The following is a 57,452-nucleotide window of genomic DNA, read 5'->3' as shown; positions in this document are numbered from 1 at the left end:
GGCCGAACTGGCCCTTGCGCGCGGTCTCCAGGAAGGCGGCGTTGATGTCGCCGCCGAGGATCGAGATCCGCCACTCGCCGATCGCCTCGCCCAGCATCTGCGACAGCAGGATGGCGATCGAATAGGGCTCGGCTCCGGTGGCGCAGCCGGCGCTCCAGATGCGGATGCGCTTGTCCTGGGCCCTGCGTTCGAGGATGTCGGGCAGGATCGTCTCGCGCAGCGCGGTGAACTGTTCGGCGTAGCGGAAGAAGAAGGTCTCGCCGATGGTGATCTCGGTCTCGAGCGCCGCCCATTCGGCCTCGCCCTCGTCATCGCTCGCGAGGCGTTTCAGGTACGCGCTGACGTCGCGGTCACGGTTGGCCAGCAGCCGCCGCTGCACGCGGTCCCACAGCACCTCGTCCTTGTCGGCGTAATAGTGGTGGCCGGTGCGGGCGATCACCGCGCGCTTGAGGCGCTGGAACGGCTCGTCGGCGGCCAGGGCCAACAAGCGCGGAGCCTGGGGGCGCTGGGCCGCCCGGAGCGGTTTCACGCCGGCTCGCTTTCCCAGGCCGCGAGACGCTCCTGGGCCCGACGGGCGAACTCGCCGAGGCGAGCCTTCTCCTCGGCCAGCAGCAGGTGCTCGGGCGACAGCACCGGCGTCAGCCGGCCGTCGATCAGGGCGGTCTCGGCGATGCAGCCGCCCAGGCTGTCGGCCTCCTCGACGGCCTGGGTGTCGGGCGCATGGGCGGCGGCGTCGGTGACGCGGTCGACCAGCAGGGTCACGGCCGGCGCGCCGGCCAGCGGACGCAGGCGGATCAGGTGACGATAGAGGGCGGGGGCGGGGTCGCCGCCCTCCGACTCCAGAAGACGGTCCAGCGCCAGGGCCGCGACGGCCTCGCCGCCCAGATTGACGAAGCCGGCCAGCACGCGCGGCGCGCCGGGCGCGGCGACCAGCTCCGGCACGGGCAGGATCTCGGCCACCGCCGCCTGCGGCAGGGCCGCTTCCAGCGCGCCGGCGCGAAAGGTCACATAGAGGCTGCTGGTCATTCCGGGCTCCGCAACGGATCGATCCCGCCGACGCTCAGGTCAGGCCGGATCGACGCCGATCAGCAGCAAACGCCCGTCTACGGTCAAGGTTGCATCGGGATCGACAATCAGCGCGTCCTCGGCGAGCAGGACCTGATCTGCGACCCGGGCGGGAGCGAGCGCGACCAGCACCGTGGTCCGCGCCGTGGCGGTGATCGTCTCGGGGCCGTCGATGCGCCGGACCGACCCTCGCCATTCGCCGCGCCGGACCATCAGGTTGAGGTCGCGGATCGGACCGGCGTCCAGCGTCGCGGACGCCGGTGCGTCGCCAGGAAAGGGCAGGGGCTTCGAGGCCTCGTCCAGCACGACCTCGCCCTGGCCCTCGATGGTCAGCCGCAGCCCCGCGCCGGCGATCACCGTCAGAACCCGGTCGACGTCGGGGAAGACGGAGAACGGACCGGCCGTCGCCACCTGCGCGATGCTCAGCCGCCAGTCGAAGGCGGACAGATCCGCGCCCGGCGGCTGGGCGGCGATCTCCCAGGTCGTCCCGCCGCCGTTCTTCCACGGCGTGGGTTTGCGATCGGCGGCGGGGAGGAGGCGCATTATGTTCTCCAGCTAACCAGCGTCGTCATCCCGGCTGGCGCACTGCGCTTGGCCCTTTGGTCCCGGATAAGCCCTGCGGGCTTTCCGGGATGACGCATTTGGGAGGGCTTGGGGGTGTCAGAGGATCCCCGGCAGGTCCAGCCCATGCTCGCGCGCGCAGTCCTTGGCGATCTCGTAGCCCGCATCCGCATGCCGCATCACGCCGGTGGCCGGGTCGTTCCACAGCACGCGCTCGATCCGCTTGGCCGCGGCGTCGGTGCCGTCGCAGACGATGACCATGCCCGAGTGCTGCGAGAAGCCCATGCCCACCCCGCCGCCATGGTGCAACGACACCCAGGTGGCGCCCGAGGCCGTGTTGAGCAGGGCGTTCAGCAGCGGCCAGTCCGACACCGCGTCCGAGCCGTCCATCATCGCCTCGGTCTCGCGGTTGGGCGAGGCGACTGAGCCGCTGTCGAGGTGGTCGCGGCCGATGACGACGGGAGCCTTCAGCTCGCCCCTGGCGACCATCTCGTTGAAGGCCAGGCCCAGGCGGTGGCGATCGCCCAGCCCGACCCAGCAGATGCGCGCCGGCAGGCCCTGGAACTTGATCCGCTGGCCGGCCATGTCGAGCCATTTGTGCAGGTGCGGATTGTCGGGGATCAGTTCCTTCACCTTGGCGTCGGTCTTGGCGATGTCTTCCGGATCGCCCGACAGGGCGGCCCAGCGGAACGGCCCGATGCCTCGGCAGAACAGCGGGCGGATATAGGCCGGCACGAAGCCGGGGAAGTCGAAGGCGTTCTCGACGCCTTCTTCCAGCGCCATCTGGCGGATGTTGTTGCCGTAGTCGACCGTGGGGACCCCGGCCTTCTGGAAGTCGAGCATGGCTTGCACGTGCACGGCCATCGAGGCGCGGGCGGCCTTGTTGACGCTGGCCGGATCGCGCTCGCGGGCGTCCATCCACTGCTCCAGCGTCCAGCCTGCCGGCAGGTAGCCGTTGATCGGATCGTGGGCGCTGGTCTGGTCGGTCAGCAGGTCAGGGCGGATCCCGCGCGCGTACATCTGCGGCAGCAACTCGGCGGCGTTGCCCAGCAGGCCCACCGAGATCGGGGTCTTGGCCGCGCACGACTCCTCGATCCAGGCCAGGGCCTCGTCGAGGTTGTCGGTCGAGCGGTCGAGATAGCCGGTGCGCAGCCGCATTTCGATGCGCGAGGGCTGGCACTCGATGGCCAGGCACGAGGCCCCGGCGAACACCGAGGCCAGCGGCTGCGCCCCGCCCATGCCGCCCAGGCCCGCCGTCAGCAGCCACTTGCCGGAGAGATCGCCTTCATAGTGCTGGCGGCCCATCTCGACGAAGGTCTCGTAGGTGCCCTGAACGATGCCCTGGGCGCCGATATAGATCCACGAGCCGGCGGTCATCTGGCCGTACATGGCCAGGCCCTTCTTATCGAGCTCGTTGAAGTGCTCCCAATTGGCCCAGCGCGGCACCAGGTTGGAGTTGGCGATCAGCACCCGCGGCGCGTCGGCATGGGTGCGGAACACGCCGACCGGCTTGCCCGACTGCACCAGCAGCGTCTGGTCGCCTTCCAGCCGCCGCAGGGTCTCGACGATCTTGTCGTAGCTTTCCCAGTCGCGGGCGGCGCGGCCGATGCCGCCATAGACCACCAGCTCCTCGGGCCGCTCGGCGACGTCGGGGTGCAGGTTGTTCATCAGCATCCTGAGCGGGGCTTCGGTCAGCCAGGACTTGGCGGTGAGCTCGGTTCCGGTGGCGGGACGGATGACGCGGGTGTTGTCGAGGCGGGTCATGCGGGTCTTTCAGCGGGGCCGCCCTCGTCCTTCGACAGGCTCAGGATGAGGGCTAATGCGGGCGCAGCGGTTCAGTCGAAAACCTCATCCTGAGCTTGTCGAAGGACGAGGTTTTCGTTTTGCGGTCAGGCTTGCGAAGCGAAGTCCACGCAGGCCTTCAGCACGTCGCCTAGCACGCTGCGCATTGGCGCGGCCTTCTGCGGGCGGTAGGGCGAGGGCCAGGACTGCGGGGTGATGCGGGGCGAGGGGTCGTCGATATAGCCGCGACAGGCCAGTTCCATCTGCACGGCGTGGATGCCGCGCTCGGGCTTGCCGTAGTGGCGGGTGATCCAGCCGCCCTTGAAGCGGCCGTTGGTCACCATCGGCAAGCCCGAGGTCTCGCAGGCCGCCTCGACCGCCGCCGCCAGGGCCTGATCGCAGCTCTGTCCGGAATTCGTGCCGATGTTGAACACCGGCAGCTCGCCGGGAAAGAGGCGCGGCGCCCGCGAGCGGATCGAGTGGGCGTCGTACAAAACGACCTTGCCATGCAGGGCCAGCAGCCGGTCGATCTCGGCCCGCAGCGCCGCGTGATAGGGGATGAACCAGCGCTCGCGGCGGGCGGCGATCTCGGCCTCGTCCGGCTCCTGGCCCTCGGCATAGAGCCGCTCGCCGTCGAAGGTGTCGGTCGGGCACAGGGCGGTGGTCGCCATGCCTGGATAGAGCGAGGCGCCCGACGGGTCGCGATTGACGTCGATCACCGTGCGCGACACGGCGGTCCGCACCGTGGTCGCGCCCAGATCGTCGGCGAAGTTGTAGAGCCGCTCGATCCACCAGTCGGCGTCCTTGCGAGCCAGCCAGGGCGAGACAAGGCGTTTTTCGATGTCCTCGGGGATGAAGGATCCCGAGTGGGGGATGCTGACGATCAGCGGCGCGTCGCCCCGCCAGACTTCCAGCCAGTCGCTGCTCATGTGGTCGCTCCGGGCAAGGGAACGCCGGCCGCCGCGTCGATGATCGCGCCGGTCCGCACCAGGATGTTGGCCGCTTCCATGTCGGGATGGAAGTGACGGTCGTCCGACAGGTGCGGCACCTTGCTCCGCACCACGCCCCGCACCGCCTCGAGGGCGGCGCTGGAGGTCAGCGGCGCGTGGAAGTCGCAGCCCTGCGCGGCGGCCAGAAGCTCAATGCCGATCACCGCGGTTGCGTTCTCCACCATCGACAGCAGGCGGCGCGCGCCGTGGGCGGCCATCGACACATGGTCTTCCTGGTTGGCCGAGGTCGGGATGGAGTCGACGCTGGCCGGATAGGCCTTCTGCTTGTTCTCCGAGACCAGGGCCGCAGCCGTGACCTGCGGGATCATGAAGCCGGAGTTGAGGCCGGGCTTGGGCGTCAGGAAGGCCGGCAGGCCAGACAGCGCCGGATCCACCAGCATGGCGATGCGGCGCTCGCTGATCGAGCCGATCTCGCAGATGGCCAGGGCGATCATGTCGGCGGCGAAGGCCACCGGCTCGGCGTGGAAGTTGCCGCCCGACAGGGCCTCGTCGGCTTCCGGGAAGATCAGCGGGTTGTCGGAGACGCCGTTGGCCTCGGTGGCGAGAGTCGTGGCGGCCTGACGCAGCACGTCCAGGGCCGCGCCCATCACCTGCGGTTGGCAGCGCAGGCAGTAGGGATCCTGAACCCGCTCGTCCTCCTTGAGGTGCGAGGCGCGGATGCCGGAAGACGCCATCAGGCTGCGCAGGGCCGCGGCGGTCTCGATCTGGCCGGCGTGGCGGCGCAGAGCGTGGATGCGCGGATCGAACGGGGTGTCGGAGCCCTTGGCGGCCTCGGTCGAAAGCGCGCCGGTGACCAGGGCTGACTGGAACAGCTCCTCGGCCTCGAACAGGCCGGCCAGGGCGTTGGCGGTCGAGAACTGCGTGCCGTTCAGCAAGGCCAGCCCCTCCTTGGGGCCCAGTTCGACGGGGGCGAGGCCGGCGCGGCTCAGGGCTTCGAGGGCCGGCTTGCGTACGCCGCCGACGTCGATCTCGCCGACGCCGATCATGGTCGCGGCCATGTGGGAGAGCGGCGCCAGGTCGCCCGAGGCACCGACCGAGCCCTGGCTCGGCACCACCGGCGTCAGGCCCAGTTCGAGCATGGCTTCGAGCAGTTTCACCGTCTCGACCCGCACGCCCGAGGCGCCTTGGGCCAGGCTGGCCAGCTTCAGCGCCATCATCAGCCGGATCACCGGAACCGGCGACGGCTCGCCCGTGCCGGCGGCGTGGGACAGCACGATGTTCCGTTGCAGCGTCGCCAGGTCCTCGTCGCCGATGCGCACGCTGGCCAGTTTCCCAAAGCCGGTATTGATGCCGTAGACCGGCTGGCCCTTGGCCAGGATGCGGGTCACGGCGGCCGCGCTGGCCTCGATCACCGGCCAGGCGCTGTCCGCCAGGCGCGCTGCCGCGCCGCGATGGACGGACTTCCACTGGGCGAGGCTGACCTCGCCGGGATGCAGGACTTCGGTGTTCACGAAACGGCGCTCCAGACGCGCGCATGGAGCGGGTTGAAGCCCATGCGGTAGACAAGTTCGGCGGGACGCTCGACGTCCCAGATGCAAAGGTCGCAGGCCTTGCCGGCTTCCAGGGTTCCGCGGTCGGCCAGCACGCCGAGAGCCCGGGCGGCCTGCCGGGTGACGCCGGCCAAGCACTCGTCCACGGTCAGGCGGAACAGGGTGGCGGCCATGTTCATGGTCAGCAGCAGGCTGGTCAGCGGCGAGGTGCCGGGGTTGCAGTCGGTCGCTAGGGCCAGCGGCACGCCGGCTGCGCGCAGGGCGTCGATCGGCGGCAACCTGGTCTCGCGCACGAAGTAGTAGGCGCCGGGCAGCAGCACCGCCGTCGTGCCGGCCCCGGCCATGGCCGCGATCCCGGCCCCGTCCAGGTGCTCCAGGTGATCGGCCGACAGCGCGCCGAACTCGGCGGCCAGAGCCGCGCCGTGGAGGTTCGACAGCTGCTCGGCGTGCAGCTTCACCGGCAGGCCGTGGGCGCGGGCGGTTTCGAATACCCGGCGGATCTGGGCGGGCGAAAAGCCGATGCCCTCGCAGAAGCCGTCGACGGCGTCGGCCAATCCTTGGGCGGCGACAGCGGGGATCATCTCGTTGCAGACGAGGTCGATATAGCCGTCGGCGTTCCCCTTGAATTCCGGCGGCAGGGCGTGGGCGCCCAGGAAGGTGGTTCTGACCGACACGGGCCGCACCCTGGCCAAGGCGCGGGCGGCGCGCAGGCTCTTCAGTTCGTGCTCCAGCGACAGGCCATAGCCGGACTTGACCTCGATGGTCGTCAGGCCCTCGGCGATCAGGGCGTCCAGGCGGGGCAGGGCGGCGGCGACCAGCTGCTCCTCAGTCGCCTCGCGGGTGGCCTTCATGGTCGAGACGATGCCGCCGCCGGCCCGGGCGATCTCTTCGTATGACGCGCCGGCCAGCCGCAGTTCGAACTCGTGGGCGCGATCGCCCCCGAAGATCAGGTGGGTGTGCGGGTCGATCAGGCCGGGCGTGATCCAGCGGCCGTCGCAGTCGACGATCTCGGCGGCGTCGAAAGCGGGGGCGTCGGACATGGGGCCGGCATGGACGATCCGACCGTCCTTGGCGGCGATCACGCCGTCTTCGACGACGCCCAGGCCGGGCGCATCCTCGGCGAGGGTCGCAAGCCGGGCCTTGATCCAAACCCGATCGCACCGCATCGCCAGCGCCTCCCGTGACGTCTTGAGTCGTGCTCCGCGACCCTTGCGGCGCGGTTCAATATGTATAGACATATTCGCGAGCGACGAGGATTGTCCAGTGAGCGACGCCGAGAATCTTGAAGGCACGGAAGAGGCCGCCGTGGAGGCTTCGAACGAACCCGCTCCGCAGGTCGCTCCCGAAGCTCCCAAGGACGTCGTCGTCTGGTGCGAGAGCGCGCTGCTGGCCGACGGTTGGGCCAAGGGCGTGCGCCTGACCCTGTCCGAGGGCCGCATCGCCCGCATCGACACCGACGTCGTCGCCGGAAGCGAGCCTCGCCTGGGCGCGGCCCTGCCGGGCATGCCCAACCTGCACAGCCACGCCTTTCAGCGGGCCATGGCGGGCCTGACCGAGGCGCGGGGGGAGGGGAGCGACAGCTTCTGGACCTGGCGCGAGCTGATGTACCGCTTCGTCGAGCGGCTGGACCCCGACGCCCTGCAGGCCATCGCCGCCATGGGCCAGGTCGAGATGCTGGAGAGCGGCTTCACCCGCGTCGGCGAGTTCCACTACCTGCATCACGACACGGACGGTGCAGCCTTCGACAACCCGGCCGAGATGGGGGCGAGGATCGCCGCCGCCGCGCAGGAGACCGGCATCGGCCTGACCCTGCTGCCGGTGTTCTACGCCCACGCCGGCTTCGGCGGCGCCGCGCCGGGCGAAGGCCAGAAGCGCTTCGTCACCGACGTCGACGGCTATGCCCGCCTGCTGGAGGCCAGCCGCGCCGCCGTCGCCGGCCTGCCCGACGCGGTGGTCGGCATCGCGCCGCACAGCCTGCGCGCCGTCACCGCCGAGGAACTGACCGCCATCACGCCGCTGGCGGCCGGCGGTCCGGTTCACATCCATATCGCCGAGCAGACCAAGGAGGTCGACGACTGCCTGGCCGCCACCGGCCAGCGTCCGGTGCGCTGGCTGATGAACCACGCCGACGTCGGCAAGCAATGGTGCCTGGTTCACGCCACCCACATGAACGCGGTCGAGACCGAGCGCCTGGCCAAGAGCGGCGCTGTGGCGGGCCTGTGCCCGATCACCGAGGCCAATCTCGGCGACGGGGTCTTTCCGGCCCACGACTACCAGGCCGCCGGCGGCGCCTTCGGCATCGGCTCGGACAGCAACGTGCTGATCGACGCGGCCGAGGAACTGAGGGTGCTGGAATACTCCCAGCGCCTGACCCGCCGCGCCCGAAACGTGCTGGCCGGCGGTCCCAGGCGATCGACCGGCGGCGAGCTGTGGCGCGCGGCGGTGGCTGGCGGCAGCCAGGCCCTGGGCATGGGCCGTCCGGGACTGCGTCGCGGCGCGCCGGCCGACTTCGTGACCCTGGATCGCGAGCATCCGGCCATCGTCGGCCGCAGCGCCGACGCCCTGGTCGACAGCCTGGTCTTCGCCGGCCGCTTTGGGGCGATCGACAGCGTCTGGCGCGCCGGCCGTCCCGTGGTCTCGGGCGGTCGTCACCGGCACCGCGAGGTGATCGCCGAGCGCTATCGTCAGGTGCTAAAGAGCCTGCTGTCGTGAGCACCGTACCGCTGCACCAGCGCATCCGCGACGAGATCGAGGGCCTGATCCGCTCGGGCGCGTGGGCGCCGGGCCACCGCGTGCCGTTCGAGAGCGAGCTGATGGCCCAGTACGGCTGCTCGCGCATGACCGTGAACAAGGCGATGTCGGTCTTGGCCGAGGCCGGGCTGATCGTCCGCCGCCGGCGCGCCGGCTCGTTCGTGGCCCGCCCCAAGGTGCATTCCACCGTCCTCGACATTCCCGACATCCAGGCCGAGATCACCGCCCGGGGCGAGACCTATGCCTTCCGGCTGCTGGCGGCGGAGCAGCGGCAAGCCGATCCCGACGACGGCGACGAGGCGGATCTGGCCGGGGAGGGCGAGCTGATCGTCCTGCGCGGCCTGCACATCGCCGGCGGCCGGCCCTTCGCGCTGGAGGACCGGCTGATCAGCCTGTCGGCCGTGCCCGAAGCCGCCGTCGCCGACTTCGCCGCCGAGCCGCCCGGCGCCTGGCTGCTGCACCACGTTCCGTGGACGGAAGCGGAAAGCCGGATCAGCGCCGTGGGCGCGGAGCCCGCCGTCGCCGAACTGCTGGCGCTGGATCCCGGCGCGGCCCTGCTGGCCGTCGAGCGCCGCACCTGGCGGGCCGGCGAGCCGGTCACCCGCGTGCGCCAGCTGTTCCCCGGCGAGGCCTACGACCTGGTCGCCCGCTTCGGCCCCGCGCGCTGACCTTGCCGCCGCGTCCTTGGCGTTAACGTTCGGCGCGCTACACCTTCGGATGAGCCGCCTGGACAGGCGGCCGTCTGGGGGAAACGCCATCATGAACGGGCAAACGCTGAACCTGCTGCCGGCCGCCGAGGTGCGCCTGCCCGGCCTGGACCTTTGGGACGGCTCGCCCGACCCGCCTCGGCGAGAGGTGCGGATCCTCGACGTGATCCATCGGATGTTCGACTTCGCGGTCGACCGCACCAACACCATCGAACGGCGGGTGCTGCATCTGCGCGCCCTTCACCTGCTGGACGGCAAGCCGGTGCTGGTCGAAAAGCGCGTCATGCAGGACAGCCTGGTCTTCGCGGCCCTGGGGTCGTCGGAGCGAACCTTCGCTGATCCGCTGCGGACCTGGAACGCTATCCCCGACATCGCGGCGGGGCGCGCCAAGCTGGCCTTCTCCGATACGCGGGCGTTGCCTTGCCAGGCCGAGGAGGCCGGACTTCTGGAAGCGAGCGTCGGCGTTCCCGCGCTGGTCTATCGGCACGAGGCAGCCGACAAAGAGCACCAGATATTCTTCAACGTCGAACAATGCGCCGTGGGCCTGAAGCTGCGAACCCTGGAAGGCAAGGCCTACTGGGACTACCTCGACTGACGCCTGCCGGTTGGGCGAAGCGGCGGGATCGTCGATCCTCCGGCGTTCGGCTCGTGCATGCACGCCCAAGCTGTCGTACATCACCACGCGAGCGCGGGCTGAATCGCGCTCGGGGCGTGCGTGGGGACGTGGCGTGAAGGAACTCGAGGCGATCACCGGCGGAGCGCTGGGCGGTTGGATGGCGCGGTTCAAGTCGGATGGCCGTTCTAGCCATTCCGCGCCGCCGCCCGGGACCAAGTGCGACAACTGCGAGACCGAGCTGGTCGGGCACTATTGCCACGCCTGCGGCCAGGAGGCCTCGGATCATCACAAGTCGATCCTGCACGTCACCTGGGAAGCCATCGAGGGGATGTTCCACTTCGACGGCCGCCTGTGGCGCACCCTGCCGTGGCTGTTCGCCCGCCCCGGCACGCTGAGCCGCGAGTATCTCGACGGCAAGCGCGCCCGGCACGTGCCGCCGTTCCGCCTGTTCCTGGTCTCGCTGCTGCTGTTCATCCTGTCGGCCGAGGTCGTGATTCATAAGGCCATGCACGAGGCCCAGCACAAGGGCGACCATGCGGCCCAGGCCCAGCACGGCGACGCCAAGGGCGCCGCCTCGCACGGCCCCGCCAAGACCGACGAGCACGGCAAGCCCGTTCCGCCCAGCATCAACGGCAGCGTCAGGGCGATCCCCGGCGAGGTGACCAACGACATCCAGCAGTCGATGAAGGAGGGCGGCCTGCTCTCCGACGGTGTCGATGCGAACGGCAAGCGCACCTTCATCGACGTGGGCGAGGTCGAGCCGACCGAGCGGGCCAAGCTGGAGTGGTTCAACACCCAGCTCAACAAGGTCGTGGCCACGCCCGGCTACTTCGTCGCCGTGGTGTTCGGCTGGGGCCACCGGCTGGCGGTGTTCCTGCTGCCGATCCTCGCCCTCAGCCTGGGGGCCTGCTACTTCTACCGCCGCAAGTTCTACATGTACGACCACCTGATCGTGTCGATGAACTATCTGTCGTTCATCTTCCTGCTGTGGGCGGTGGTGATGATCCTGCCGGCCCCGGTGCGCGACATCGGCGTGCTCGTGGCGCTGCTGTGGGCGCCGGCGAACCTGTTCATGACGCTGCGCGGGGTCTACGGCTCCAACGTCTTCGGCGCCCTGCTCAAGACCACCATCGTCTGGTTCTCCGCCCAACTGGCCTTCGTGTTCCTGCTGGCGGGCCTGCTGTGGCTGGGGCTGTCGCAGATCTGACGGCGTTCTGCCGATTTATTGTTCGCGGACGGACTTTATCCCCATCCGTCCGCGGCGGGTGTCATGACAGCTTTGCAAGCGGCTGTTATCCGAACGGCGTGTTGCGGAAATAATCAACAGCCGCAGACACTTCTACGTAAAAAGGGGATTACTTCGTGTCCAACAAGACCCTCGGCCGGTCGGCGCTGTTGCTGACCAGCGCGCTCGGCGCGCTCGCGTTCGCCGCCGCCGCCAACGCCCAGGAAGCCGCCGGCTCCACCAGCCTGGAAGAGATCATCGTCACCGCCGAGCGCCGCTCGGTGAACCTGCAGGATACGCCGGTGTCGGTCGGCGTGGTCGCCGGCGACCAGCTGCGCGCCATCCAGGGCGGCGGCGACGACATCATCTCGCTGTCGGGCAAGGTTCCCAGCTTCTACGCCGAGACCACCACGGGCCGCATCTTCCCGCGCTTCTACATCCGGGGCCTGGGCAATATCGACTTCTACCTCGGCGCTTCCCAGCCGGTGTCGATCATCCAGGACGACGTCGTCCTCGAGCACGTGGTGCTGAAGTCGAACCCGGTGTTCGACGTCCAGCAGGTCGAAGTGCTGCGCGGCCCGCAGGGCTCGCTGTTCGGCCGCAACACCACCGCCGGCATCGTCAAGTTCGACACCATCCGCCCGAGCGAAACCTTCCAGGGCCGCGCCAGCGCCTCCTACGGCACCTACGGCACGACCACCTTCGACGGCGGCATCGGCGGCCCGATCGCCGGCGACAAGCTGATGTTCCGTGTCTCGGCCCTGTACCAGCACCGCGACGACTGGGTGGACAACACCTTCGCCGGCACGAGCCTGGACGGCACCGTCACCCCGCGCAAGAACGCCATGGGCGGCTTCGACGAGAAGGACGCGCGCCTGCAGATCCTGGCCAAGCCGACCGAGCAGCTGACGGTCCTGGCCTCGGCCCACGTGCGCAACTACGAGGGCACCTCGACCCTGTTCCTGCGCAACGCCATCAAGAAGGGCTCGAACGTCGTCAACGCCCCGCGCGACAGCGTCGCCTACGACGAGGCGCACGACAATCCGCAGGCCTACGACACCAAGGGCGCCTCGCTGAACGTCGCCTACGACTTCGGCGGCATGACCCTGACCTCGATCAGCGCCTATGAGACCACCAGCGGCTACAGCCGCGGCGACACCGACGGCGGCGCCGGCGCCAACTTCCCGGTCGGCGGCGTGGCGAACGGCTTTGGCCAATCGATGGGCCAGGTCCGCGACCTCGACCAGCTGACCCAGGAGATCCGCCTGGCCAGCAACGGCGAGGACCGCCTGAAGTGGCAGGTCGGCGCGCTGTATTTTGACTCGCGAGACACCACCGACTTCTACCAGCGCGGCTACTTCCTCAACACCGGCGTCGCGGCCCGCAATCCCAACAACTGGGTGCGCCTGAACAACCTCAACACCTCGTGGGCCCTGTTCGGCCAGGTCAGCTACAAGGTGACCGACGCCCTGACCATCACGGCCGGCGCGCGCGACACCTACGACGCCAAGAAGACCCGCCTGGCCAAGACCTCGCTGACCGCCGCCGGCGCCGACACCTACGCCGGCCGTCGCTTCGTGCGCCTGTCGGACGAGCAGCCCAGCTGGGACCTGAGCGCCCTATACGAAGTGAACCCCGACCTCAGCGTCTATGCGCGCGTGGCCAAGGGCTTCCGCGGTCCGACCATCCAGGGCCGTTCGGCGGTGTTCAACTCCGACTTCACCACGGCCGACTCCGAGACGATCCTGTCGTGGGAAGCGGGCTTCAAGAGCGTCCTGCTCGACAACAGCCTGCGCCTGAATGCCTCGGCGTTCACCTACAAGGTCAGCGACATCCAGCTGAACGGCAACGACGCCAACGGCAACGGCGTGCTGTTCAACGCCGATGAAGCCAAGGCCTACGGCATGGAAGCCGACGCCGAGTGGCGTCCGATCGCCAACCTGACCCTGACGGCGGGCCTGAGCCTGCTGCACAGCGAGATCAACGACAAGCGGGTCTACGCGCAGGTCTGCGCGCTCAACAGCGTGGTGGTCTGCACGGTCAAGACGCCGACGGTCGCGATCCCGGGCGCCTTCGGCACCAACTACTTCACCCAGATCGACGGCCAGCCGCTGCCCAACGCGCCTGAATACAATCTCAGCTTCACGGCGCGCTACGAGCTGCCGGTGGGCGCCGACGGCAAGCTGTTCGCCGCCACCGACTGGAACAAGCAGGGCTATACGAACTTCGTGCTGTACGACACGGCCGAGTTCTATTCGAAGGGCAACTTCGAAGGCGGGCTGAAGCTCGGCTACGAAGGTGGCGACGGCGCCTACGAGGTCGCCTTGTTCGCCCGCAACATCACCAACGAGAAGAACCTCAAGGGCGTGATCGAGAACTACATGGCGGCCGTCTACAACGAGCCGCGCATCGTCGGTATCTCGCTCAGCGCCAAGCTGCGTTGATCCTGAGCTTCTGAGCTAGGGAAGCGCCCTCCGAGCTTCGGTTCGGAGGGCGTTTTCGTTTCTGATCCTCCCCCTCTGGGGCAGGTGGCCCGTAGGGCCGGAGGGGGGAAGTTCTCAGCTTCCGGGGCGTTGGCCGCCTCATCAGCCACTCCCCCTCCGTCGGCTTCGCCGACACCTCCCCCAGAGGGGGAGGATCTTAGAGCGACTGCCCGTCATCCACGGTGAACACCGAGCCCGTCACCGCCCGCGAGGCGTCGGAGGCCAGGTACAGCGCCGTGGCCTCCAGGTCGCTGGTGTCCATCAGCCGCCGGCGCGGGAAGCCGGCCACCAGCTTTTGGCCGCCCTCGCTGTCGAACCAGGCGTCGTTCAGTTCGGTGCGGATGTAGCCGGGGCACAGGACGTTGACGTTGATGCCCTTGCTCGCCCACTCGCGGGCCAGGCTCTTGCCCATGTGGGCCGTGGCGGCCTTCGATGCGCAATAGGCGGTGATGCCCGGCAGCACCTTGTGGGCGCCGATCGAGGCGACCAGCACGACCCGGCCGCGCGCCTCCACGCCGGCCTTGACCATCCGCCGCGCACCTTCGCGAGCGGTCAGGAACACGCCCCTGGTGTTGACCCCGAGGATCTTGTCGAAGTCCTCGATGGCGATATCCAGCGCCGAGGCCCGAACGTTGATCCCGGCGTTTGCGATCACCGAGTTGGGCGGACCCCAGGCGGCTTCCAGCGCGTCGTAGGCGGCGATCACCGAGGCCTCGTCCTCGACGTCCATCGATACCGCCAGGGCGGAGCCGCCGGCCGCCTCGATCTCGCCGACCAGGGTCGCCAGACGGTCGGCCCGCCGCGCCGCAACCGCCACCCGCGCACCGGCCTTGGCGGCGGCCAGCGCCAGGTTTGCGCCGATGCCGGACGAGGCTCCAGTGATCAGCACTGTGCGGCCGGTGAGGTCGGTCATGGCGGTGTGCTCCCTGGCGTCTTTCCAGGGAGCATACGAGTGTTTGAAAGGCTTAGGCCAGCCCCGGTCCTTCGATCTTCACCACCGAGGCGAAGGTCGGCCGCCGTTCGGGCAAGGTGATCTTCAGGCCCTTGTCGTCGCGGGTGAAGGGCAGGGGATCACCGCCAAGCAAGCTGACGCGCCGGACCTCGCCGCTCGCATGCAGCGCGCCCACGGCCAGGCTCTCGATGACCATCTCGCGGCCCGGCTCGACCAGCGGCAGGGCGTAGAGCGCGCCGGCCTTGGTGGTGAAGCGGATGTCGCGGGCCTCGAACGGCTTGGCGTCGCCCTCGTTCTGCATCCCCTCGACCAGGCGGGTGGGACCCTCGCCGTAGATCTTCCACGGACGGGTCGAATAGATCGCCTCGCCGTTTACGGCGATCCAGCCTGACATGTCGGCCAGGACCTTGGCTTCCTTGTCGTCGATCGAGCCGTCGCCGCGCTGCGGGATCGACAGCATCAGCGTGCCGTTCTTGCTGACCACGTCGGTCAGGCGCTGGATCACGTCCTTCGCGGTCTTGTAGCCGTCGCGCTCATAGAGGCCGCGGTCATAGTGCCAGTTGCCGATGCAGGTGTCGGTCTGCCAGGGCTCGTCGCGCAGGCGGTCGGAGAAGCCGCGCTCGACGTCCTCGACAATGGCCTTGCGCTGGAAGGGCGTCAGCTTCTTGCCGGTCACCACCACGTCGGTGCGGCCGGTCTGGCGCACGGCGTTGTTGTAGAAGTGCGCGGTCGCCTCCAGCCCCGCCTGGCCCAGCGGCAGGGCGTAGTTGTCGAAGTAGACCATGTCGGGCTTGTAGCGGTCGACGAGGTCGTTCTGGCGCAGCAGCCACTGGCGCACGAAGGCGGGGTTGTTGGCCGGCGGGGCCTCGATCCACTCGCCGTCGTGCTTGTCGTGCCAGGCGTTGGCCTCGGCGATGGAACCCACCCCGTCGGGGATCACCATGTTGGGGCCGGTATAGAGCTCCTGCGGGTCGAGCCCTTCCCACCACTTGCCCTTGCCGTCGGCCTTCCTCAGACGGAAGGCGTCGTAGCGCTGGCCCTTCAGGGGGCCCTCGGCGTCGTAGCCATAGGCCGTCTGCCACCAGTGCCAGGCATGGGCGGCGTGGTTGGAGACGGCGAACTTCAGGCCATGGCGGCGGGCGACCTTCTCCCAGGTCCCGACGATGTCGCGCTTGGGTCCGACGCGGGTGGAGTTCCAGGCGTGGTGGCGGCTGTCGAACAGGTCGAGATTGTCGTGGTGGTTGGCCATCGACATGAAAAACTTCGCGCCGGCGGCGACGTAGGATTTCATCAGCGCCTCAGGATCCCACGCGTCGGCCTTCCAGCGCGGGATGAACTCCATGAAGCCGAACTGCGTCGGGTGGCCGTAGGTCTTCACGTGGTGTTCGTAGAAGGGGTTGCCCTGCTGGTACATCTGCCGGCCGTACCAGTCGCCGTACTCGGGCACGCATTGCGGACCCCAGTGCGACCAGATGCCCAGCTTGGCGTCGCGGAACCAGTCCGGCGTCTTGTAGCCGGCGGCCAGCGACTCCCACGACGCCTTGAAGGGACCGCGAGACGCGGCGAGGGCGGGCGAAGCGGCGAGGCCGGCGGTCGCGCCGAGGAGGGCGCGGCGGGTGAAGGGCATGGTCGGTCTCGTGTCTCTATCGGTCGGTGGGTCTCCCTCGTCCTTCGGCAGGCTCAGGATGAGGGTGATTGCAAAGGCGGGTCAGTAGGAAGACCTCGCCCTGAGCTCGTCGAAGGGCGTGGTCTTCGGTCCAGGGGAAGCGCTAGCGCACCGGCGTCAGCCGCACGGCCGCGCCGCCGCTGGCGGCGAGTTTCAGGGTCAGGGTCGAAGTGGCGGAAACGGAGGGATGCGAAACCTCGATACCGGTCGGGGTCGCGCCGTCCTGGCGGACATCGGCCTTCCATGCGCCCTTGCCTAGGAAGCCAAGCGGGACCTTCACCGTCCGGGCGGTCTCGTTGTTGAGCGCGCCGATCCACCATTCGGCGCCCTTGCGGCGGGCCACCACGATCGACTGGCCGATCTCGCCGGTCACGTAGCGCACCTCGTCCCAGGTCGTCGGCACGGCGGCGGCGAAGTCGAGCCCCGCGGGGCTTTCGGCATAGGTGTCGGGGCTGTCGGCGACGATGGCGAAAGGACTGTCGTAGACCACGAACATCGCCAGCGCCTGGCCGCGCGTGGTCTGGACGAAGGGCAGGCGGTCGCGCGGCTCGAACTTCGACGGCTCCACGTTGCGGAAGCCGCCGGGGGTGTAGTCCATCGGTCCCAGCAGCAGGCGCGTATAGGCCAGCATGACGTTGTGGCTGGCGGTGATCCGCGTGCTCCACTTGTTGTATTCTGCCCCCAGCACGCCTTCCTGCGTCAGATAGTGCGGATAGGTCCGGATCAGGCCCGTCGGATGATAGGCGCCGTGCAGGTCGACCATCAGGTGGTGCTGGGCGGCCTTCTTCAGCAGGCGGTGGTAGAAATCCACCATCTGTTGGTCGTCGCGGTCCATGAAGTCGACCTTGATCCCCTTGATCCCCCACTGCTCGTAGAGGGCCAGGGCCTCGTCCATCTGGGCGTCCAGCGCCTTCCAGTTCAGCCACAGCCAGACGCCGACCTTCCTGTCGGCGCCGTAGGCGATCAGGCCCGGCAGGTCGAGTTCGGGCTTGGGGCGGGTGACGTCGACGCCTGGCCGCACCACCGAGGCGCCGCCGGCTCCCACGTTCCAGCCCTCGTCGATCAGCATGTATTCCAGGCCGTTGGCGGCGGCGAAGTCGATATAGGCCTTGATGGTCTGCGGGTTCATGCCGGCGTCGGGCACGGCCTTCAGCGAGGGCCCGTTCCACCAGTCCCAGGCGGCCTTGCCCGGCTTGATCCAGCTGGCGTCCTCGACCACCGAAGGCGCACTCAGCGTGGTCAGCAGGGTGTTCTCGACCAGCTGCCCGGCCTTGGGCGCGATCATGATCACCCGCCAGGGCGAGACGACGTCCGCGCCCAGGCGCGTGCGCACCGCGACGCTCGGGTCGTCCAGGCGGGGCGACAGCTTGACGCCGATCCCCAGTCGCCCGTCGCCCTTGCCGCGCAGGTACATCCCCGCCCAGTCCTTCAGGTCGGCCTCGGCGATGGCGAAGGCGGCGTTGTCGCCCTGGCAGACCAGCGGCGCGTCGAACAGGTTGTGCTCGCGGAACCTCGAGGCCTGCACGGGGGCGAACTCGCCCTCATGGCTGCTGCCGAACTTGCCCAGGTTCAGGCCAAAGCAGCCGTAGTCCCTGGGAAAGTCGAAGCTGGTCACCTCGTCGCGCACGTCTGTGGCGGCAGTGGCCTCCTGCTGGGGCAGGACATAGCGGAAGGCCACGCCCTGGTCGTAGGCGCGGAAGATCACCCGCAGCCTGCGGCCGCCTTCCTCCTGGAAGTCGACGGCCAGTTCGTTTCGCTTCTGGGCCACGTGGCTGACCTTGGCGGCGGGCAGGTCGTAGGCGTCCTCGCCGCTGGCGGTCTCAGCGCCGACGATCTTCACGCCATAGGAAAAGCGCCCGCCCTTGGAGAGCTCCAGGCCGAGCCCGGAGGGCGCGATCAGCGTCTTGCCGCGATAGGCGACGGCGTAGCGGGCCTGTCCCGACTCGTCGGAGACTTGGATCGAGATGGCGCCGTCGGGGGAGGAGAGGGTGCGGGTTTCGGCCGAGGCTTTCGCGCTATACAGCGCTGTCAATGTGGCTCCAGCCAGCAAAGCGCTTCGAACGACCCCCATTGCAACGTCTCCCTAAAATTCGTTGTCTCGGTGTTTGTCGTATTAATTAGACCGTGTATGCATCGGCGTCGAGCTTTCGATACCGGTAACATCCAGGCGGCTTCCAGACCGCCCAAAGCAAGGAAGAGCGGGGGAGCATGAACACCAGGACCCTGACCATCGCCCTGATGGCGACCACCCTTCTGTCGGCTCCGGCCTTCGCCGCCGACGGTCCCAAGAGCACCGCCCATCCGGCCCTGTGGCCCGCGGCCAAGAGCCAGGGCCTGGTTGATCCGGCCACGGAAGCCTTCGTCGACGGCCTGCTGGCCAAGATGACGCTGGAAGAGAAGATCGGCCAGATGATCCAGGCCGACACCGCCTCGATCAAGGCCGAGGACCTGAAGACCTACCCGCTGGGCTCGATCCTGGCCGGCGGCAGCTCGCCGCCCCTGGGCGCGCCCGACCGCTCGCCTGTCGGCCCCTGGGTCGACACCGTCAAGGCGTTCCGCGACGCGGCCGCCCAGCGCGGCGGGACCAACATTCCGCTGATGTTCGGCATCGACGCCGTGCACGGCAACAACAACCTCGTCGGCGCCACGCTGTTCCCGCACAACATCGCCCTGGGGGCTGCCCGGGATCCTGAACTGATCCGCAAGATCGGCGCCGCCACGGGCCAGGAGACAGCGGTGTCAGGTTTCGACTGGGCCTTCGGTCCGACCCTGGCCGTGCCGCGCGACGACCGTTGGGGCCGCACCTACGAGGGCTATTCGGAGGATCCCGCGATCGTCCGCCAGTACGCCCGCGAGATGATCCTGGGCCTGCAGGGCGCCGTCAGCGAGGGCCAGGCCCTGCAGAAGGGCCACGTGGCGGCCAGCGCCAAGCACTTCCTGGGCGACGGCGGCACCACGGGCGGCAAGGACCAGGGCGACACCCAGGTTTCGGAAGCCGAGCTGATCCGCCTGCACGCCCAGGGCTACGTTCCGGCCATCAACGCCGGGACCATGACCATCATGGCCTCGTTCAACAGCTGGAACGGCCAGAAGATGCACGGCAACACGTCGCTGCTGACCGACGTGCTGAAGGGCCGCATGGGCTTCGACGGCTTCATCGTCGGCGACTGGAACGGCCACGGCCAGGTCGAGGGCTGTACGCCGACCAACTGCGCCCAGGCCGCCAATGCGGGCCTGGACATGTATATGGCCCCCGACAGCTGGAAGGGCCTCTATGACAACCTGCTGGCCCAGGCCAAGTCCGGCGAGGTGCCGATGGCCCGCATCGACGACGCCGTGCGCCGCATCCTGCGCGTGAAGGCCAAGCTCGGCCTGTTCCGCGCCGACCGTCCGTGGGAAGGCCGCGAGGGCGTGCTGGGCAATGCCGACCACCGCGCCATCGCCCGCGAGGCCGTGGCCAAGTCGCTGGTGCTCCTGAAGAACAACGGCGGCGTCCTGCCGATCAAGGCCAGCGCGAAGGTGCTGGTGGCCGGCTCGGGCGCCGACGACATCGGCCAGCAGTCGGGGGGCTGGACCCTGTCGTGGCAGGGCACCGACAACAAGAACAGCGACTTCCCCAACGCCCAGTCGATCTATTCGGGCTTCAAGGACGCGGTCGAGGCCTCGGGCGGCAAGGCGACGCTCAGCGTCGACGGCTCGTTCAGCGACAAGCCCGACGTCGCCGTCGTGGTGTTCGGCGAGCAGCCCTACGCCGAGGGCGTGGGCGACCTGAAGTCGCTCGAGTACCAGCAGGGCGACAAGACCGATCTCGCCCTGCTCAAGAAGCTGAAGGCCGCCGGCGTGCCGGTGGTGGCCGTGTTCCTGTCGGGCCGTCCGCTGTGGGTGAACCCCGAGATCAATGCTTCCGACGCCTTCGTCGCCGCCTGGCTGCCGGGCTCGGAAGGCGGCGGGATCGCCGACGTGCTGGTCGGCGACGCGGCCGGCAAGCCGCGCCGCGACTTCAACGGCAAGCTGTCGTTCAGCTGGCCCAAGACCGCCGCGCAGTTCTCGCTGAACAAGGGCGACAAGACCTATTCGCCACTGTTCGCCTACGGCTACGGCTTGACCTACAAGACCGGCCGGACCGTGCCCAAGCTGTCGGAAGTCTCGGGCGTCACCGCTATCGCGGCCAACGACAGCAACTACTTCGTCGGCGGCAAGACCCCGGCGCCGTTCGAGTTCCGCCTGCTGCCGACCACCTCGGTGCACATCAAGCCGGTCGACGCCGGCAACGTGCAGGAAGCCGGCCGCCAGCTGACCTTCGCCGGCGGTGTTCCCGCCGTCGCCGAGATCGCCGCCGACAAGGCCTTCGACCTGACCTTCCAGACCAATGCCGAGATCGCCCTGCAGGTGAACTGGCGCGTCGACGTCGCCCCGTCGGCCAAGACGACCCTCGGCATTGGCGCCGGCAAGCTCGACGTCACCTCGGTGCTTTCGGGCGCCAAGGTCGGCGAATGGACCAGCCTGAAGGTGCCGCTGAAGTGCTTCCAGGCCGCCGGCACGGACATCGCCAAGGTCGAGGCGCCCTTCTCGCTGGCCACGGCCGGGGCCCTGACGGTCTCGATCAGCGGCGTGAAGCTGACCACAGACCCGACCGGCACGACCTGCCCGGCCAAGGCGGACTAAGCTCCCAGTCAAATGCGTTGCGTGACCCTCGTCCTTCGACGAGCTCAGGATGAGGGTCATGTCCGGCGCCGCAGTAGATATCCTCTTCCTGAGCTTGTCGAAGGACGAGGATATCGGCTCCCCAGAATTGCTTACCAGGAGACATAGCGTGGTCCGTCACCTGCTCGCCGGGGCCGCCGCCCTGGCCTTCGCCGCTCCGGCGGCCGCCGCGCCGCCGCTGGCCTCGGTGTTCACCGACCACGCCGTGCTCCAGCGCGACCAGCCGATCCGGGTCTGGGGCGTGGCCGCGCCCAATGCCGTCGTCGCCCTCGACCTGTCGGGAGAGCAGGGCCTGGCCACCGCCGACGCCAAGGGACGCTGGGTCGCCTTGCTGAACGCCCGCCCGGCGACCGGCCAGCCCCTGACCCTGACGGTCAGGGCGGGCGCAGAGAGCCAGACCGTCTCCGACCTCCTGATGGGCGACGTCTGGCTGTGCTCTGGCCAGTCGAACATGGAATATCCGCTGCGCCGCGCCCTCAACGGCGAGGCCGAGGCGGCGGGCGCCACCGACCCGCACGTGCGCCTGCTGCAGACCGGCCGCACCAGCCTGCCTAACCCGACCGACACGCTGCCCGCCCAGGCCGCCTGGAGGGTGTCGGCTTACGACAGCGCCAACAACTTCTCGGCCGCCTGCTTCTTCATGGGTCGCGACATCCGCAAGAGCACCCACGCGCCGGTCGGCCTGATCGACGCCACCTGGGGCGGCTCGATCATCCAGGACTGGATCAGCGGCCAGGGCCTCAAGGCCCTGGGCGGCTATGACGAGGGCCTGTCGGTGTTGGCCGACTACGCCAAGGATCCGGCCAAGGGCATGGCCCGCTGGGGGGCGATGCTCGATCGCTGGGCCGCCAAGGTCGAACCCCATGCGGCGGATTGGGCCAAGCCCGACTTCGACGACCGCGCCTGGGCGACCATGCCGGCCGAGCTGTTCTGGGAGACCAATCCGGGCCTCGAAACCTTCGACGGCACGATCTGGCTGCGCGCCGAGATCACCCTGACCAAGGCCCAGGCCGCTGCCCAAGCCAAGGGGGGCGCGATCCTGATGCTGGGTCCCGTCGACGACATGGACACCACCTTCGTCAACGGCCGCCAGGTGGGCTCGCAGGAAGGCTGGGACTTCAAGCGCGCCTACGCCGTGCCGGCCGGAACGCTCAAGGCCGGCCGCAACGTCATCGCCGTGCGCGCGATCGACACGGGCGGCGGCGGCGGCGCCTGGGGCCCAGCCAAGGACAAGGGCCTGAAGCTGGCCGACGGCTCGTTCGTCCCCATGGCCGGAAGCTGGCGCTACAAGGTCTCGACGAAGCTCTCCGACACTGGCCTGCCGCCGCACGCGCCGTGGCTGGGGGCCTCGGGCCTGTCGACCCTGCACAACGGCATGATCGCGCCGCTGGCCCCGTACAGCGTCAAGGGCTTCGCCTGGTACCAGGGCGAGTCGAACGTCACCGAGGCCAAGGAATACGCCCGGCTGATGCCGGCCCTGATCGCCGACTGGCGGCGGGCTTTCGACGCGCCCGACGCGCCGTTCCTGATGGTGCAACTGGCCGCCTTCGGCCCGCAGGTCGACAAGCCCGGGGTCTCGCGCTGGGCCGAGCTGCGCGACGTGCAGCGTCGCACGGTCGCCGCCGATCCCAACACGGGCCTCGCCTCCGCCGTCGACCTCGGCTCGCCCTACGACATCCACCCGGCCGACAAGCTGCAGGTCGGCCTGCGTCTGGGCGGCCTGGCCCGCAAGCTGGCCTATGGCGAGGCCCTTAACGCCTCCGGCCCCGCGCCGCTCTCGGCCGCGCGCGACGGCGCCGATGTCGTCGTCACGCTGGACCAGCCGGTGGTGGTCTACGGTTCGGGCCGCCCCGCCGGTTTCGAACTGTGCGACGGGGCCGAGTCGTGCCGCTTCGTCGACGCCAGCGTGGAGGGCGACAAGGTGCGCCTGAGCGTCCCGGCCGACTACGCCGCCGTGAAGGTCCGCTTCGCCTGGGCCGACAGCCCGGTGCTGAACCTCTATGGCCACAACCGCCTGCCGGCGACGCCGTTCGAAGTCCCAGTGCGCTGACCCCCTTCTCCCGTCATTCCCGCCACAGGGGCGGGAATGACGGGAGAAGGGGCGAAAATGGGCTCCAGCCCCGCTTATTAACCAGCAACCCCTTGCGCCATAAGGCTTTCCTTCTCCTGAAGGAGGCCCGCTGCTTGACTGACCGCACCTGCGAAGAACTGGCCGAACTTTGGAGAGCGGTGTTCGGCGAGGCGCCGCCGATCATCACCGACCGCGAACTCACCGTAGAGGTCCTGGTGCGCTGTCTGCCCACCGCCGAACCCTATGCGCCACAAGCTCTCGTCAAAGCTAAGCTTGAGCGGAAGGCGTCCTGAAACCGAGATAGGATCGATCTATCTTCGGAACTGATTTTATCGATTGGACCTATTTGCTGCATCGCGATACCTACGACGCATCCTTTTCCAACGGAGCGTCCCATGTCGCTGATCAACACCACGATCAAATCCTTCACCGCCCAGTCGTACAAGGACGGCAAGTTCGTCACGGTCAGCGACGCCGACACCAAGGGCAAGTGGTCAGTCTTCTTCTTCTATCCGGCCGACTTCACCTTCGTCTGCCCGACCGAGCTGGAAGACCTGGCCGACAACTACGACGTCTTCACCCGCCTGGGCGTCGAGATCTACGCCGTGTCGACCGACACCCACTTCTCGCACAAGGCCTGGCACGACAGCTCGCCGGCCATCGGCAAGATCAAGTACCACATGGTCGGCGACCCGTCGGGCGCGATCACCAACAACTTCGAGATCATGCGTCCGGGCGTCGGCCTCGCCGACCGCGGCACCTTCCTGGTCGACCCGGAAGGCGTGATCCAGTTCATGGAAGTCACCGCCGAAGGCATCGGCCGCAACGCCATCGAACTGCTGCGCAAGATCAAGGCCGCCCAGTACGTGGCTTCGCACCCGGGCGAAGTCTGCCCGGCCAAGTGGGAAGAGGGTGAAAAGACCCTGGCCCCGTCGCTCGACCTCGTCGGCAAGATCTAAGACTACCTGAACTGCCCGCGCCGCCGCTTCGCTCCTTCTGGAGCGGCGGCGCAACCCTCCGATCGTTCGCCGCGTTCGATCCTCCCCCGACATTCGAACGCACTTCCTCCTCCCCCTAGTTTTCTGGGAGCCCGTCATGCTGGACGCTGGTCTGAAGACCCAACTGAGCACCTACCTGCAGAACCTGCGCCAGCCGATCGAACTGGTCGCGTCGCTCGGCGACGACAAGGGTTCCAAGGACATGCTGGCCCTGCTGGAAGACGTCGCCGCGACGTCCGACAAGGTCAGCCTGAACCTGGCCGGCGACGCCGCCCGCAAGCCTTCGTTCGCCATAACCCGCGCTTCGGGTGACGCTGACGTGCGCTTTGCCGGCCTGCCGCTGGGCCACGAGTTCACGTCGCTGGTGCTGGCTTTGCTGCACGTCGGCGGCCACCCGCCGCGCCTCGACGCCGAGGTGATCGAGCGCATCAAGGCCCTGGACGGCGACTACAGCTTCGAGACCTATTTCTCGCAGTCCTGCCAGAACTGCCCCGACGTGGTGCAGGCGCTCAACACCATGAGCGCGCTCAACCCGCGCATCCGCCACGTGGCCATCGATGGCGCGCTGTTCCAGGCTGAAGTCGAAGAGCGCCAGGTCATGGCCGTTCCGACCATCCTGCTGAACGGCCAGCCGTTCGGCCAGGGCCGCATGGAGGTCGAGCAGATCCTGGCCAAGCTGGACACCGGCGCCGAAGCCCGCGCCGCCGAGAAGATCAAGACCAAGGACGCCTTCGAGGTGCTGGTCATCGGCGGCGGCCCCGCCGGCGCGGCCGCGGCCGTCTACGCCGCCCGCAAGGGCATTCGCACCGGCGTCGCCGCCGAGCGCTTCGGCGGCCAGGTGCTCGACACCATGGCCATCGAGAACTTCATCTCGGTCCAGCATACCGAAGGCCCCAAGCTGGCCACGGCGCTGGAGCAGCACGTCAAGCAGTACGACGTCGACGTGATGAACCTGCAGAAGGCCGTCGGCCTGGTGGCTCCCAAGGCTCCGGGCGGCCTGATCGAGGTCAAGCTCGAGAACGGCGCCAGCCTGAAGTCGCGCACCGTGATCCTCTCCACCGGCGCCCGCTGGCGGAATGTCAACGTGCCTGGCGAGGCCCAGTATAAGAACAAGGGCGTGGCCTACTGCCCGCACTGCGACGGCCCGCTGTTCAAGGGCAAGCGCGTGGCGGTGATCGGCGGCGGCAACAGCGGCGTCGAGGCGGCCATCGACCTGGCCGGCATCGTCGCCCACGTCACCCTGATCGAGTATGACAGCCAGCTGCGCGCCGACGCCGTGCTGCAACGCAAGCTCGCCAGCCTGCCGAACGTCACCATCGTCACCTCGGCCATGACCACCGAGATCCACGGCGACGGCGCCAAGGTGAACGGCCTGTCCTACAAGGACCGCAACCACGACACGGCTCACCGCGTCGACCTGGAAGGCGTGTTCGTGCAGATCGGCCTGGTGCCCAACACCGAGTGGCTGAAGGACTCGGGTGTGGCGCTCTCCAACCGCGGCGAGATCGAAGTGGACTATCGCGGCGAGACCACCATGCCGGGCGTTTTCGCGGCCGGCGATGCGACCACCACGCCGTACAAGCAGATCATCATCGCCATGGGCGAGGGCGCCAAGGCCTCGCTGTCGGCCTTCGACTACCTGATCCGCCTCCCCGCCGAACAGGCCGAAGCGGCCTGACCGGCTTTACGGACTGCAATGGCGAAGGCCCGGACGAGCGATCGTCCGGGCCTTTCGTCGTTCCGGAGACCGCCCCGCGGAAACCCTGCAATTTCAGGGTGAGCCAAGCTTGACATTGACGCCTCGGGCGACGTCTTTCGGCCAGCCCGCGGCCGATGTAGGTCGCGGCCTTTTCGAGTCTCACGGGGGATGTCATGAAGAAGATCGTCGTCGCTCTTTCGCTGCTTGCGGCCGTCGCCGGCACGCCGGCCGTCGCGGCCGAGGCCCTGCTGGAAGGCGATCCCGCCACCTGGCGGCTCCAGAACTACGTGCCCAACGACGTCAAGGTCTTCTTCACCGGCAGCCCGTGCCAGTACGGTCGCCTGCAGTTCCCGTCCAGCGCCACCACTCAGGACAAGGACCGGTTCTTCTCGATGGTGCTGACCGCCCGTTCGACGGGGCGGAACATGGGCGTCTACTACGACAACGTTAGCTGCGATATCTGGTCCTTCTACCTGATCTAAGAGCCTTCCCGTCATCACTCTCAGGTCAATCGGGGCTCGTCCGCCCAAGGAAATCCCATGAAGAAGTTTGTCGCCAATCTGGTGCTGCTGGCGAGCATCGCCGTCGCCATGCCCGCCGTGCCCGCCGAAATGCTGATGGAGGGTGATCCCATGAACTGGAGGGTGCAGAACTACGTGCCCAACAACGTGGTGACCTACTACACCGGCAGTCCCTGCCAGTACGGACAGCTGACCTTTCCGCCCAATGCGACCACCGAGGACAAGGACCGCTACTTTGCGATGATCCTCACCGCGCGTTCGACCGGACGCCGCGTCGGCATCTACTATGAAAGCAGCAACTGCCAGATCCAGTCGTTCTTCCTGGTGTAGACTTCAGCTCGCGCTCGACCGGCGGAAGCTGATTTAGGGCGGTCAGTTCACCGCTGCCTGGATGCCCGCCAGCAGGTTGGCCGCCGTGATCGGCTTGGCCACGTGCAGGTCGGCGCCGGCGGTCAGGGCCTCGTTGCGGTGCTTCATAAGGGCGTTGGCGCTGAGCATGATGATCGGCGTGCGGGTCGCGCCGCGCTCGACCTCCAGGGCGCGGATGGCGCGCGTGGCGGTCAGGCCGTCCATGCGCGGCATCTGCATGTCCATCAGTACGATGTCGAAGCGGCCGTCCCCGAAGGCGGCGACCGCCTCGAAGCCGTCGCCGACGGTGACGACGTCGGCGCCCTGGGTCGCCAGGATCAGCTGGGCCACCCGCTGGTTGGTCGGATGGTCCTCGACCAGCAGCACCCGCAGCGGATGGTCGGGCAGGGCGATCGGCTCGGGCGGCGGAGGCTCGGCGCTGACCTCGACGGCCTCCTGCAGGCGCGGCAGGCTGAGCGAGAAGACAAAGCGGCTGCCGACGCCGGCCTGCGACGTCGCCGAGATCTCGCCGCCCATCATCTCGGCCAGCGAGCGGCAGATCGACAGCCCCAGGCCCGTGCCGCCGAACCGGCGGCTGATCGTCTCGTCGGCCTGGCCAAAGCGGGTGAAGAGGTTGGCGGCCTGCTCGGCGTCGAAGCCGATGCCGGTGTCCTCGACCTCGAAGGTCAGCTGGGTCTCACCGTTGGCCTCGGTCGCCGCGACGCGCAGGGTGATCCCGCCCGTCTCGGTGAACTTGATGGCGTTCGACAGCAGGTTGCCGATCACCTGGCTGAGGCGCGTGCCGTCGCCCAGGTGCCGGCCGCCGGTGATCGGCGGCCGCTCGATGGTGAAGGAGAGGCCCTTCTCCTGCGCCCGGCGGCGCATCACCTCGACGCCGGGGCGCAGGGCCTGGTCGAGGTTGAACGAGCGCTTTTCCAGCTGAAGTTGGCCGGCCTCGATCTTGGAGACGTCCAGGAAGTCCGACACCAGCCGCTCCAGCGTCGCGCCCGAGTCGCGGACCAGGGCGATCATCTCGGCCTGCTCGGGGCTGAGCGCGGTGCGCGACAGGGCGTCGACGATGCCGATGACGCCGTTCAGCGGCGTGCGGATCTCGTGGCTGATATTGGCCAGGAAGTCGCTCTTGGCGCGGTTGGCCGCTTCGGCCGCGGCCTTGGCCTCGATCAGCTGCCGCTCGGCCGCCACCCGGTCGGTGACGTCGCGCGCCACGCCGTAGATGCGGTCGCCGGCCCGCTGGGCGCGCCATTCCAGCGTGCGGTAGTGGCCGTCGGCGTGGCGGTAGCGATTGATGAAGCCCCGCACAGGATCGCCGTCCTTGCGGTTCTCGACCTCGACCACGCTGTCGCGCGTGCCGGGCATGTCGTCGGGATGGACGAGGCGCAGCAGGGGCTGGCCTTCCATGTCCTCGGGGCGATGGCCCAGCTTGGTCTGCCACGACCGGCTGGCCTTCAGCACCGTCCCCTCGAGATCCCGGATGATCAGCAGGTCGAGCGAGACCTCGAAGAAGGTGCTGGCGTCCACCAGCAAAGCGTCGCGAGCCGATGACTCAGCCATTGATCGAAGTCCCCGAAACGCCGACTAGAGTTCAGCCTAGCGCATCAAGGTTAAATTCCAATATCCGCAATCCATTGCATTTGCGGTCGCGTAAATGGCGCTGGTATTTGAAATGCGCTTTTAGCGATAGCTCAATTAAATTTCGATATTGAGAAGTATCGGGAGCTAGAGCGCCTCCGCCCAGCCCTTGGCCACATAGGCCGCCGCCACAGCCTCGGCCACCTTGATGCCGTCCACGCCCGCCGAGAGGATGCCGCCGGCATAGCCCGCCCCTTCGCCCGCGGGGAACAGGCCGGCGGTGTTGAGGCTCTGCAGGTCCTTGCCGCGGGTGATGCGGATCGGCGAGGAGGTGCGGGTCTCGACACCGGTCATCAGCACGTCGGGGTGGTCGTAGCCGGCGATCTGCCGGCCGAACACCGGCAGGGCCTCGCGCATGGCCTCCAGCACGAACGGCGGCAGGCACTCGGCCAGGTCCGTCATCTTGACGCCCGGCTTGTACGAGGGCGCAACCTCGCCCAGCGCTTCCGACGGACGGCCGGCCAGGAAGTCGCCGACCTTCTGGGCGGGGGCCTTGTAGTCGCCGCCGCCGGCGGTGAAGGCCAGGCTCTCCCACTTGCGCTGGAATTCGATGCCGGCCAGCGGGTGGCCCGGATAGTCGCGGTCGGGATCGATGGCCACGACGAAGCCGGAGTTGGCGTTGCGCTCGTTGCGCGAATACTGGCTCATGCCGTTGGTCACGACCCGGTTCGGCTCCGAGGTCGCCGCCACCACCGTGCCGCCCGGGCACATGCAGAAGCTGTAGACCGTGCGGCCGTTCGAACAGTGGTGCGACAGGCTGTAGTCGGCCGCGCCCAGATCCGGGTGGCCGGCGCAGGCGCCGAAGCGGGCCTTGTCCATCCACGACTGCGGATGCTCGATGCGCACGCCGATCGAGAACGGCTTGGCCTCGATGTGGACGCCGCGGTCGTAGAGCGTCTGGAAGGTGTCGCGCGAGGAGTGGCCCACGGCCAGCACCACGTGCTCGGTCTCCATGAACTCGCCGGTCGACAGATGCAGGCCCTTCAGCCTGCGCGCGCCGTCCTCGCCCGCCTCGATCTCGAAGTCGGTCACCCGGTGCTGCCAGCGATACTCGCCGCCCAGGCCCTCGATCAGCGCCCGCATCTGCTCGACCATGTGCACCAGGCGGAAGGTGCCGATGTGCGGGTGGGCCTCGGTCAGGATCTCTTCGGGCGCGCCGGCGGCGACGAACTCCTCCAGCACCTTGCGGCCAAGGAAGCGGGGGTCCTTGATCTGGCTGTAGAGCTTGCCGTCCGAGAAGGTGCCCGCGCCGCCTTCGCCGAACTGGACGTTCGACTCCGGGTTCAGCTCGCTCTTGCGCCACAGGGCCCAGGTGTCCTTGGTGCGCTCGCGCACCACCTTGCCGCGGTCGAGGATGATCGGCTTGAAGCCCATCTGGGCTAGGACCAGGCCCGCGAACAGGCCGCAGGGACCAGCGCCGATCACCACCGGGCGAGGACCGTCGAAGCCCTCCGGTGCGCGGGCCGTGAAACGATAGTCGGTGGCGGGCGTCGGCCGCACCTGGCTGTCGCCCTTGAAGCGTTCCAGAACGGCCGCCTCGTCGCGCAGGACGACGTCGACCGTATAGACCATCAGGATCGCGCTCTTCCTGCGGGCGTCGTGGGCGCGCCGCCAGAGCTTGACCTCCAGCAGGTCGGCCGGATCGATCCCCAGGCGCACGCAAATGGCCGGAGCCATGGCCTCCGGCGGATGGTCCAGGGGCAGCTTCAGTTCGGAAAGGCGCAGCATGGCGCGGGTTTAGCGGGTCGCGGCCCGTATTTCCATCGTTCCCTCCCCCTTGTTGGGGAGGGGCGGGGGTGGGGGTGGCTACGGTGGTGGACGCCGCGCACGGCCGCCAACTCGGCAGATCACCCCCATCCCCGACCCTTCCCCCATCAAGGGGAAGGGGGAGAAGTCTAAACCGCCAGCCGCTTCAGCCGCTCGCGCAGGTCCACAAGCTCGGGCATCGGCGTGTCCAGCTTGCAGAAGAACTGCTCGGCCACGCCCAGGGCCTGGTCGCGCATGGCGTCGCCGGCGTCGGTCAGCGAGATGACCACGCGCCGTTCGTCGTCGGGATCGCGGCTGCGCACGATCAGCCCCGCGCCTTCCAGTCGCTTGAGCAAGGGGGTCAGGGTGCTGGACTCCAGGTCCAGGGCCTGGCCCATCTCGCCGACGGTACGCGGGCTGTGCTCCCACAGCACCAGCATGGCCAGGTACTGCGGATAGGTCAGGCCCAGGGCGTCCAGCAGCGGCCGGTACAGGCGCGTGACCCGGTTGGCCGCGCTGTAGAGCGCAAAGCAGAGCTGGCGGTCGAGGCGCAAGACCTCGACCGCTTTGTCCAGGGCTTTGTCGGCGTCCGAGGTCATGCAGCCTTTACGTTGAGGGCGACATCGATGTTGCCGCGGGTGGCGTTGGAATAGGGGCAGACCTGGTGCGCCGTGGCAACCAGGGCTTCGGCTTCTTCCTGCGAAAGACCCTGGGTTTCGACGTCCAGCGCCACTTCCAGCTTGAAGCCGACTTCCTGCGCGGCCAGGCCGACGACGCCGGTGACGGTCGAGCTGGTCAGAGGGATCTTCTTCTGGCGGGCCACGAAGGCCATGGCGCTCTGGAAGCAGGCGGCGTAGCCGGCCGCGAACAGCTGCTCGGGATTGGTGCCGTCTTCCTTGCCGCCCAGGGCCTTGGGCATGGCCAGGCGCACGTCCAGCAGGCCGTCGTCGCTGCGGACGCCGCCTTCGCGACCGCCGGTGGCCGTGGCGCGGGTTTGATAGAGAGTGCTCATCGGGTTCGCTCCTGCGATTGAATTGGTGAGAACGATTTAGTCGTGCACGATATAACTTCAAGGGCGCCGCCGACGATTTTTCGTCGCGCCCCGAGAGGCTGCTGACATGAACGGGACGGTCGCCGCCGCCGGGCCCTTGATCTGGGCGGCCCCGGCGAGCCAGTTTCACCGCCAACAAAAAAGGGGGAGGGGCGCGTGCGATCCTGGATTCTGACGGCCGGCCTGGCGGCGGCGATGGTTCTGGCCGGCCCGGCCTGGACGCAGGGGGCGTCGTCCAGCCTCGACACCGCGGACGTCGACCTCTTCTACCGCCTCTACGACCAGGCCGGCGGCCATCCCAGCGCCGAGCAGTTGCAGGCCGGCTATATCGACGCCGGCTCGCCGGGCTTGCGCACCTTCTTCACCGCCCGCCGCACCACCGCGACCCGGCTGGCCGAGGCCGTCGCCGCCCGGCCCGAGCTCTACCAGAAGGCCCGGGCTTGCGCCGGCGTCCTGCCCAAGGTGAAGGGGCGGGTGGATGCGGCCCTGGCGAAGTTCACGGCGCTCTATCCGCAGGCGCGCGTGCCGTCGGTCACCGTGGCGGTCGGCCGCGGCAAGCCGGTGGCGATCGGCAGTCCGGTCACGGGCGTCCAGGTGGGACTGGAGGCCCTGTGCGCCACCGAGTTCATGAACCCCGACACCGAGGGCCGCTTCGTCGGCGTGCTGTTGCACGAATACGCCCACGCCCAGCAGAACCCGCTGCTGACCGAGAAGGAAATGCCGAGCGTTCTGGAGACCGCGCTGCTCGAGGGCGGGGCCGAGTTCGTCACCGAACTGCTGGTCGGCCGGCCCGCCTATGTCTATTTCGAGCCCCTGACCAAGGGGCGCGAACGCGAGATCGAGACCGCCTTCGCCGCCGACCTCGACAAGACCGACTTGTCGGCCTGGTTCTACAACTCCACGCCCGAGAAGCCCGCCGATCTCGGCTACTGGACCGGCTACCGCATCGCCAAGGCCTACTACGCCAAGGCCAGCGACAAGCGCGCCGCCTTGCGCGACATCCTCACCGTCTCCGACGCCCACGCTTTCCTCGCCGCCAGTGGCTGGACGCCGGGGATGACGCTGGAGTGACCACGGGGGCGCTTGCCCCGATCGCCGCTTCGTGTCCCACTTCGCCCGTCGGGGCGCTGAGGAGGTGAGGCCATGTTCAGGCTCATGCCGCTGTCGGTGGCCGCCGTCGTGCTCGTCGTTCCGGCCGCCGCCTCCGCCGATCCGGGCTGGGGCGCCTACGACACCGATCGGGCGGTCAGCGTCACCGGCCCCATGACCGACATCTCGTGGGGCGACCCGCACGGCGCGGCCAGGATCCGCCACGCCGGCGCGGTCTTGGACGTGGTCCTGGCCTCGGTCGCCCGCATGGAGGCGCGGGGACTGTCAAAGGAGATGCTGGCCTCGGGCCAGCCGGTAACCCTGGAGGGTTATCCCCGCCGAGACGGCGTCGCCGAACTGCGCATCGAGCGGCTGACGGTCGCGGGGCGGACGGTGGAACTGCGCTAGGCGGCTCCTTTCGCCAGATCAGGCCGCCCAGGCGGCCGCGAAGCGCTTCAGTTGCGAGCGGGCGGCGCTTTCGTGCACCGCGCCGGTGCGCTCCAGGCGCAGGAAGAGGTCGCCGGCCGAATGGGCGGCGCGGGCCGGCAGGCCCTGGCCGTTCAGCCGCACGAGCCCGCGTTCGGCGGCCTTGGTCGAGATCCACACGGTGCGCTGACCGATGACGGTGTCCAGCTCCACGCGTCCGCCCTCGGCCAGCACCTTGGCGTCCAGGCGCACGGTCAGCCACAGGTCGTGGCCGCGGACCATGGCGGCCGGGTCGGCCTTGATGCGGACGACCAGCAGGGTTTCGCCGACCCTGACGGAATCGCCATGGCGCAGGCCCGCCGGCAGGGTCAGGCGCAGGCGGCGGCCGCCGATATCGGCTTCCAGCGCGCCGCCGGAGAAGGCGAAGGCCGGCTCGACCTCCAGCACCGCCTGGCTCGGCATGGCCGGGGTCTGGACGGTGGCGGGCGGAAAGCCCAGGCCCGCCGGCGGCTCGACGCCCTGCAGCATGCGATAGGCGGTCAGCACGTCGCGGAACAGGGCCGCGTCGCCGCCGGGACGATCCGGATGGGCGCGCTTGGCGGCTTCGCGATAGGCCGCGCGCAGCTCGCGCTCGTCGGCGCCGGGCGCGACGCCCAGGATCGCGCGGGCGGCGGAAAGGGACAGGGAAGGGGCCGAGGCGGCGGTCATGCCGCGACCCTGCGCCGACTTGGTCAACGGGGCGTTAAGTTAACTTCTTCACGAGCCGTATGCGGCGATCAGCGCGAAGATCCGAAGGGCGCGTAGGTAGCGGTCAAGCATGGCCCCCGGAGACGGACGGGCCTATATCCAGGCTATGACCGACGCCCCGCTGATCCCCGCCTCGCCCAGCGAAGACGACTATGTCGCCCAGGTGGCGGCCGCCACCCCGCCGGCGCTGCTGCCCGAGGGCGATCCGATCCACTTGTTCGGCGACTGGCTGGCCGAGGCCGGCAAGTCCGAGCCCAACGACCCCAACGCCATGACCGTCTCGACCGTCGACGCCGACGGCATGCCAGACTCGCGCATGGTGCTGCTCAAGGACGTCGATAGCCGCGGCTTCGTCTTCTACACCAACCTGCAAAGCGCCAAGGGCCAGGAACTGGCCGCCAATCCCAAGGCGGCCCTGCTGTTCCACTGGAAGTCGCTGCGTCGCCAGGTGCGGGTGCGGGGCGTGGTCGAGCCCGTCAGCGAGGCCGAGGCCGACGCCTATTTCGCCAGCCGAGCGCGCCACAGCCAGTTGGGCGCCTGGGCCAGCGACCAGTCGCGGCCGCTGCCCGACCGCCTGGCGCTGGAACGCCGCGTGGCCGAGATGGGCCTCAAGCACGGCCTGGTCGGCAAGGTGCCGCGTCCGCCGCACTGGTCGGGGTTCCGCATCGTGCCGCAGGTCATCGAGTTCTGGCGCGACCGGCCGTTCCGTCTGCACGAACGCCTGGTCTACGAACGCGTCGACGGCGCCTGGGCGACGAAGCGGCTGTTCCCTTAGGGATCACCCCGTGCCGTATCGCGCCAGGAAGGTCTCGACGGCGTCCTCGGCGATCTGATTGACGGGGCGGTCGGGCTGCACCTCGTCGCCGGCCGACAGGCCCAGCACCAGGGTCGCGTGGTCGAGCATGCCCATCAGTTGGCCCGCGGCCCAGGACGGCTTGTCGACCTTCAGCTCGCCCGAGGCGTTCAGCTCCTTGACCACCTGGATCGCCGCCCCGCCCAGGGACTCGCGCGCCGCGCCCAGAAAGTGGTCGGCCACTCCCTCGAAGCGCCGCCGCTCGGCGGTGACCATCCGGAACATCGCCCGCGTCGCCGGGGTGGCGAAGAACTCGGCATAGGCCCGCGAGAGGGCGGTCAGGCGGGCGCGGGCGTCGCCGACGGCCTTGGCGCTTTCGCGCACCGGCTCGGCCATCGTCCGCACGCTGTCGACCACCACGGTGCGGAACAGCTCGGCCTTGCTGGGGAAGTAGGCATACAGGGTGGCGGTCGAGACGCCCGCCGCGCGGGCCACCGACTCCATGCCGGCGTCCGCGTAGCCTTCCTTGAGGAAGATGTCGCGAGCCGCGGCCAGGATCTCCGCCTTCTTGTGCTCGGACCGCTTCAGTCCGGCGCCGATGAGCATGGGATTCCTCAACATCAGACTGTGATGGTTAAACGCTACTATCGCGTAAGTAGATCGCGCAAGCGTCTGCGAGGACTTGCACCGAACTTTGCGCTATGGGACGCCCGGGCGCCGCCGATCGGGCGGGCGAAGACGAAGGTTGGACGGCGTGATCAAGGACGCGGAAGCGGCGCGCGAACAGGAAGTGGCGGCTTGGCTGGGAGGCAAGGCCGACCAGACCATCGAGACCTCCTGCGCTCGGGTGTTCCTGGTGGGCGAGTCCGCCTTCAAGGTGAAGCGCCCGGTCGACTTCGGCTTCCTGGACTATTCGACCCTGGAATTGCGCCGCTGGTCGCTGCAGCGCGAGCTTTCCTTCAACCGCGCCGCCGCGCCCGACATCTATCGCGCCGTGCGCCAGCTGACCCGCGCCGCCGACGGCGGGATCGAGATCGACGGGGCCGGCGAGGTGGTCGAATACCTGCTGGAGATGCGCCGGTTCGACGGCGAGGCCGTGCTGGCCTCCCAGCCCTGGGCCATCGACGATGCGCTGGAAGAGTCGCTGGGCCGCACCATCGCCCAGTTCCACGCCGGCGCGGCGCTGCGCCCGCAGGGCGGCGGCGTCTCGGCGCTGGGCTACACGATCGCCTCCAACGCCAACCTGCTGCGGGGCCTGGCCCCGCGCCTGGGGGCCCAGGCCGTCGAGCGGCTGGTCGAGGAGACGGACCTGGCCCTCAAGCGCCTGGGCCCGCAGCTCGACGCCCGCGCCGCCGAGGGCTTCGCCCGCCATTGCCACGGCGACCTGCACCTGGGGAACATCCTGATCGAGGAGGGCAAGCCGATCCTCTTCGACTGCATCGAGTTCAACGACGCCCTGTCGGACATCGACGTGCAGTACGACCTGGCCTTCCTGCTGATGGACCTGGACTTCCGCCGTCGCCGCGACGCGGCCGGCCGGGTGCTGAACGCCTATCTGGACGAAGCCGCCCGCACCTTCGGCGAGGGCCTGTGGACGGGCCTTGCCGCCCTGCCGCTGATGCTCAGCGTCCGCGCCGCCGTGCGCACCCACGTCTGGGCCTATACCGGCGACGACGAGGCCGCCCGCGCCTATCTGGCCACCGCCATCGAGCACCTGGCGCCCAAGCCGGTCAGCCTGGTGGCCACCGGCGGCCTGTCGGGCTCGGGCAAGTCGACCTTCGCCCGTGTCTGCGCGCCGGGCCTTGGCGCCGCGCCCGGCGCGGTGGTCCTGCGCACCGACGAGATCCGCAAGCGCCTGTGGAACGCGCCGACGCTGCAACGCCTGCCCAAGGAGGCCTACACCCCCGAGGTCAGCGACAAGGTCTATGACGAGCTGTTCCGCGACGCCGAACTGGTGCTGAAGGCCGGTCGCTCGGTCGTGGTCGACGCCGTCTTCATCAAGCCCGAGCAGCGCGCCCGCGCCGAGGCCCTGGCGACGAAGCTCGACGTCGCCTTCCAGGGCGTCTGGCTGGAAGCGCCCGCCGACGTCCTGCGCGCCCGTGTCGCGGCCCGCGTCAACGACGCCTCAGACGCCGACGTCGCCGTGCTGGAAAGCCAGCTCGTCCGTGACACCGGCGACATCGACTGGCGCCGGGTGGATACGGTCAGCGCCTTCGAGGACGAGGCCAGGGCCCTGGCCGAGCAGATGGGGTAGCCGCTTCGCGGTCCCCCTCAGTCGGCTTCGCCGACAGCTCCCCTAGAGGGGGAGCATCTTGGCGCATTAAATCCTCCCCCTCTGGGGGAGGTGGCCCGGAGGGCCGGAGGGGGCGCCGAAGGTGTCTCACCCCACCGCCGCCGCCGGCGGGGGCGTCCGGTCCACCGCCATGGCGATGGCCGAGATCAGGTCCAGCGGCTTGACCGGCTTGCCCAGGTGCTCGTCGAAGCCCAGCTTGAGAAAGCGTTCGCGGTCGCCGGCCATGGCCGAGGCGGTCAGGGCGATCACCGGGGTGTTGGCCGCGCCGGCAGCCCCCGAGCGGATCTCCGACAGGGCCGTCACCCCGTCCATCACCGGCATGTTGATGTCCATCAGCACGCAGTCGAAGTGCGAGGCCTTCAGCGCGTCCAGCGCCTGGCGGCCGTCCTCGACCACCGTCAGGTCGACGCCGGCGGCCTCGAGCATCAGCCGCACGACCATCTGGTTCATGGGGTTGTCCTCAGCCATCAGCACGCGCGGGACCGCGCCGTCGTCCTCGGCGGCCTGCGGCGCGGGGGCGGGCAGGGGCGGGGCCTCGGGACGGGGCGCGCGCAGCAGCAGCAGGAACCGCGCGCCGCGCTCGGCCGGCTCCAGGCTGAGGTCGCCGCCCATCCGGCGGGCCAACGCCCGCGCGATGGTCAGCCCAAGGCCCATGCCGCCATAGGCCCGCGACACGCTCTCGTCGGCCTGGGTGAAGCTCTCGAAGATCCGCTCGGCGAAGGCCGGATCTATGCCCGGGCCGGTGTCGGTGATGCGGATCGCCACCGTTTCCAGGCCGTCTGGCGCGGCGCCCTGGCCCGAGACCTCGATGGTCACCCCGCCCACGCGGGTGAACTTCAGGGCGTTCGACAATAGGCCGCCCAGCACCTGGCGGATGCGGGCCGGATCGGCGTTCAGGCGCTCGGGCGCGTTGGCGTCGATGCGCACGTCCACCGCCAGGCCGCGAACCATGGCCATGTCGCGCCAGGTGTCGGCCACGGCGTGGACCAGGTCGTGCAGGTCGAAGTCGCAGGGCGTCAGCTCGGCGTCGCCGGCGTCCAGGCGGGCGATGTCGAGCACGTCGTTGAGCAGTTGCATCAGGCTGTCGCCCGAATGGATCATCAGCTCCACGTAGTCGCGCTGGCGCTCGTCCAGATCGGTGCCCTTCAGCGCATGGGCCAGGCCCAGCAGGCCGTTCATCGGCGTGCGCATCTCGTGGCTCATGGTCGCCACGAACACCGACTTCACGCGCGAGGCGGCCAGGGCGCGTTCCTTCTCCTGTCGCAGGCCGCGCGTCAGCTCGTCCATCTTGCGGGCGGCGGCGCGGTTCAGCAGCATGGCGTTGATGGTGGTCGCCACCAGCATAAGCATGGCCCAGCGGTTGGTCAGCGAGCCCATGCCGTGAGGAGCGTTGGTCAGGAACGGGAAGGCCGCCAGGCACAGCAGCGGCGGGGCGGTGGTGATCGCCAGCAGGCTGATCGGCTGGTGGCGGAAGTTCTGGGTGAAGATGATCTGACCCGCGCACACCCCCAGGGCCGCCAGCCGCAGGTCCTGGTGGGGGAACATCCACAGCGCCACCGCCAGCCACGACCACACCACGTTGATCGGGATCGAGGCCAGTACGAACAGCGCCCGCAGGCGATCGGTCGTGGGGCCGGTAAATCGGCGGATCACCAGCGAGGCCAGGGCCTCGCCGGCCGCCAGCGCTGCAAACCAGCCGGCGGCCATGGCTGGACCCAGAGCGATCCCGACGACCATGGCCACCAGGGCGGCGGAGACCAGACGCGACACCGTCAGGCGGCGCGTGTCGTTCGCCACCTCGTCGAGCCGTTCGTCGGCGCCTAGAGCATCGAGCCACTGCATGGCCGTGCACCCCGTCCCGCACCTGGAGCGAACCAGGCCGCGCTCAAGCTAACCGCAAAACGGCGTTCTGGGAGTGAACGGGCCATGCGGCCGATCAGCGCGGCCGTGTGTAGATGCGCACACTCTACGCCTCCGTGCAGATGCGCGCAAAGTCGGCGGCGTAACCGATGCTCGCCTGGGGCGCGCCATGCGTTGCGCCGCCGGGCGCACGCCGCTAGCCTCTCCTGAACAACGATAAGCAGGACGCGGGAGAGCGGTTTCGATGCAAGGTTTGATGCAGCATGGCGCTCTGACGCTCGACAAGATCATCGATCACGCCGCCCAGTGGCACGGCGGCCGCGAGGTGGTCACCCGGTCGGTCGAGGGCCCCATCGTCCGCACGACCTATGCCGAGATCCACGGCCGCGCCAAGCGGGTGTCCAACCTCTTGCTGGCGCTGGGGATCAAGCCGGGCGACCGGGTCGGCACCCTGGCCTGGAACACCGCCCGCCACATCGAGACCTGGTACGGGATCATGGGCATCGGGGCGGTGTGCCACACCCTGAACCCGCGTCTGTTCCCCGAGCAGATCGCCTGGATCGCCGACCACGGCGGCGACCGCGTGATCTTCACCGACCTGACCTTCCTGCCGATCATCGCGGGGATCGTTCCCCGCCTGCCCAACGTCGAGCATGTGGTGGTCTTCACCGATCGCGACCACATGCCCAAGGACTTCCACCTCGCCGGCGAGGCCCCGCACTTCAAGGGCCTGCTCTGCTACGAGGACCTGGTCGCCGAGCAGTCGGCCGACTGCGTCTGGGGCGGGTTCGACGAGGGCACGGCGGCGGGCCTCTGCTACACCTCGGGCACGACGGGCGACCCCAAGGGGGTGATGTATTCGCACCGCTCGAACTTCCTGCACACCTTCATCACCATGCAGCCCGACGTGATGGGCCTGTCGCAGCGCGACGTGATCCTGCCGGTGGTGCCGATGTTCCACGCCAATGCCTGGGGCGTGGCGTTCTCGGCCCCGGCCACCGGCGCCAAGATCGTCATGCCAGGCGCCAAGATGGACGGCGCCTCGATCCACGAACTGCTCGAAACCGAGGGCGTCACCTTCTCGGCCGCCGTGCCCACCGTCTGGCAGATGCTGCTGCAGCACCTGGAAAGTACGGGATCGAAGATCACCACGCTGAAGAAGGTGGTGATCGGCGGCGCGGCTTGCCCCGAGAGCATCATCCGCGCCTTCCACGAGAAGTACGGCGTCGAGGTGGTCCATGCCTGGGGCATGACCGAGACCTCGCCGGTCGGCACCCTGTCGACCATGACCGACCAGCTGGAGAAGCTGTCCTACGACGAGCAGATCCCCTACCGCCTCAAGCAGGGGCGCCCGCCGATGGGGGTCGAGCTGAAGCTGACCGACGACGACGGCAAGCCGTTGCCGCACGACGGCAAGGCCTTCGGTCACCTGAAGATCCGCGGGCCGATCATCGCCGCCGAGTATTTCCGCGGCGCTGGCGGCAAGATCCTCGACGCCGACGGCTTCTTCGACACCGGCGACGTGGCGACCATCGACGAGATGGGCTTCATGCAGATCACCGACCGCGCCAAGGACGTCGTGAAGTCCGGCGGCGAGTGGATCAGCACCATCGAGATCGAGAACATCGCCGTCGGCCATCCCAAGGCCGCCCTGGCCGCCGTCATCGGCGTGCCGCATCCCAAGTGGGACGAGCGACCGATCCTTCTGGTCAAGCTCAAGGAAGGCGAGACCGCCACCAAGGAAGAGTTCCTCGACTTCCTGCAGGGCAAGATCGCCAAGTGGTGGATGCCCGACGACGTGGTGTTCGTCGACGAGATCCCGCTGGGCGCCACCGGCAAGATCGACAAGAAGCTGATCCGCCAGCGCATGAAGGACTACGTGCTGCCGACCCTCGGCTCGGCCGCGACGGGGTCGGCCACACTGGCCGCCGCCGACGGCGCCCAGGCCGAGGTGCTTTACGCCCCCGAGCCGGTCGAGACTCCGGAAGACCTGATCGAGGAAGCGCCCGACGCCCCCGAGGCCGAGGCGGTGATCGATCCGGTCCACGAACCCGAGGTGGTCGCCGCCTTGGCCGCGGCGCCCGAGCCGCTGAGCGCTGAAGCTCTGGCCGCGTCGCTGCCCGATCCCGAACCTGCCCCCGTCGCGCAGTTGATCCAGACCGCGCCGCCCGAGCCGGACGACGTCTTCCCGCACGCGCCGCTGGTCGATCCCGCGCCCAAGCCGCTGGATCCGACCCCGGAAGCCGCCTTCGACGCCCCGCCGGTGTTCGTCGCCGAGGAGGCGCCGCTGGCCATGCCGCTGAGCAGCGCCAGGCCGCGCAAGGCCAAGGCCGCCAAGGCCCCGTCGGGAGACAAGGCCCCGTCGGGAGGCAAGGGAGGCTGGGCCGCGCCGATCCTGACCGGCGCGGTGGCGATCGCGCTCGCCCCGGCGGTCCTGGTCGTGGTCGGCGCTCTGGGGGCGAAGTCCGGCCTGCTCGACAAGTCCGTGGCCTACGATCTCCTGACCCGCGACCTCGCGCCGCTGATCGCCTGGCTCAGCCTGCTGACCGGCCTGCTGGGCGTGGTCGTGGCCATGATCGGCGGCATAGCGCGCCACTGGCGCCGGGCCCTGCTGGCCCTGGCCATCACCGTCGCCACCCTGGGCGTCTTCTTCCTGGCCACCGGCACGCCCGCACGCGCCGCCCCGGTCGGCGACGTCGCCACCGACTGGAAGGCGCCGCTGGCCTTTTCGGAAAACGTCCTGGCCCAGCGCGGCGAGGCCGCGGCCCCGGTGCTCGACGAACCCAGCCTGCCGGTCGGTTCGGAGCTGTTCGCCGGCCGCCGCGTGGCCGAGGTCAACGTCGAGACCTGTCCGGCCGCTCGCACCCTGGTGCTGATCCGTTCGCCCGCCGACGCCTACGAGGCGGCCAAGGCCGCCATTCAGGCCAAGGGCCTGACGCTGGTCACCGACGATCCGGGCGAGGGTCGCCTGGAAGCCGCCGGCGCCAGCTTCTGGTATGGCCTGAAGGACGACCTCGTCGTCCGCGTCCGCCCTGACGCCGGCGGCGCCCGCGTCGACGTCCGCTCGATCGCTCGCGACGAGGGCGGCGACCTTGGCCGCAACTGCGGCCGCGTCACCGGCCTGCTCAAGGCGATCGAGGGCTAGAATTTCAATCCACCCATCCGGGTGTGTGATTTGATACAACCTTCAGGCGTCTGGCGCGGCAAGTTGCATGAGAGCGAACGGGGGAGGCTCTCATGCTCCGCAATGGCAAGGACATCGCCGACGGCGCGGTGATTGAGACTCAGGTCTGCATCGTCGGCTCCGGTCCCGCCGGCGTCACCGCCGCCTGGGAGCTGCAGAAGGCCGGGGTTAAGGTCACGCTGATCGAGGGCGGGCCCGACAGTCCCAAGGGCGCGCTCGATCCCACCTGGCCCGACAAGAGCCTGCTCTATGCCGGCAAGGCCGATGGCCAGTTCGCCGAAAGCGAGCCCGACTTCCTCATTCGGCCCTACAATCGCGCGGGCGGCCCGTGGGAGCGCGAGCGGATGTTCGGCGGCACCTCGGCCCACTGGGGCGGGCAGTCGCGGCCGCTCGACCCGATCGACTTCGAGGCGCGCCCGGGCTTCCCGGGCTGGCCGATCGACCGCGCCGAGCTCGACCCCTACTACGCCAAGGCCGCCGAGCTGTGCCTGCTGCACGGCGACGATTTCAGCCCGCAGGCCTGGGCCGAGATCCTCGGCGCCGAGGTGCCCGAACTGACCGGCTTCGACACCACGATCTATCAGTACCTGGGCAAGAACTATCTGAACTTCGCCCTGCGCACCTTCGACGGGGTGACGATCGCCGACAGCGACGCCGACGTGATCGTCAACGCCACCCTGCTGGGGATCGAACAGCACCAGGGCCGGGTGTGCGGCCTGCGGGTCGCCAGCATGGACGGCGCCGCCGGCGCGCCGAAGAAGGCGACCGAGTTCACCATCAAGGCAGACATGGTGGTGCTGGCCTGCGGCGCGGTCGAGAACGCCCGCCAACTGCTGCTGTCGGACGTCGGCAACGCTCACGACCAGGTCGGCCGCTACTTCATGTGCCATCCGCTGTCGAACGGGCCGGTGCTCAGCGCCAGCGGGGCCTACCTGACCGACGCCCAGACCCGGCTGATGGCCGGCCAGACCCTCAGCGGCAACCGCGCCGTGCCCTGGCAGGACGCGAACGGCGTTCGGGTATCGGGCCGGTTCTCGCCCACGGCCGACGAGCAGAAGCGTCTGGGCATCGGCAGCTGCTGGTTCTGGGCCAACTACGGCCAATACTACTTCGAGATGGCGCCGAACCCTGACAGCCGGGTCACCCTGGCCGATACGGTCGATCCGGTCTTCGGCCAGCGCCAGACCCGCATCACCTGGCTGCTCAGCGACCGCGACGAGGCGACCTACACCCAGACGACGGCGCTGTTCAAAGCCGCGGTCGAGGAACTGGGCGGCGACGTCTACTACCAGCCCTGGCCCGCCGTGAAGGAAGGGCTCACCGTCAACGGCCACCACATCGGCACCACCCGCATGTCGGCCGACCCGACGCAGGGCGTCGTCGACGCCGACCTGAAGGTGCACGGGCTCGACAACCTCTATGTCGCCGGCTCGTCGGTGTTTCCCTCGACCGGGATCTCCAACCCGACCTTCACGATCATAACCCTGTCGATCCGCCTGGCCGAGCACCTGAGGGGCAGGGTGGGGGCGCCGTAGCGGATAGGATGGGCCGTGACGGGTTCAGGCCGGGGGCTGGGCGGGAGCGGCTTCTTCGGTAGAGCCGTCCAGCGTATTTCGAGCACCTCGCGCAAGGCCAATGCTGAGCATGTAGTCGGCGACGACGAAACCTTGCGCGATGAGCAGGTGCCCCTCCGGGTTCGTGGTCGGCTGGAACGAGGTCGCGATGGCCTGTTCCCCTCCGCTGAACATCTCGATGATCGAAGCGGAAACGACGGCGCTCTGGCCGTCGGCCTGGATCAACTGGTCGCCAGGGACGATATGGGTCAAGGGCCGCAGGCCCTTGGCCGTCAGGAGCATCTGATCCCCCATGCCGATCAGACTGCGCCCGCCTTCGACCATGAGACGTATGGCCGGGTACGGCGTTCCGGGAGGGACGCCGCCAGCGTACTCGATGCTCGCAGGCTTCCAGTCCCGATTCAGCCCGGCCGCCAGCACGGTGTCGCGGACCCTGAGCGCTTGGATCGCCTTTGTCTCCGTCGCGCTGACCGCGATAGCGGTTTCGTAAGCCAGCAAGCTCGTTCTCCATCGAAGGCCGAGCAGCCGATGATCGCCAGCCGCTCCGAAGGCATGGAATGGCGATTTTTTCTCTATGTAAAGTTGTGATGATCTCCTAGGTCAGGCCCCCGGCAGGGTCACCGTGAACGTCGAACCCTCGCCGACCCGGCTGCTGACCGTGATTTCGCCGCCCATCTGACGGGCCAGCCGGCGTGAGATCGCCAGGCCCAGGCCCGTGCCGCCGAAGCGGCTGGCCGCGCCCGGCGCCTGCTCGAAGCGTTCGAAGATCCGCTCCAGCTGGTCGGCGGGAATGCCGACGCCGGTGTCGGTGACGGTCATCACCAGGTCTCCGCCGCGCGGCGCGATGACCAGGCCGACCTGGCCAAGCTCGGTGAACTTCAGGGCGTTGCCCAGCAGGTTGACCAGGATCTGGCGCAGGCGCGAGGCGTCGCCGCGCACCGTCGGCAGGGCCCCGGCGATCTCGGCGGTCAGGGCGATCTCCTTGGCCAGGGCCCGCTCGGCGAACAGCTCGACGGCCGATCGCGCTGCCTCGGCCACGTCGATCGGCTCGTCGGCTTCGCTGAACACCCCGGCCTCCAGCCGCGCCAGGTCGAGCACGTCGTTGACGATGGTCAGCAGCTTCTCGCCGGCCGACTTGGCCTTGGTCGCCAGCATCCGTTCACGTTCGGGCAGGTTGGGCGAGGCGGCCAGCAGGCCGTTGAAGCCGATCACGCTGGTCAGCGGCGTGCGCAGCTCGTGGGTCATGTTGGCCAGGAACTCGCTCTTGGCCTCGGTGGCGGCCTGCGCCCGGCGGGTCAGCAGTTCGTTGCGGGCGTTGAGCAGCCGCAGGTCCATCTCGGTGACGACGATCTGGGCCAGGGCCTTCAGCCGCCGCTTCTCCTCGGCGGTCAGCGGCGGGCGCGGCCGCTGGTCGATGACGCACAGGGCGCCCAGCCGATGGCCGCTCTGCAGCTTCAGCGGCGCGCCGGCGTAGAAGCGGATGTTCGGGTCGTCGGTGACGAAGGGGTTGTCGCGGAAGCGGTCGTCGCCCTCCGGATCCAGCACCTCCATCACCTCGTCGGACTCGATGGTGTAGTGGCAGAAGGCGTCCTCGCGCGGCGTGCCGCCCGGCTCCAGCCCGACGATCGACTTGATCCACTGCCGGTCGGCGTCGATCAGGGTGACGGCGGCGATCGGGGTGTCGAACAACTCGGCCGCCAGGGCGGTGATCCGGTCGAACGCCGCCTCGGGCGGGGTGTCCACCAGGCCATACTCATGCAGGGCCGTCAGGCGCGCGGTCTCGTCGCTGGTGAACATGAAGAATTACGCCGCTCGAACTTGGCGCGGGGGGAGAGCGCCGAGGCCATTTCAGCAAGGGCGGCGGCGTGTGTCGAGTATCGGACCATTGCCGTCTCGACGGACCGAACAGATTACTGCCCGCCGGCCGGCGCCGCTTCCACGCTTGCGGGCTGAGGCGCGCTTACCGCCATCGCGGCGTTGGCCGCGCGTTCCTGCTCCAGCGCCTTCTTCTTCTTGTCTTGATCGTGGTGCCACTTGATCGAGAAGAACATGCCGATCCCGAGCACCAGGATCTTGAGTGGGAAGAAAACGATAGGAAACCAGTTCGCCCAATCCACAGCATTACTCCGTTCGGGGCGCTGAAAGCTAATTCGCAGCGTCTCGCTAACGGAGGGCGGTCTACCAACTTTATTCGTGCGGGTGTCGTGGACAAAGTGTCCAAGCACGGCGGCGCCATCTGATGTCAGCGCGTCGCTGCGCGGTCCCGCCTGGAGACCGCGCAGCCGCTCGTAATTCAGCCCCGGGCCAGAGCGTTGGCCGTCTTGCCGTCGTACTGGCCGCCGAAGCTGGTCTTCAGGTGGGTCATGATCGCCCCGACATTGGCGTCCGGGTTCTTGGCCCGGAAGTCGTCGATGGCCGCGCGCAGCTCGGCTTCCGACATCTGCTTGGGCCCGTACGAGGACAAGATCGCCAGTTCGGTCTCGGCCGCCTTGGTCCGCTCGTCCACCTTCGACGTATCGCCGCCGGCCTGGATCAGCCGCGCGCGTTCGGCCGCGAGGTTGTCCAGCGTCAGCTTGGTGTTCTTGGCGAACTTCGCGACGGTCGCGACGACCTTTTCGTCGGTGACCTCGGTCACGCCGCGCTTGAATTCCTCGGTCGTGATCTGCGTGGCTTCGCCGATCAAGGTGGTGAGCACGTCGGCCTTCAGCCGGTCGCTCGCCTTGCGCGCCGCCAGTTGGTCAGCCTTGAGCTGGTCGAGCAAAGCCATGTCGTCGTTCCTTCAGTCCACTCTATTAGATCGTGCTGTAGCGCACGAAGACCGGAACTCTTCAAGAGCCACGGGCCAGGCGTAAGTCACGAGGTGTGACCCGGTAAAGCCCAGCCCCCGTGCGCGCAGCGATCTTATATAGTGTGGATTGAGAGGGGCGCACTTCTCCCCCGGATCGCGCTTGGGCGACGCCAGGCGCTACAGATACTTCATCCACGGCTGGCGGCTGGCCCGCTTGACCGGGCCGAACCAGCGGCAGGCGTACCAGCAAGGGATGGCCGCCAGCGCCGCCAGAAGCCAGATCGAGGCCACGCCCGGCAGGCTCCACACCTCGCCCTGGTTGGGGCCCAGTACGGCGACCGCTGCAAGCTGCAGCAGGTGCAGGGCGTAGAGGTGGATCAGGTAGAAGAACAGCGGCGCGCCGCCCAGCACCGCCAGCCATGACACCAGCCGCGCCGGCGCCTTCTCCAGCCCCGCCAGCAGCAGGGCCCCGAGACCGAGCGTCAGCAGCAGGAAGTCGGCCGAGGGCGGATACTTGGTGACGTTCAGCCAGCTCATCACCGTGCGCACCGGGCTTGAGCCGACGACCCAAGGCGTCTCGCCATAGCCGTTCAGGCTGCGCAGGATCACCAGCAGCGCCAGCGCTCCAAAGCCTGTCAGCAGCAGGCGGTTGCGCCGGTCGCGCCAGGCGCCGACGAACCACGGACCGGCGCCGAAACCCAGGGCCGCGACCCCGATCCACGGCAGCAGCGGATAGGAGGTTCGCGCCCGCGCGCCCCAGGGCAGGTCGATGAAGCCCCGGTCGTGCAGGATCGCCCACAGCGCATGGCCAGGCTGGCCCTGCGCGATGCTGATCGGGTCCAGCAGGTTGTGGCCCAGCACGATCACGAGACCGACGGCGACCAGGGCCGCGCGCGGCAGGTGAACCAGCGCCGAAAGCGCGATCATCGACAGGCCGATCGCCCAGATCACCTGCAGGTAATAGGTCCTGGGCGTCAGGTCGAAGCTCCAGGCGAAGCTGACGAAGGTCAGTTCCAGGAACACCAGGAACAGGCCCCGCTTGAACAGGAAGCCCGAGGCGGCGCGGGCGATGGCGGCAGGGTCGTTCCCGCCGGCCTTGCGGCCATAGAGCCAGGCGGCAAGGCCGGTCAGCGCCACGAACACCGGCGCGCACAGGTGCGCCGCCAGCCGCGTGAAGAACAGGGAAGGTTGCGTCGCCTCCACGTCCATCGGGTCGGAGACCTGGGCGTGGATGAAGAAGAACTCCCGCACGTGGTCGACCATCATCAGCAGCATGACCAACCCCCGCAGGGCGTCGATGGCGGCGATCCGGCCCGCCCCCGTGCTGGTCTGCGGCGCGGGGAGGGCGGTGGAAACGGGGGCGGTTGACAGCATCACGGTCGCGGCATAGCTGATATGAAATAACATTACAAACGGAGTCGCTCTCTTGCCCCTGTCGTGGAGCTGCGTCAGCGCATGCCTGCTGGCCCTGTCCGCCGCCGAGCCGCCGGAAACCGTCCCGGCCGCCGAGGCGGAGCCCCACGCCGTGGGCGAGATCGTCATCCTGGGCCGGCGCGGCGCAGCCCGCGACGTCACCCTGGGCGCGGGCGAGATCACCCAGGCCACCTCGCCGTCCAGTCGCTCGGTCGAGCGTGACCTGCTCGACGCCGTCGGGGCCGGACGCCTGGCGGACGCCCTGGAGCTGACCAGCGGCGTCTCCCAGCAGAACAACCGCGGCGGCTTCCTCGACAACTTCGCCATCCGCGGCTTTCTCGGCACGCCCGACGGCGGGGCCGAGTATTATGTCGACGGCTTCCTGGCCAACCGTGGGCTGGCCCCGCCGCGCGACCCGGCCACGGCCGAGCGCGTCGAGATCCTGAAAGGCCCGGCCGGCGCCCTGTTCGGCGACATCGATCCGGCCGGCCGCGTCAACATCGTCTCAAAGACCCCGCAGTTCGTACGCGGCGGTCACGTGGCCGCCACCGTCGGCTCCTATGGCCTGCGCCGGGGCGAGATCGACGTCACCGGCCCGCTGTCCGACACCCTGGCCGCTCGCCTAGTGGTCGCCGACGAACGCAGCGACGGCTGGCGCGACCATGTCGACCTGCACCGCCGCGCCATCGCCCCGTCCCTGACCTGGCGGCCGACCGACGCCCTGCGCCTGACCTATGTGGGCGAGTTCACCGTCTTCGACGCGCCCTTCGACCGCGGCGTGCCGGCCGTGAACGGCGACGCCCTGGCCATCCCGCGCTCGCGCTTCTTCGGCGAGCCGGGCGACGGGACCACCCGCTTCCGCAACGAGCGCCACCAGCTGACCGGGGAATACGAGCTGTCGCCCGACTGGCGGCTGACGGCCGGTTTCGCCTACCGCACCGGCGACATGCACGGCTTCTCCAGTGACCAGTCGCGCCTGGTCGGCCGCCAGCTGTGGCGCCAGCGGCGCGAGCGCGACTATGCGGTGGAAGACGTCTCGGGCCGCATCGAGCTCGACGGCCGCATCGGCGCGCATCACCTCAATGTCGGGGTGAAGGGCTACACCCTCGACTACAGCGAGTTCCTGCTGCGCCGGAACCCGACCGCCGCCGCGCCGCACGCCATCTCGATCGACGCCCCGGTCTATGGCGGCCAGGCCCTGCCGCTCTTGCCCTTCACCGACAACCGCGAGACCCGGCGCGTCACCACCCTCTACGCCCAAGACCTGTGGCAGGTCTACGAGCGCCTCAGCCTGCTGGCCGGGGTGCAGGTCGACGACTACCGCCAGACCGTGCGCAACAACCGCACCGGCGCGGTCGGGCGCGGCGAGGGCTCGCCCGTCGACTACCGCCTGGGCGCCCGCTACCAGCTGACCGACGCCCTGACCGCCCACGCCAGCTTCGGCCGCTCGTTCCTGCTCAACTCCGGCACCGGCCGCACCGGCCAGGGCTTCGCGCCCGAGAAGGGCGAGGGCTGGGAGCTGGGCCTCTCGGGGCGCTGGCCGGGCGTCGATCTCGCCGTCGCGCTGTTCGACATCGAAAAGCAGAACATCCTCGCCAACGACCCGGTCGACGCCAGCTTCCTGGCCCCCGTCGGCCAGCTGACCAGCCGGGGCGTCGAGTTCGACGGTTCGTTCGAGGTCAGCGCCGCCTGGCGGGTGGTGGTCAACTACGCCTGGACCGACGCGAAAGCCGACGACACGGCCTTCGCCAGCGACGCGGTGCTGAACGTGCCCGAGCACTCCGGCGGCGCCTTCGCGGTCGGAACCTTCGAGCGGTGGTCGCTGACGGTGGGCGCGAGCTACATGGGCGACCGGGCCGGGGCGCTGGACGGCTCGGGCCTGATCCTGCCGTCCTACTGGAAGGCCAAGGCGGCGGTGGAGTACGCGGTCACCCCGAAGATCGACCTGCGCCTGGAGGTCGACAACCTCTTCGACGAGCACTACGCCCAGAGCTCCTACAGCCCCGTCTGGATCTTCCCCGGCGCGCCGCGCACGCTGCGGGCCAGCGTCAAGGCGCGGCTGTAGACGCGGCTCGAACCTACCTTCTTTGCTTTCCTGGGCCTTGTGCCCAGGACCCATGGTTCCGCCGCTCAGGCCTTTCTCGATCGGCAAAGGTCTGAGCGGCCGCCGGCATGGGCCCTCGCCACGGGGGCGAGGGAAGCAAGTAAAAGATGGCGCGTGACGGGCGTGGCGCTCAGGCCAGCCGGTACTCGCTGTCCAGTCCCGGCGGCCCGTCACAGACCACCCGGCCTTCGCGCACCAGCAGCACCAGGTGCGCCAGCATCGACAGGGCGGCCGCCGGATGCAGGCGCGGATCCACCGCCGCGTAGAGCACTGGGACCATCGTATTGATCCGCGCTGGACCACCAGCCAACGCGGCCAGAACCTGCGCCTCCCGCGCCCGGCGATGGTCGACATAGGCGGCCAGGAACGGCGCAACCTCGCGCACCGGCGAGCCGTGGGTGGGCCAAAGGGTCTCGAAGTCCCGCGCCTGGATCTTGGCCAGGCTGGCGAAATAGTCGCCCATGTCGCCGTCGGGCGGGGTGATCACCGTCGTCGACCAGCCCATGACATGGTCGCCGCTGAAGAGGGCGTTCTCTTCCTTCAGCGCAAAGCAGACGTGGTTGGAGGTGTGGCCCGGCGTGGTGATCGCCTCCAGCGTCCAGCCGGGGCCCTCGAACAGGTCTCCGTCGGCGATCTCGATGTCGGGCCGGAAATGGCCGTCGTCCTCGGCGTCGAGCTGCACGCCGGTCTCCTCGGAAACCTTCACGGCCGGCGCCGGCCGGCCCCAGATCCGCGCGCCCGTGCGCTGCGCCAGAGGACCGGCGAGGGGAGAGTGGTCGGCGTGGTGGTGGGTCACCAGGATGTGGCTGACGGTTTCGCCCTCGAGCGCCGCCAGCAGGGCGTCCAGGTGCGCCGGGATGTCGGGACCCGGATCGATCACCGCCACGGTCCCGCGGCCGACGATGTAGGTCCCCGTGCCGGTGTAGGTGAACGGGCCGGGATTGTCGGCGATCACCCGCCGGATCAAGGGCGAGACCCGGTCGCAGTGGCCGTACTCGAACTCGATCTCGCGGACGAAGGGGATCATCGCGACCCATCCAGAGCGGCGCCGGTCTTGCGCTTAACGACTCGTAAACCCTGCGGAGTACGGATCATGGCGGCCGACACGGCGATTTTTGTCTCAAAACGGCTCCAGCGCGCGGCCTTCGCCATCCTGTGTCTCATTGCGGCGCAGTTCGTGCTGGCGTCCTGCGAGCCCGAGCCCAGCCCGATGGCCGCCCGCGTCAGCACGCTGGGCGGCTACTAGACGGGACTTCAGTGCGGCAGGACGCCGGAGAGGTCGTAGCCGGCCTCGTAGCCCTGCTTCACCAGAGTTTCACGGTCGGCCGCGCCGGACAGCGCCTGGCCGATCGACCAGGTGACGATCGAGCGGGTGCCCGAGCGGCAGAAGGCCAGGACCGGGCCGTCGGCGGCCTCGACGGCCTCGCGCACCGCGTCCACCTGCTCCTGGGTCGGTCCGCCGCGCACCGGCACGTGCAGGTAGGAAAGACCCGCGGCCTTGGCCGCCGCCTCGATCTCGGCGCTGGTCGGCTGGCTGGGGTCCTCGCCGTCGGGACGGTTGTTGACGATCAGCGCAAAGCCTTCGGCCTTGGCCCGGGCCACGTCGTCGGCGCTGATCTGGGGGCTGACCGACAGGCTGTCGGTCACGCGGCGGAAATCGGTCATGGGCGTCGGGCCTCGAAGAACCTCTGTAATAAGGTCCTTCAGATGCGCGGCGCGGGCGGCCAGGGCAAGCCCTACTAGTCGACGCGGCGCGCCCGGATCGCCGTCTGGCCGTCGATATTGAGGAAGAAGCTCCCCATCGACGCCTTGCGGATGGCGATCTTCGAGCCCGGCTTGGGCGCGCGGCGCACCGGATCGCGACCGACCTGGTCCCACTTGGCGCCGTCTTCCAGCACGATGGTCCAGCCGCCGGTTCCGTTCTGCCAGGCCTGCTTGGCCACGCCCTCGACGCGGTCCAGCGCCTCGGGCTTCTCGCCCTTGCCGCCGAACAGGTCGAGCTTGGGCAGGTTGAAGCCGAAGGCCTCGCGCTTGACGGTCTCCACCTTCTGGCGATCCAGCACCACGATGTCGCCCGCCGCGTCGGCGGCCACCAGCGCGCTTGCGGCCTTGTCGTAGCAGGCCAGGCGCGCATCGGCCTCCTGGATGGCGCGGCAGGCGGTCACCGCGTCCAGCGCGGTGGGGCCGGCGGCGGCGGGGGCGGCGAGGACCGTCGAGGAAAGGGCGACTGCGACGAGGGCGAGCGGAAGTTGCAACGGGCGCATGAACGGGTCCGGATGGCGAAGGGCGGTCCGGGAGGCGGACCGATATGTGTCGCGGACGACACGCGGCCAGATTGTGGCGCCACTATGGCCGCACACGAGGCCGCAAGGGGAGCGTCGTGCGAGAATCGCGTTTCAGGAAGTGAACATATTCCGGTAGTGGCGTTATTTCAAAGTGGAGAAAATTGCCACTAAGCCGCCTTATTTGAACAATCATGCGCTAGCTTGGCCGTATAACGCGGTTCTGGCGGCTGTAATCTGCCGCATAGGCGACAGCAGTGTGTTCAATTTGCGACAGGCACGATGCTTCAGGTTACATAACCGTAATCGGAAATTGACCGCCGAGAGCGGGCGCTCCTAACGTCCCCGCCAACCGGGCTGTGAGCAGCCTGGGATTGCAAGACGTGGGCTTAACGGCTGGAGACTTTGTCCCTGCCGGCCCATTCTCGGAGGGATTCCATTGAAGATTCAGATGACGCGTAAGCGCCTGCTGACGACGACCATCATCAGCGGCCTCGCGATCGCTGCGGCCAGCGCCGGTGTGGCGTCGGCCCAGACGGCTCCCGAAGGCGAGTCGACGGAAATCGAAGCCGTCGTGGTCACCGGCTCGCGTATCGCGCGCCAGGACTATGTGGCCAACAGCCCGATCTCGACGGTGACGTCGGAGGCCATCCAGGCCGCTGGTTCGACCACCACCGAAGACGTGCTGAACCGTCTGCCGCAAGTGATGCCCGGCCTGACCGCCGCTTCGAACAACCCTTCGGACGGCACGGCCACCGTCGACCTGCGTGGCGTGGGGGCGTCGCGTACCCTGGTGCTGGTCAACGGCCACCGCATGAACCCGTCGACGCGCGCTAACACCGTCGACCTGAACAACATCCCGACCGCCCTGATCGACAAGGTCGAGATCGTCACCGGCGGCGCCTCGGCCGTGTACGGTTCGGACGCTCTGTCGGGCGTCGTGAACTTCCAGCTGAAGAAGGACTTCGAAGGCGTCGAAGTCGGCACCCAGTGGACCGGCACCGAAATCGGCGACGGCAAGACCACCAACACCTACGTCCTGATCGGCGCCAACACGCCGGACGGCAAGGGTAACGTCACCGCCTACGCCAACTACTACAGCCGCGACAAGATCCTGCCGAACGCCGACCGTCCGTGGTCGCTGGTGTCCAACGCCGGCGGTTCGGGCACGGGCGTGACCGGTGCGGCCAACGCCGTCGGCACCAACCCCTTCTACTCGGCGACCCTGGGCGACCCGCGCAACGTCCGCTACGGCTTCAACCCCGACGGCACGCCGCGTCCGTTCGTCAATGACTTCGGCCTCGGCCCGACGAGCGACCGCTACAACTTCGCTCCGGTCAACAACCTGCTGTCGCCGGGCGAGCGCTTCAACATCACCGCGCTGGGCAACTACGAGATCGCGCCCTGGCTGACCGCCACGGCCGAGCTTTACTACGCCGACAGCCGCAACTCGGCCCAGCTGGCTCCGACGCCGGCGACCGCGATCCAGATCCCGTACAACAACGCGTTCGTTTCGCCGGCCCTGGCCGCTCTGCTGGCCACCCGCACCAACCCGACCGCGCCGATCTTCTTCGATCGCCGCATGGAAGAAGTTGGTCCGCGCGTCGAAACCCGCGACTCCGACCTGTACCAGATCAACCTCGGCCTCAAGGCCGATCTGGGCCACGGCTGGACCGGTGAAGCCTTCTACAGCTTCGGCCGCACCGAGTTCCGCGTCGGCGTGCAGAACGACGTCTCGCGCTCGAAGGTCGCCGCGGCGATCGCCACGGGCCCGGGCTCCAGCACCACCAGCTGCTCGACCGCCTCGCTGGCCCTGTTCCCGACCTGCGCCCCGCTGAACATGTTCGGCGCCGGCACCATCTCGCAGGCCGCGGCCAACTTCATCCGCCTGAACTTCACCGACCTGACGGTGTTCGAGCGTAACGTCGGTTCGGTGTACGCCACCGGTCCGCTGTTCAAGCTGCCGGCCGGCGACCTGTCGGTGGCCGTCGGCGCCGAATGGCGTGAAGACAGCCTGGCCTTCACCCCCGACGCGGCCAAGAACGCCGGCGACATCTTCGGCTTCAACGCCGAGCGCGCCGTCGGCGGCGCTTCGAGCGTCGGCGAACTCTATGCCGAAGCCGTGGTTCCGCTGGTCGCCGACGTGACCGGCGTGCAGTACCTGGGCCTGGAACTGGGCGGCCGCTACTCCGACTACTCGTCGGTCGGCAGCGTCTACAGCTACAAGGTCGGCGTGGAATACAAGCCGATCTCGGACATCAAGCTGCGCGCGATGTTCCAGAAGGCCAGCCGCGCTCCGTCGGTGTTCGAACTGTACCAGTCGGGCGACCAAGGCTTCCCGGCCGTGCTCGACCCCTGCACCACGGTCAACCCGGGCACCGGTCTGCCGCGTAACCTGAGCGCCTCGACGATCGCGTTCTGCACCACCCAGCTGGGCTTCAACCCGGTGACGAACGCCTTCGTCGCCCAGAACACCCAGACGGAGTCGTTCTTCTACGGCAACCCGAACCTGAACGAAGAAAAGTCGGAAACCATCACCGCTGGCGTGGTGTGGCAGCCGAGCTTCGTGTCGGGTCTGAGCCTGACCGTCGACTACTACGACATCAAGATCGACGACTACATCGGCACCATCAAGGGCGGCGTCTCGGGCATCGTGGCCGACTGCTTCGCCTCGGGCAGCCTGACCTCGTCGGCCTGCTTCGACTCGGGCATCAACCTGCCGCTGATCTACCGCGACGCGGCCGGCAACCTGAAGGCCCGCGCGCCGCTCGGCAACGTGTCGGCTCTGCAGACCAAGGGCGTCGACGTGGCCGTCTCGTACGGCTGGAACGTGCCGTGGGCCGGCGGCGTCTGGGGCGACAAGCTGCAGTTCGACCTGTCGACCACCTACCTCGACAGCTACGAGCTGGACGGCATCGACTACAAGGGCACCATCGGCGCCTACAACATCTCGGCCTCGCTGCCGGAATGGAAGGCCAGCCTGCGCGTTGGCTACGACGTCGGTCCGGTTCGCCTGGCCTACACCGGCACCTACGTCGGCAAGATGGATAACCAGGGCAACATCCCCGAGTTCGACGACGGCGGTTACTCGAAGGTCAAGGCCTTCATGTACCACGACGTCAGCGCTCGCTGGGGCATCAACGACAACGTCGAAGTCTTCGGCGGCGTTCGCAACCTCGGCGACAAGAAGCCGCCGGTGTTCGACAACTCGCCGGACGGCAACACCGACCCGAACACCTACGACATCCTGGGTCGTTCGTACTTCCTCGGCGCCAAGCTGCGCTTCTAAGCAGCCTGGCGTTCGTCCTGGCGGTCCTCGGATCGCCGGGCTCGACGGCATCGACGGCGGGTCCGCAAGGGCCCGCCGTTTTTGTTTGCGCGCTTGAGATCCGCCTCCTTTGGGGGAGGTGGCCCGAAGGGCCAGAGGGGAGGCGGTTTCAGCTTTCGAGGTGTTGGAGGGATCGCAATCGCTCCCCACGGATCTCTGACGCGATCGCCTCCCCCACAGGGGGAGGTTTCAGACCCTCTTCCTTGGGGGGCGTCCGGAAGGAAGGGCGGCGTCCGGCAACAAAAAAGGCCGCCCCTTGCGGAGCGGCCTTTCTGGCGAACCTCGCCGGCGCCTCAGTAGGTCGGCGTGTCGGCCAGGACGCTGGCGCCTTGCGAGCGCAGGCGGGTCTTGGCCATCTCGTCCAGGATCGCCTCGGAGCGCGGGTCGCCCAGGATCCAGGCGGCGGCGGCCACGGTGCGCATCGAGGCCGAGCTGACGCCCAGGGCCTTCTCCAGGGCGTCGAACGGCGACTTGGGCCCGCCGATCTTCTTCAGGCGCACGTCGCCCGTCAGCTTGGCCAGCGCCTTGGCCTTGTCGACGGCGTCGTAGAAGCCGCCCAGCTGGTCCACCAGGCCCAGTTCCTTGGCCTGGACGCCGGTCCAGACGCGGCCCTTGGCGATCTCGCGGACGCGCTCGACCGGCAGCTTGCGGCCCTCGGCCACGCGATTGATGAAGCCGGCGTAGATATTGTCCATCCAGGCCGAGAAGCGGGCGCGCTGGTCGGCGGTGAATTCCTGGCCCGTGCCGAAGGCGCCGGCGTAGTCGCCGCCCACGGTCACCTGGCGGGTGTCGACGCCGAAGCGCGACAGCGCCTCGCCCAGGGCGAACTTGCCGCCGAACACGCCGATCGAGCCCGTCAGGGTCGAGGGCTGGGCCACGATCGCCGAAGCCTGGCTGCTGATCCAGTAGCCGCCCGAAGCCGCATAGGTGCCCATGCTGACCACGACGGGCTTTCCGGCCGCCTTGGCGGCCCTGACGGCCGCCAGGATCTGTTCGGAGGCCGTGTCCGACCCGCCGGGCGAGGACACCCGCAGCACGATCGCCTTGACGTCCTTGTCCTCGATCGCGTCGTAGATCGCCTTGGCGGTCTCGTCGGAATGGATGGTGCTGTCGCCGCCGAACGGCGAGGCCTGGCCCGATGTGCCGGTGACGATCGGGCCCTCGGCGCCGATCACGGCGATGGCCGCGCCGGTCTTGGGCAGGTCCTTCTTCGAGCGCGAGGCGTAGTCGGAGAACTCGACCAGCTTGGCGCCCTTGCCGGCGCGGGCCAGCATGGCGTCCTGGGCTTCCTTCACCTGGCCGACCTTGTCGATCAGGCCCAGCCCTTGCGCCTGCTGGGCGCTGTAGGGGCCGGCCTCGATGGCCTTGATCAGGCGGGCCGGATCCAGCTTGCGGTCCTGGGCGGCCGCGGTCAGGGCGCCGGTGTAGACCGAGCCCATCCACGAAAGCGTCGCCTCGCGGTGGGCGGGGGTGAAGTCGCTGTTCAGGTAAGGATTGACCGCGTTCTTGTATTCATAGCGCTGCTCGAAGTCGGCCTTGACGCCGTACTTGTCGAACAGGCGCTTGTAGAACATCGTCTCGCTGGCCACGCCCACGGCCTGCAGCGAGCTGTCCGGCTGCATCCAGAACTCGCTGGCCGCCGCGCCCAGGCGGTAGGTCGAGGTCGACATGCCCGAGGGGTAGATGCCCTGGCTGTGGGCGAAGATCGGCTTCTTGCCGACGCTGCGGAAGTGCTTGAAGGCCTGGGCGATTTCGTCGGCCGAGGCCGGGGCGATGCCGCCCTCGGGCAGGCGCACGAACACCGCCTTGACCTTGTCGTCGGTCTCGGCGCGACGCAGCACCTCGATCACGCCCATCACCGACTGGCCGCCGCCGCCGAAGGCCGCGAACGGGTTCTGCGAATCCTGGTCCGACAGCCCGCCGCGCAGGTCCAGCTGCACGACCGAATTGGCCGGCACCGGGGCAGGGCGGGCCGCGCCGGCCGCCAGCACGATCAGTATGAAAGGAACCCCGACCAAAAAGAGCACCAGTCCGACGAACACGCCGGCCACGGTCATGAGAAACTGCTTCATCGGGGTCCCGTTGCGATAGCCAAAGCGCGGCGGCGGAAAAGCACAGGTGGTCGTGCGTCCGTCGCGCTTCAATGTCGTCGCAAGCTAGCGGCTGTCGCGTTGCGGTCAAATGAACAGCAAGCAACCTGCCGAACTTCTCGCTCGGGCGGTGCAAATAAGGAAATTTTCTCGGGAGAGAAGATGGTCGGAGTGGCAGGATTTGAACCTGCGACCCCTGCGTCCCGAACGCAGTGCTCTACCAGACTGAGCCACACTCCGACTTCCGAAGCCGCGCCGCCGGTTGGCTGTGCTCGACTTGGGAGGCGGCTTATAGGCGGCGGTCAGGAGAGTCGCAAGCGTGAAAATAGGTCCAAAAAAAGAATTTGGAGGGCGTTGCCACCGTCCGAATCCTGAGCTATCTCCA

Annotated in this window: 47 protein-coding genes and 1 tRNA gene (1 of these 48 running past the window's edge); 21 read left to right on the top strand and 27 right to left on the bottom strand. The window is 68.8% G+C overall.

Annotation, left to right across the window (positions count from 1 at the left end):
- The 7 genes from ACODR1_RS06000 to hutI form a co-directional block, all read right to left on the bottom strand.
- Positions 1–529, bottom strand: partial view of a CheR family methyltransferase gene (locus ACODR1_RS06000; RefSeq protein WP_488879629.1) — the 5' portion only. 902 nt of this gene lie to the left of the window's left edge; 529 of the gene's 1,431 nt are visible here — the first part of the coding sequence; it begins with the start codon at positions 527–529; the stop codon falls past the left edge of the window.
- Positions 526–1,026, bottom strand: a complete 501-nt coding sequence (locus ACODR1_RS05995; RefSeq protein ID WP_488879628.1) for a chemotaxis protein CheW — start codon at positions 1,024–1,026, stop codon at positions 526–528. Before ACODR1_RS05995 ends, ACODR1_RS06000 begins: the two co-directional genes overlap by 4 nt.
- A gap of 39 nt (positions 1,027–1,065) precedes the next feature.
- Positions 1,066–1,608 carry a HutD/Ves family protein gene (locus tag ACODR1_RS05990; protein ID WP_488879627.1) on the bottom strand — a complete coding sequence of 181 codons (543 nt, stop codon included), beginning with the start codon at positions 1,606–1,608 and terminating at the stop codon, positions 1,066–1,068.
- A 117-nt stretch (positions 1,609–1,725) separates the two neighbouring features.
- Positions 1,726–3,390: a urocanate hydratase gene (gene hutU, locus ACODR1_RS05985; protein ID WP_488879626.1), complete on the bottom strand. Its 1,665-nt coding sequence runs from the start codon at positions 3,388–3,390 to the stop codon at positions 1,726–1,728.
- A gap of 125 nt (positions 3,391–3,515) precedes the next feature.
- On the bottom strand, positions 3,516–4,337 hold the full coding sequence (gene hutG, locus ACODR1_RS05980; RefSeq protein ID WP_488879625.1) for an N-formylglutamate deformylase: 822 nt from the start codon (positions 4,335–4,337) through the stop codon (positions 3,516–3,518).
- A complete protein-coding gene (gene hutH / locus ACODR1_RS05975) occupies positions 4,334–5,884 on the bottom strand; it encodes a histidine ammonia-lyase (RefSeq protein ID WP_488879711.1) in 1,551 nt (516 codons plus the stop codon). The genes hutG and hutH overlap by 4 nt, the downstream gene beginning before the upstream one ends.
- Positions 5,866–7,074 (bottom strand): imidazolonepropionase, encoded by a 1,209-nt coding sequence (gene hutI / locus ACODR1_RS05970; protein WP_488879624.1) that lies wholly within the window; start codon positions 7,072–7,074, stop codon positions 5,866–5,868. Before hutI ends, hutH begins: the two co-directional genes overlap by 19 nt.
- A 139-nt stretch (positions 7,075–7,213) precedes the next feature.
- On the opposite strand from hutI, the gene ACODR1_RS05965 reads away from it, so the two are divergent.
- The 5 genes from ACODR1_RS05965 to ACODR1_RS05945 all read left to right on the top strand — a co-directional run bounded on the left by ACODR1_RS05965 (position 7,214) and on the right by ACODR1_RS05945 (position 13,651).
- The gene (locus tag ACODR1_RS05965; RefSeq protein WP_488879710.1) at positions 7,214–8,620 is read left to right on the top strand and encodes a formimidoylglutamate deiminase; all 1,407 of its coding nucleotides are present in this window, start codon (positions 7,214–7,216) and stop codon (positions 8,618–8,620) included.
- A complete protein-coding gene (gene hutC / locus ACODR1_RS05960) occupies positions 8,617–9,327 on the top strand; it encodes a histidine utilization transcriptional repressor HutC (RefSeq protein ID WP_488879623.1) in 711 nt (236 codons plus the stop codon). Before ACODR1_RS05965 ends, hutC begins: the two co-directional genes overlap by 4 nt.
- 91 nt (positions 9,328–9,418) lie before the next feature.
- The gene (locus ACODR1_RS05955; protein ID WP_488879622.1) at positions 9,419–9,961 is read left to right on the top strand and encodes a UTRA domain-containing protein; all 543 of its coding nucleotides are present in this window, start codon (positions 9,419–9,421) and stop codon (positions 9,959–9,961) included.
- A gap of 133 nt (positions 9,962–10,094) precedes the next feature.
- Positions 10,095–11,189 (top strand): DUF3667 domain-containing protein, encoded by a 1,095-nt coding sequence (locus ACODR1_RS05950; RefSeq protein ID WP_488879621.1) that lies wholly within the window; start codon positions 10,095–10,097, stop codon positions 11,187–11,189.
- Between the two features lie 155 nt (positions 11,190–11,344).
- A complete protein-coding gene (locus ACODR1_RS05945) occupies positions 11,345–13,651 on the top strand; it encodes a TonB-dependent receptor (RefSeq protein ID WP_488879620.1) in 2,307 nt (768 codons plus the stop codon).
- Between the two features lie 196 nt (positions 13,652–13,847).
- Here ACODR1_RS05945 and ACODR1_RS05940 read toward each other — a convergent pair whose 3' ends face one another.
- The 3 genes from ACODR1_RS05940 to ACODR1_RS05930 all read right to left on the bottom strand — a co-directional run bounded on the left by ACODR1_RS05940 (position 13,848) and on the right by ACODR1_RS05930 (position 18,340).
- A complete protein-coding gene (locus tag ACODR1_RS05940) occupies positions 13,848–14,603 on the bottom strand; it encodes an SDR family NAD(P)-dependent oxidoreductase (RefSeq protein ID WP_488879619.1) in 756 nt (251 codons plus the stop codon).
- Positions 14,604–14,655: 52 nt separating this feature from the next.
- Entirely contained in the window at positions 14,656–16,269 is a 1,614-nt protein-coding gene (locus tag ACODR1_RS05935) for an alpha-L-fucosidase (RefSeq protein WP_488879618.1), read from the bottom strand.
- 142 nt (positions 16,270–16,411) lie between these two features.
- Positions 16,412–18,340, bottom strand: coding sequence for a glycoside hydrolase family 97 protein (locus tag ACODR1_RS05930; RefSeq protein ID WP_488879617.1), 1,929 nt, complete (start codon positions 18,338–18,340; stop codon positions 16,412–16,414).
- Between the two features lie 176 nt (positions 18,341–18,516).
- Here ACODR1_RS05930 and ACODR1_RS05925 point away from each other — a divergent pair, with 176 nt between their 5' ends.
- From ACODR1_RS05925 to ACODR1_RS05895, 7 genes are all read left to right on the top strand, one after another.
- Positions 18,517–20,973, top strand: coding sequence for a glycoside hydrolase family 3 protein (locus ACODR1_RS05925; RefSeq protein ID WP_488879616.1), 2,457 nt, complete (start codon positions 18,517–18,519; stop codon positions 20,971–20,973).
- Between the two features lie 148 nt (positions 20,974–21,121).
- Positions 21,122–23,062, top strand: coding sequence for a sialate O-acetylesterase (locus tag ACODR1_RS05920; RefSeq protein WP_488879615.1), 1,941 nt, complete (start codon positions 21,122–21,124; stop codon positions 23,060–23,062).
- Positions 23,063–23,196: 134 nt separating this feature from the next.
- On the top strand, positions 23,197–23,376 hold the full coding sequence (locus tag ACODR1_RS05915) for a hypothetical protein (RefSeq protein WP_488879614.1): 180 nt from the start codon (positions 23,197–23,199) through the stop codon (positions 23,374–23,376).
- A 102-nt stretch (positions 23,377–23,478) separates the two neighbouring features.
- Positions 23,479–24,042, top strand: coding sequence for an alkyl hydroperoxide reductase subunit C (gene ahpC, locus ACODR1_RS05910; protein WP_101718084.1), 564 nt, complete (start codon positions 23,479–23,481; stop codon positions 24,040–24,042).
- 136 nt (positions 24,043–24,178) lie between these two features.
- Complete coding sequence (gene ahpF / locus ACODR1_RS05905) at positions 24,179–25,759, top strand: alkyl hydroperoxide reductase subunit F (RefSeq protein WP_488879613.1); 1,581 nt, start codon at positions 24,179–24,181, stop codon at positions 25,757–25,759.
- A 194-nt stretch (positions 25,760–25,953) separates the two neighbouring features.
- A complete protein-coding gene (locus ACODR1_RS05900; RefSeq protein ID WP_488879612.1) occupies positions 25,954–26,262 on the top strand; it encodes a hypothetical protein in 309 nt (102 codons plus the stop codon).
- Positions 26,263–26,319: 57 nt separating this feature from the next.
- The gene (locus tag ACODR1_RS05895) at positions 26,320–26,631 is read left to right on the top strand and encodes a hypothetical protein (protein WP_488879611.1); all 312 of its coding nucleotides are present in this window, start codon (positions 26,320–26,322) and stop codon (positions 26,629–26,631) included.
- A 42-nt stretch (positions 26,632–26,673) separates the two neighbouring features.
- Here ACODR1_RS05895 and ACODR1_RS05890 read toward each other — a convergent pair whose 3' ends face one another.
- The 4 genes from ACODR1_RS05890 to ACODR1_RS05875 form a co-directional block, all read right to left on the bottom strand.
- Complete coding sequence (locus ACODR1_RS05890; RefSeq protein WP_488879610.1) at positions 26,674–28,221, bottom strand: ATP-binding protein; 1,548 nt, start codon at positions 28,219–28,221, stop codon at positions 26,674–26,676.
- Between the two features lie 165 nt (positions 28,222–28,386).
- Positions 28,387–30,027 (bottom strand): NAD(P)/FAD-dependent oxidoreductase, encoded by a 1,641-nt coding sequence (locus tag ACODR1_RS05885; RefSeq protein ID WP_488879609.1) that lies wholly within the window; start codon positions 30,025–30,027, stop codon positions 28,387–28,389.
- Between the two features lie 167 nt (positions 30,028–30,194).
- Positions 30,195–30,644 (bottom strand): MarR family winged helix-turn-helix transcriptional regulator, encoded by a 450-nt coding sequence (locus tag ACODR1_RS05880; protein ID WP_488879608.1) that lies wholly within the window; start codon positions 30,642–30,644, stop codon positions 30,195–30,197.
- Entirely contained in the window at positions 30,641–31,057 is a 417-nt protein-coding gene (locus ACODR1_RS05875; protein WP_101718089.1) for an organic hydroperoxide resistance protein, read from the bottom strand. Before ACODR1_RS05875 ends, ACODR1_RS05880 begins: the two co-directional genes overlap by 4 nt.
- A 195-nt stretch (positions 31,058–31,252) precedes the next feature.
- Here ACODR1_RS05875 and ACODR1_RS05870 point away from each other — a divergent pair, with 195 nt between their 5' ends.
- Both ACODR1_RS05870 and ACODR1_RS05865 read left to right on the top strand, forming a co-directional pair.
- Entirely contained in the window at positions 31,253–32,167 is a 915-nt protein-coding gene (locus ACODR1_RS05870) for a DUF2268 domain-containing putative Zn-dependent protease (RefSeq protein ID WP_488879607.1), read from the top strand.
- A gap of 72 nt (positions 32,168–32,239) precedes the next feature.
- Positions 32,240–32,593, top strand: coding sequence for a DUF6152 family protein (locus tag ACODR1_RS05865; protein WP_488879606.1), 354 nt, complete (start codon positions 32,240–32,242; stop codon positions 32,591–32,593).
- 18 nt (positions 32,594–32,611) lie between these two features.
- Here ACODR1_RS05865 and ACODR1_RS05860 read toward each other — a convergent pair whose 3' ends face one another.
- Positions 32,612–33,319: a DnaJ C-terminal domain-containing protein gene (locus ACODR1_RS05860; RefSeq protein WP_488879605.1), complete on the bottom strand. Its 708-nt coding sequence runs from the start codon at positions 33,317–33,319 to the stop codon at positions 32,612–32,614.
- Between the two features lie 145 nt (positions 33,320–33,464).
- Between ACODR1_RS05860 and pdxH the strand changes: the two genes are divergently transcribed.
- Positions 33,465–34,133, top strand: coding sequence for a pyridoxamine 5'-phosphate oxidase (pdxH, locus tag ACODR1_RS05855; RefSeq protein WP_488879709.1), 669 nt, complete (start codon positions 33,465–33,467; stop codon positions 34,131–34,133).
- Positions 34,134–34,136: 3 nt separating this feature from the next.
- On the opposite strand, the gene ACODR1_RS05850 is transcribed toward pdxH, so the two are convergent.
- On the bottom strand, positions 34,137–34,757 hold the full coding sequence (locus ACODR1_RS05850) for a TetR/AcrR family transcriptional regulator (protein WP_488879604.1): 621 nt from the start codon (positions 34,755–34,757) through the stop codon (positions 34,137–34,139).
- 148 nt (positions 34,758–34,905) lie between these two features.
- On the opposite strand from ACODR1_RS05850, the gene ACODR1_RS05845 reads away from it, so the two are divergent.
- Positions 34,906–36,405, top strand: coding sequence for a bifunctional aminoglycoside phosphotransferase/ATP-binding protein (locus ACODR1_RS05845; protein ID WP_488879603.1), 1,500 nt, complete (start codon positions 34,906–34,908; stop codon positions 36,403–36,405).
- A gap of 126 nt (positions 36,406–36,531) precedes the next feature.
- Here the strand turns inward: ACODR1_RS05845 and ACODR1_RS05840 are convergent, their stop codons facing one another.
- The gene (locus ACODR1_RS05840) at positions 36,532–38,286 is read right to left on the bottom strand and encodes a response regulator (RefSeq protein WP_488879602.1); all 1,755 of its coding nucleotides are present in this window, start codon (positions 38,284–38,286) and stop codon (positions 36,532–36,534) included.
- 262 nt (positions 38,287–38,548) lie between these two features.
- Between ACODR1_RS05840 and ACODR1_RS05835 the strand changes: the two genes are divergently transcribed.
- Entirely contained in the window at positions 38,549–41,449 is a 2,901-nt protein-coding gene (locus ACODR1_RS05835) for a long-chain-fatty-acid--CoA ligase (protein WP_488879601.1), read from the top strand.
- Between the two features lie 92 nt (positions 41,450–41,541).
- Positions 41,542–43,023, top strand: a complete 1,482-nt coding sequence (locus ACODR1_RS05830) for an FAD-dependent oxidoreductase (protein WP_488879600.1) — start codon at positions 41,542–41,544, stop codon at positions 43,021–43,023.
- Positions 43,024–43,047: 24 nt separating this feature from the next.
- Here ACODR1_RS05830 and ACODR1_RS05825 read toward each other — a convergent pair whose 3' ends face one another.
- The 5 genes from ACODR1_RS05825 to ACODR1_RS05805 all read right to left on the bottom strand — a co-directional run bounded on the left by ACODR1_RS05825 (position 43,048) and on the right by ACODR1_RS05805 (position 47,224).
- Positions 43,048–43,560 (bottom strand): hypothetical protein, encoded by a 513-nt coding sequence (locus ACODR1_RS05825; protein ID WP_488879599.1) that lies wholly within the window; start codon positions 43,558–43,560, stop codon positions 43,048–43,050.
- A gap of 102 nt (positions 43,561–43,662) precedes the next feature.
- On the bottom strand, positions 43,663–44,859 hold the full coding sequence (locus ACODR1_RS05820) for a GAF domain-containing sensor histidine kinase (RefSeq protein WP_488879598.1): 1,197 nt from the start codon (positions 44,857–44,859) through the stop codon (positions 43,663–43,665).
- A 113-nt stretch (positions 44,860–44,972) separates the two neighbouring features.
- Entirely contained in the window at positions 44,973–45,179 is a 207-nt protein-coding gene (locus ACODR1_RS05815; RefSeq protein ID WP_488879597.1) for a hypothetical protein, read from the bottom strand.
- Between the two features lie 176 nt (positions 45,180–45,355).
- Complete coding sequence (locus tag ACODR1_RS05810; RefSeq protein WP_488879596.1) at positions 45,356–45,829, bottom strand: GatB/YqeY domain-containing protein; 474 nt, start codon at positions 45,827–45,829, stop codon at positions 45,356–45,358.
- A gap of 198 nt (positions 45,830–46,027) precedes the next feature.
- Entirely contained in the window at positions 46,028–47,224 is a 1,197-nt protein-coding gene (locus tag ACODR1_RS05805; protein ID WP_488879595.1) for an acetyltransferase domain-containing protein, read from the bottom strand.
- Positions 47,225–47,276: 52 nt separating this feature from the next.
- On the opposite strand from ACODR1_RS05805, the gene ACODR1_RS05800 reads away from it, so the two are divergent.
- On the top strand, positions 47,277–49,328 hold the full coding sequence (locus tag ACODR1_RS05800) for a TonB-dependent siderophore receptor (RefSeq protein ID WP_488879594.1): 2,052 nt from the start codon (positions 47,277–47,279) through the stop codon (positions 49,326–49,328).
- Between the two features lie 169 nt (positions 49,329–49,497).
- Here the strand turns inward: ACODR1_RS05800 and ACODR1_RS05795 are convergent, their stop codons facing one another.
- Positions 49,498–50,394: an MBL fold metallo-hydrolase gene (locus ACODR1_RS05795; protein WP_488879593.1), complete on the bottom strand. Its 897-nt coding sequence runs from the start codon at positions 50,392–50,394 to the stop codon at positions 49,498–49,500.
- 66 nt (positions 50,395–50,460) lie between these two features.
- Here ACODR1_RS05795 and ACODR1_RS05790 point away from each other — a divergent pair, with 66 nt between their 5' ends.
- The gene (locus ACODR1_RS05790; protein WP_058350375.1) at positions 50,461–50,613 is read left to right on the top strand and encodes a hypothetical protein; all 153 of its coding nucleotides are present in this window, start codon (positions 50,461–50,463) and stop codon (positions 50,611–50,613) included.
- 8 nt (positions 50,614–50,621) lie between these two features.
- On the opposite strand, the gene ACODR1_RS05785 is transcribed toward ACODR1_RS05790, so the two are convergent.
- Complete coding sequence (locus ACODR1_RS05785) at positions 50,622–51,032, bottom strand: TIGR01244 family sulfur transferase (RefSeq protein ID WP_488879592.1); 411 nt, start codon at positions 51,030–51,032, stop codon at positions 50,622–50,624.
- Between the two features lie 74 nt (positions 51,033–51,106).
- Positions 51,107–51,631: a hypothetical protein gene (locus ACODR1_RS05780; protein ID WP_488879591.1), complete on the bottom strand. Its 525-nt coding sequence runs from the start codon at positions 51,629–51,631 to the stop codon at positions 51,107–51,109.
- A gap of 469 nt (positions 51,632–52,100) precedes the next feature.
- Between ACODR1_RS05780 and ACODR1_RS05775 the strand changes: the two genes are divergently transcribed.
- Positions 52,101–54,938: a TonB-dependent receptor plug domain-containing protein gene (locus tag ACODR1_RS05775; protein ID WP_488879590.1), complete on the top strand. Its 2,838-nt coding sequence runs from the start codon at positions 52,101–52,103 to the stop codon at positions 54,936–54,938.
- Positions 54,939–55,270: 332 nt separating this feature from the next.
- On the opposite strand, the gene sppA is transcribed toward ACODR1_RS05775, so the two are convergent.
- On the bottom strand, positions 55,271–57,049 hold the full coding sequence (gene sppA / locus ACODR1_RS05770) for a signal peptide peptidase SppA (protein WP_488879589.1): 1,779 nt from the start codon (positions 57,047–57,049) through the stop codon (positions 55,271–55,273).
- Positions 57,050–57,230: 181 nt separating this feature from the next.
- Positions 57,231–57,307, bottom strand: a tRNA-Pro gene (locus ACODR1_RS05765).
- Positions 57,308–57,452 lie beyond the last annotated feature (145 nt).

It is taken from the genome of Caulobacter sp. FG7 (genome assembly GCF_057808875.1).
This window is presented reverse-complemented; position numbering and strand designations above follow the sequence as displayed.

What these genes read in the sequence shown, in the direction of transcription:
- ACODR1_RS05995 (WP_488879628.1), bottom strand. Translation starts at nt 1,026, where the DNA reads ATGACCAGCAGCCTCTATGTGACCTTTCGCGCCGGCGCGCTGGAAGCG.
- ACODR1_RS05990 (WP_488879627.1), bottom strand. Translation starts at nt 1,608, where the DNA reads ATGCGCCTCCTCCCCGCCGCCGATCGCAAACCCACGCCGTGGAAGAAC.
- hutU (WP_488879626.1), bottom strand. Translation starts at nt 3,390, where the DNA reads ATGACCCGCCTCGACAACACCCGCGTCATCCGTCCCGCCACCGGAACC.
- hutG (WP_488879625.1), bottom strand. Translation starts at nt 4,337, where the DNA reads ATGAGCAGCGACTGGCTGGAAGTCTGGCGGGGCGACGCGCCGCTGATC.
- hutI (WP_488879624.1), bottom strand. Translation starts at nt 7,074, where the DNA reads ATGCGGTGCGATCGGGTTTGGATCAAGGCCCGGCTTGCGACCCTCGCC.
- ACODR1_RS05955 (WP_488879622.1), top strand. Translation starts at nt 9,419, where the DNA reads ATGAACGGGCAAACGCTGAACCTGCTGCCGGCCGCCGAGGTGCGCCTG.
- ACODR1_RS05940 (WP_488879619.1), bottom strand. Translation starts at nt 14,603, where the DNA reads ATGACCGACCTCACCGGCCGCACAGTGCTGATCACTGGAGCCTCGTCC.
- ACODR1_RS05935 (WP_488879618.1), bottom strand. Translation starts at nt 16,269, where the DNA reads ATGCCCTTCACCCGCCGCGCCCTCCTCGGCGCGACCGCCGGCCTCGCC.
- ACODR1_RS05925 (WP_488879616.1), top strand. Translation starts at nt 18,517, where the DNA reads ATGAACACCAGGACCCTGACCATCGCCCTGATGGCGACCACCCTTCTG.
- ahpC (WP_101718084.1), top strand. Translation starts at nt 23,479, where the DNA reads ATGTCGCTGATCAACACCACGATCAAATCCTTCACCGCCCAGTCGTAC.
- ahpF (WP_488879613.1), top strand. Translation starts at nt 24,179, where the DNA reads ATGCTGGACGCTGGTCTGAAGACCCAACTGAGCACCTACCTGCAGAAC.
- ACODR1_RS05900 (WP_488879612.1), top strand. Translation starts at nt 25,954, where the DNA reads ATGAAGAAGATCGTCGTCGCTCTTTCGCTGCTTGCGGCCGTCGCCGGC.
- ACODR1_RS05895 (WP_488879611.1), top strand. Translation starts at nt 26,320, where the DNA reads ATGAAGAAGTTTGTCGCCAATCTGGTGCTGCTGGCGAGCATCGCCGTC.
- ACODR1_RS05890 (WP_488879610.1), bottom strand. Translation starts at nt 28,221, where the DNA reads ATGGCTGAGTCATCGGCTCGCGACGCTTTGCTGGTGGACGCCAGCACC.
- ACODR1_RS05885 (WP_488879609.1), bottom strand. Translation starts at nt 30,027, where the DNA reads ATGCTGCGCCTTTCCGAACTGAAGCTGCCCCTGGACCATCCGCCGGAG.
- ACODR1_RS05880 (WP_488879608.1), bottom strand. Translation starts at nt 30,644, where the DNA reads ATGACCTCGGACGCCGACAAAGCCCTGGACAAAGCGGTCGAGGTCTTG.
- ACODR1_RS05875 (WP_101718089.1), bottom strand. Translation starts at nt 31,057, where the DNA reads ATGAGCACTCTCTATCAAACCCGCGCCACGGCCACCGGCGGTCGCGAA.
- ACODR1_RS05865 (WP_488879606.1), top strand. Translation starts at nt 32,240, where the DNA reads ATGTTCAGGCTCATGCCGCTGTCGGTGGCCGCCGTCGTGCTCGTCGTT.
- ACODR1_RS05860 (WP_488879605.1), bottom strand. Translation starts at nt 33,319, where the DNA reads ATGACCGCCGCCTCGGCCCCTTCCCTGTCCCTTTCCGCCGCCCGCGCG.
- pdxH (WP_488879709.1), top strand. Translation starts at nt 33,465, where the DNA reads ATGACCGACGCCCCGCTGATCCCCGCCTCGCCCAGCGAAGACGACTAT.
- ACODR1_RS05850 (WP_488879604.1), bottom strand. Translation starts at nt 34,757, where the DNA reads ATGCTCATCGGCGCCGGACTGAAGCGGTCCGAGCACAAGAAGGCGGAG.
- ACODR1_RS05840 (WP_488879602.1), bottom strand. Translation starts at nt 38,286, where the DNA reads ATGCAGTGGCTCGATGCTCTAGGCGCCGACGAACGGCTCGACGAGGTG.
- ACODR1_RS05835 (WP_488879601.1), top strand. Translation starts at nt 38,549, where the DNA reads ATGCAAGGTTTGATGCAGCATGGCGCTCTGACGCTCGACAAGATCATC.
- ACODR1_RS05830 (WP_488879600.1), top strand. Translation starts at nt 41,542, where the DNA reads ATGCTCCGCAATGGCAAGGACATCGCCGACGGCGCGGTGATTGAGACT.
- ACODR1_RS05820 (WP_488879598.1), bottom strand. Translation starts at nt 44,859, where the DNA reads ATGTTCACCAGCGACGAGACCGCGCGCCTGACGGCCCTGCATGAGTAT.
- ACODR1_RS05810 (WP_488879596.1), bottom strand. Translation starts at nt 45,829, where the DNA reads ATGGCTTTGCTCGACCAGCTCAAGGCTGACCAACTGGCGGCGCGCAAG.
- ACODR1_RS05805 (WP_488879595.1), bottom strand. Translation starts at nt 47,224, where the DNA reads ATGCTGTCAACCGCCCCCGTTTCCACCGCCCTCCCCGCGCCGCAGACC.
- ACODR1_RS05795 (WP_488879593.1), bottom strand. Translation starts at nt 50,394, where the DNA reads ATGATCCCCTTCGTCCGCGAGATCGAGTTCGAGTACGGCCACTGCGAC.
- ACODR1_RS05790 (WP_058350375.1), top strand. Translation starts at nt 50,461, where the DNA reads ATGGCGGCCGACACGGCGATTTTTGTCTCAAAACGGCTCCAGCGCGCG.
- ACODR1_RS05785 (WP_488879592.1), bottom strand. Translation starts at nt 51,032, where the DNA reads ATGACCGATTTCCGCCGCGTGACCGACAGCCTGTCGGTCAGCCCCCAG.
- ACODR1_RS05780 (WP_488879591.1), bottom strand. Translation starts at nt 51,631, where the DNA reads ATGCGCCCGTTGCAACTTCCGCTCGCCCTCGTCGCAGTCGCCCTTTCC.
- ACODR1_RS05775 (WP_488879590.1), top strand. Translation starts at nt 52,101, where the DNA reads ATGACGCGTAAGCGCCTGCTGACGACGACCATCATCAGCGGCCTCGCG.
- sppA (WP_488879589.1), bottom strand. Translation starts at nt 57,049, where the DNA reads ATGAAGCAGTTTCTCATGACCGTGGCCGGCGTGTTCGTCGGACTGGTG.